Raw genomic sequence first — 57,671 nt, forward strand, 5'->3', positions numbered from 1 at the left:
CGCTGCATGGCGGCCGGCCTGGTCAAGGGTGAAGGCTTCGCCGTCGACGCCAGCATCATCAAGGCGGATGCCAGCCGGCAACGTGGGGTGGCGGGCGATGAGGTCGACTGGCGCGATCCGGCGCTCAGCACCCGCGCCGTGCGCGAGTACCTCGAAGCCCTCGATGAGGAAGCGCTGGCCGAAGCCCTGCCCAAGAAGATTTCGCTCACCGATCCGCAGGCACGGTGGACCGCCGCGCCAGGTGGCCCGGCCTTCTTTGCCTACGCTACCAACTACTTGATCGACACCGAGCACGGCGTGATCCTGGATGTGGAAGCCACCCCGGCGCATCGGACTGCCGAGGTCGAGTCGACCAAAACGATGGTGGAGCGCGTCGAAGCGCAGTTCGACCTCACGCCAGAACGCCTCATCGGCGATACCGCCTATGGCACAGCTCCAATGCTGGCCTGGATGGTCGAGGAGAAGGACATCGAGCCGCATGTGCCGGTGTGGGACAAGACCGAGCGCAAGGACGACAGCCTCTCCAGTAACGACTTCCACTGGAATCAGGAGGCCAACGAATACCGCTGCCCAGCCGGCAAACCGCTACGCAGTGAATGGCGCGCCTTCACCCAACCAAGATCGCGGGTGACCAAGGCCAACACCATCATCTACCGCTCCAGCCAAGCCGACTGCGCCACCTGCCCACTGAAAGCGAAGTGCTGTCCCAAAACGCCGAACCGCAAGATCGTCCGTAGCATCCATGAAGCCGCCCGCGACGTGGCGCGGTGCATCGCGAAGACGCCGGAGTACCTCCGCTCTCGCTGTGAACGCAAGAAGGATGCAGTACGTCACCGCCTGGGGCGCACTGATCGAGCAGGCCGAGCTCCGGCAGGGCGACTTCGTACTGGTCACCGCCGCGTCGAGTAGTGTAGGTCTGGCCGCTTTCCAGATGGCACGCATGGTCGGCGCCACAGCTATCGCGATTACCCGCACCCGGGCCAAGCAGCAGGCACTTCTGGACGCCGGCGCCGCTCACGTGATCGTCAGTGATGAGGAGGATATCGTCGAGCGTGTCATGGCGCTGACTGGCGGGCAAGGCGCCCGCGTGGTGTTCGACCCTGTAGGTGGACCGTCCTTTGAACCCCTCACGCAAAGTATGGCCCGTGGTGGCATCCTGCTGGAATACGGGGCGCTGAGCCCGGAGCCGACGCCGTTCCCGCTGTTCACCGTACTGGGCAAGAGCCTGACACTTAAAGGCTACCTGTACTCGGAAATCGTCTCCGACCCGGCCGCCCTGTCGCGGGCCAAGACGTTCATCCTGCAGGGGCTGGAGTCGGGAGCGCTGCGCCCGATCATTGCCAGGACCTTCGTCCTGGACGACATCCAGGAGGCGCACCGCTTCCTCGAAGCCAACCAGCAGATCGGCAAGGTCGTGGTCAGCGTCTGATCGGTACAGGAATCAGGCTGGCTGGTTTGTATTCTTCCGGCCAGTTCTTGCGCAGAGCCGAATGTCCACTTTCGGCTGTGGATTCAATCGATGGATACCGCCCCCTCCACATCTTGTTGTGTGCTTGCCACGATCTAGACTACCTACCGTCCTGCAGCGAGGAATGTTGAGCGTGAGCTTCGGCCAGATGCTCACGGCAGTTCGCAGGTTCGTCTCCCGAGCGCGACTCACACGCGATGATGTCGACGATGCCTCACTCGCTGAAACTGCTGTCCGCTGGCGTCCTGGGCTTGGCCATCAGTGCGCCGCTGCGTCCAATCAGGAGAAACCAGATGGTTTCAATGCAAAGGACGTTCGCCGTATCGGCGCTGGCTGCCGCGATGGCGTTCGTGTCTGTTGCCCATGCAGCAGACCAGGCTCCGGCCTCACCGCTGATCAATCAGATCAACAACGGCAACTGGCTAGACCCGAAAGAAGCCGAGAGCCTGCGCGATGAGCTGTACTACCAGCGTGCCATCCATGCCTATATGACCATGCTGCCGGCGCTGAACGTCATCGGCATGCGCGACGGATCGGAGAGGGAGTTCAGCGCCGGCTACAACGTCCTGCCGATCTGGAAACAGCGCATGGATTCGCGAACCATGGTGCCCTCGCCGGACGCCGACGTGATCTACGCCATGAGCTACCTGGACCTGAAGAAAACCGGCCCGTTAGTGGTGAAGGCGCCGCCGAACGTGATCGGCATGTTCACCGACTTCTTCCAGCGCACCATCACCGACGTTGGCGCCATCGGGCCCGACCGCGCGCGGGGCGGGCTCTACCTGTTGTTGCCGCCGGACTACAACGGCCCCGTACCCGCCAGCTACTTTGCGTTCAAGTCGCCTACCTACAACGTGTTCCTGTTCTTCCGCACGATCATGGCCAAGGGCGGAGGCAAGCCAGACCCGGCGCCAGCGGTGAAGGCGGCGGAAAGCACGCGCGTGTACCCGCTGTGGGCGACCGAGAAGGACGCCAAACCGATGGAATTCCCTGACGCCAGCGGCAAGCCGCTGAACATGATGTACCCAACGGACAACGAGTACTGGACGAAGCTGAAGATGTTCGTCGACTACGAGCCCGTGGAGGCAATCGATCCGGAGCTGCGCGGCGTGCTGGCGTCCATCGGCATCATCAAGGGGCAACCGTTCCAGCCCACCGACCGGCAGCAGGAACTGCTGAAAAAGGCCGTGGAAACGGCGCCGAAGATGATTCTGGCAAATCGCCAGCTGGGTCGAGAGGACGGCCGCCATCTCTACTACCCGGATCGCCAGTACGAGAACGCCTGGGCCGGCGGCACGGCCGAATGGATGCAGGACAGCTACCTGGACGTGAACCAGCGCGCCAACTTCTTCCAGTTCGCCTACTCATCTGCGCCGGCCATGGTGATGCACACCACCGGAGCGGGATCGAAGTATCCCTTCACCGCACGTGACGCCGACGGCAAATTCCTCGAGGGCAGCCACACCTACAAGCTGCGCTTGCCACCGAACGCTCCAGCCGCATTGTTCTGGGCGGTAAGCGCCTACAACATCACCGATGGCACCATGCCGGAAACCAAGCAGCTGTTGCCCTCCACCAACGGCTACTACGACATTCCCAAGCAGCCGGACGGCTCCATCGAGATCTGGTTCGGCCCGGACAAGCCCACGGATGTGGCTGACGCCGCCTTCATTCAGACCATTCCGGGTCGAAACTTCCTGGTCGCCTTGCGCCTGTATGGCGCGGAAGATGCTTTCTACGATCAGACCTGGAAACCGGATGATGTCGTCAAGGTGAAGTGACATAGGCAATGCGCTGGCGGAACGAGGAGGCCACCCGCGCTAATTTCCGCCCCACGGAGGGCGGCCCTTCGTGCCATCCGCCCTTGGCACCGGGAGACGCGCCCGTGGGGTGGGCTTCAGCCCTCCATCGGAGATCAGCGTGGGCTAAAGCGGATCGCCGCCCCGCCCACCCTGCAACGCTGCGTAACCGTTGGGCATTGGGCTGACTGCCATGGCCACGCGACCGGGACGGCGCGATCCGCCCACCTGCAGCGGAAGCTGCCATGACCAACGACCATCCTGCGAACTAGAATTTCAGTAAGGCCCCGCGGAGAAGGGTCCCTGGCCGTCGTAGCACCTTCCCCATCCGCGATGACTCGCGAAGCTTCGGCGGCCTCCTTTTGGATGAAAGGACGCATTCATCATTCCTTCACGACCGCTTCAGACTGGATGGCGATGTACTTCAGTGCCAGTCAGCAGACGGTGGATTGCCCTCTCCCGCACGGGAGAAGGCAAGTGCCAACCTTATATGTTATGGATTTCCCGATCCTTGGTTTCCGGCAGGAAGAAGGTGCCAAGAATGGCCGTCATCACGGCGATGACGATGGGGTACCACAGCCCGTAGTAGATATCCCCCGTGGCCGCCACCATGGCGAACGCCACCGTGGGCAGGAAGCCGCCGAACCAGCCATTGCCGATGTGGTAAGGGAGCGACATCGAGGTGTAGCGGATGTGCGTCGGAAAGAGCTCCACCAGCCAGGCGGCGATCGGGCCGTAGACCATGGTCACGTAGATCACCAGGATGGTCAGGAGCAACAGCACCATCGGGTAGTTGGTCTTGGACGGGTCGGCCTTCGCGGGGTAACCGGCGTCCTTGAGGGCGGCACCGAGGGTGGCGGTGAAGGCCTCGTTCTGGGCCTTGAAGTCGGCGGCCGGCATGCCGGTGCCCTCGAAGCTCTGGAACACCTGGTCGCCGACCACTCGAACACGGTGCCCAGGGACGAAGCGAAGATGACCTTGCGCTCCTCCCTGGTTATCCCGCGGTTGGGCGCGCTGCCCGTGGATGTTTCGTCGATTGCCGCCATGAGTCTTCTCCGTCTTGTTGTAGGCCGGAGTACCCCACTACCGTTGCCGCACCCAGGCCCTGGGGCTGATGTCATCGGATTGCGGATTGCGGATTGCGCGAAGCATGGAAACAAGCTGGCCTCGCATCGCTGCAAGGTCCCTGTGAAGAATAATCACCATCCCGCGGATATCCACTCGCCACACCACTCAGACCCAGGACGACGCGATTGGAGCGGCTTTTCGGACGTGCGGAATGTCATGCGAAGCGTGTCGCTTACGGGCGGCCACCGTCTGAACTTCAGCTTGAATAAGGCGTGGGCCAATTCAGCCACCGGTACTGTCGATTTCATGCCACCTCGTTCGACGATGTGAATGGGGCGCAGATCGTGCCCGCCAGCATCGAGCAGAGGCGTCGCCCCGCTACCCTGAGGGTCTCATGGCACATTTCACTCGAATCATGAACAAGCGCGTCGTCGCACTACTTCTGCCGTTGGCCACAGCGGCTTTGCTCCTCACATCGGGCATCGTCCTGCAAACGGCAGCACAAACCTCTGAGGAACCAGACATGAATCGGAACGACCAAGCTGCCCGGACTGGCTACGCCCCCGTCAACGGCCTGCGCCTCTATTTCGAGATTCACGGCGTCGCCAACCCCACACAACCGCCGCTCGTACTGCTGCATGGCGGCGGCGATACCATCCAGACGTCGTTCGGCCAGATCTTGCCGGTGCTGGCGGATGGGCGCCAGGTCATCGCCTTCGAGCAGCAGGGCTATGGACACACGGCGGATATCGCCGACCGGCCGTTCAGCTTCGAGCAGTCCGCGGACGACACGGCGGCGCTGCTGGAGTATCTGCACATCGAGAAAGCGGATCTCTTCGGGTTCAGCAACGGCGGCACCATCGCATTGCAGGTGGCTATCCGGCATCCGAATGTCGTACGCAAGCTGGTGCTGGCGTCGGCCCTCGTCAACCGCGCTGGCGCTTATCCATGGCTCTGGGACGCGATGGACAACGCCAAACTGGAGAACATGCCACAGGAACTGCAGCAGGCGTATCTCAAGGTCGCGCCCCAGCCCAAGAACCTGCGGATGATGCATGACAAGGCGGCCCGGCGCGTGCGCGACTTCAAGGACATCCCGGCCGATGCGATCAAAAGCATCACCGCGCCGACCCTCGTGGTAGTCGGCGATGCCGACGTCATCCGCCCCGAACATGCGGTAGAGATGTTTCGGCTCCTTCCGCACGCACAGCTCGCCGTGCTCCCCGGCACCGATCACATGCAGGTAACGGCGCGCACCGGTTGGCTGGCGCCGATGATCGGCGGATTTCTCGATGCGCCGGCGGCGAAGTGACAGCCTGACCATTCGCGACCGCAAGTGCGCCGGCGCCAGCTGGTAGGGTGCGCCGCGCACCAGCGGTTGAGCGTCGCGTGCGACGGCCGATCCCGCGATCCTTACGACGAGCCAGGTGCCGGGGTGATGTATCGAGGCCCCGATCAGAGCCTGGAGTCTTTTCGGGTGGCGCCCTTCCCTCCCTGCTCCCGCCACCCGGCCAACATCCGCTGGGCGTTTTCCTCGCAACCCATGCCTTCGGGTTTACCTTCGATACCGCCGATGATTTCCAGCAGACGCGCGCGACTCTGTGCCAAGCGCTGCTGCATGGCGTCGATCTCGGTGACCTTGCGCTGGAGGCTTTCCAGCAGCAGATCGTGGTTGTCGGTACGCCGGGCCGGATCGGGCATGAGGTTGCGCATCTCCTCCAGGCTGAACCCGGCCTGTTGGCCACAGGCGATGATCTCCAGGGCGTGCAGCGTCTGCTCGGGATAGTCGCGATAGCCATTGCCCAGGCGCTGGGCGCTGATCAGGCCGCTGGCTTCGTAGAAGCGGATGCGCGAGGCGGTCAGGCCGCTGCGCCGGGCAAGTTCGCCGATCTTCATTTAATTGGGGCTCCCCTATTGACCTTGAAGCTGACTTTAACCTTAGGCTTTGTCGCGACACAGCCCCGCCGTCGCCCGGTCAGCCACAAACCGACGCACGGCACCCAGCCTCCGGAGAGCCTCATGTCGCCCTTCCAACCCCTGCAATTGCCCAATGGCGCCGTCATTCCCAACCGCATCGCCAAGGCGGCGATGGAAGAGAACCTCGCCAATCAAGACCAGACCCCATCGGACCAACTGCTGCGCCTCTACCGGGCCTGGGCCGAAGGTGGCTCCGGGCTGCTGCTGACCGGCAACGTGATGGTGGATGCCCGCGCCATGACCGGCCCCGGCGGCGTCGTGCTGGAGGAAGGACAGCGGCTTGAGCGCTTCCGCGAGTGGGCGCGCATCGGCCGGGCGCAGGGGGCGCAGTTCTGGATGCAGATCAACCACCCCGGCCGGCAGATGCAGGCCAACCTCGGCCAGTCCACCGTGGCCCCTTCCGCCATTGCGCTGGACATGGGCGGGCTGTCGAAGATGTTCCCGGTACCCAAGGCGCTGGACGAGGCGGAGATCGCCGCCCTGATCCAACGCTTCGCCCGCACCGCGGCGCTGGCCGAACAGGCCGGCTTCAGCGGGGTGCAGGTGCATGCCGCCCACGGCTACCTGCTGAGCCAGTTCCTCTCGCCCCTGAGCAACCGCCGCGAGGACCGTTGGGGTGGCTCCCTGGAGAACCGCGCGCGCCTGCTGCTGGAAGTGGTGAAGGCGGTGCGCGCCCAGGTGTCGCCAGGCCTCTGCGTGGCGGTGAAGCTGAACTCGGCGGACTTTCAGCGCGGCGGGTTCGAGCCGAGCGACGCGCGCCAGGTCGTGCTCTGGCTCAGCGAACTTTCGGTGGACCTGGTGGAGCTTTCCGGCGGCAGCTACGAGGCGCCCGCCATGCAGGGCGATGCCCGTGATGGCCGCACCCTGGCCCGCGAGGCCTACTTCCTCGAGTTCGCCCGGGAGATCGCCGCCATCGCGCCCATGCCTGTGATGGTCACCGGCGGCATCCGCCGTCTGCCGGTGGTGGAACAGGTGCTAGCCAGCGGCGTGGCCATGGCCGGCATCGCCACTGCCCTGGCGGTCGACCCGACGCTGCCGGGCCTCTGGCAAGCGGGCCAGGCCCACGCCAGCGCCGAGCTGCCGCCGATCCGCTGGAAGCGCAAGGCCCTGGCCGCGCTGGCCTACATGTCCCTGGTGAAGTTCCAGATGCTCCGCCTGGCACACGGCAACCAGCCCGACCCGAATGCCTCGCCACTGCGGGCACTGCTGCAGGAGCAATGGAAGACCCTGCACCGCGCGCGGCAGTACCGGCGGTTGATGAGCAGCCGGGCGGGCTGATGCGACGCTGCTCGGGAATTGGTCAAGCCTGTCGTGTAGGGGCGAATTCATTCGCCAAGGGCAACGCAGTTGCCCCACGGGAATTCGCAGGGCAGACCTGCGGCCTGCTTGGCGATTGAAATCGCCCCTCCAGTTGCGCGGTTATTTTCGCCCGGCCAGCCTGAGCACCCGCGCGATATCGCGGGCGCGCTCACGCAGCAGGGTCGGCGCCTGGCGGCAGGCCTGGTCCAGCGTCATGGGGCCGGAGGCCAGAGAGAAAGCGGCCTCTATGCCCTGCTCGTAGATGTCCGCATAACCCTCGCCGAGGGTGCCGGCCAGGACGATCACCGGCACCTGTTGCTGCCGGGCGATGCGGGCGACACCCAGGGGCGTCTTGCCGCGCAGGGTCTGGGCATCGAAGCGCCCTTCCCCGGTGATCACCAGGTCCGCACCCTGCGTATGGCGCGCGAGCCCGGTCAGCTCCGCCACCATTTCGATACCGGGGCGGAAGCCGGCCTTGAGGAAGGCCCGCGCCGCGAAGCCGATGCCACCCGCCGCGCCACTGCCGGGGAAGTCTCGGTGGTCTTCGCCCAGCAAGGCCTGGCACAGGTTGGCGAAATGGCCGAGGGCCGCGTCCAGCAGCAGCACCTGTTCTTCGCTGGCGCCCTTCTGCCGGCCGAAGGTATTGGACGCCCCATGGGGCCCGCAGAGCGGGTTGTCGACGTCGGCGGCGAGCTCGAATTGCACATCCGCCAGACGCGGGTCCAGGCCGTCGATATCGATCCGTGCCAGGCCGGCCAGCGGCAGGCCGCCGGGTGGCAGCTCCGCACCGGCCGCATCGAGGAAGCGTGCACCGAGAGCCTTCAGCATGCCGGCGCCGCCATCGTTGGTCGCACTGCCACCGACGGTGAGTATGACTTTACGCACGCCAAGCTCCAGTGCCTCTCGGATCAGCTCGCCCGTGCCCTGGGTGGAGCTGACGCAGGCATCGCGGCGATCCAGGGCGACCAGTTGCAGGCCACTGGCTTCGGCCATTTCAATGATCGCCGTGCGGGATTCCGGCAGCCAGCCCCAGCGTGCTTCCACGGGCTCGCCCATCGGCCCGCTGACCCGGCTGCTGCGACGCTCGCCGGCCAGCGCCGCGAGGATGGCATCGACCGTACCTTCTCCACCATCGGCCATCGGGCACTTGACCAGCTCGGCTTCGGGAAACACTTCTTGCAGGCCCAGTTCGATGGCGCGGGCCACTTCGGCAGCGCTCAGGCTGTCCTTGAACGAATCGGGGGCTATGACGATTTTCATGGATCACTCCAACTCCGGCGAGGCTCCATGCTGTCATGCCACCCAGCGCGTCGCCTTGTTCAAATGAACAAGGCGCCATCGCAGGCACTGTGCAACCTGACAAAGCTCAGAAGTCGGCATCGACGGCCAGCAGCTGCACGCCGAGATAGAGCTCCACGAGGTCGTTCAGCCGGGTCACGTCCTTGCCGCTCAGCTCGGCGATCCGCTCCATGCGGTAACGCAGGCTGTTGCGGTGGATGCCCAGGGCGTCGGCGCAGGCCTGGGGCTGGCCGTCATGCTCGCACCAGCTGCGCAGCGTGCGCATCAGCTGGCCGTTGCTGTCGCGGGACTGGATCTCCAGGAGCGGCGCCAGGAGTTCGCCGATCGCATCTTCCTCGCGGTGGGTCCAGAGCAAGGTATGCAGGCGGCAGCGGGCCAAGGAAAGGTGCTGGCGGTCCGGCTTCACCGCTTGCCCGTAGGCCAGCAACTCGGCGACCCGGTGGCAGCCCCGGCGCAAGCCGTGGACATCGTCGGCGGGCACCCCCGAGGCGATACGCGCCACCTTCCAGCCATGGTTCTTCAGCCGTTCGATGAGGCGCAGCGGGTCGATACCCGGGTTCGACGGGCAGCACCAGAGCACGGTGTGGGACGACGGCATGATGCACCAGCTGTCCGCATAGCGCGCACCCAGCCACTCGGCCAGGGTCGCCGCGGAGGGGCCTTCGCCTATGTCGATCAGGTAGGGCGTGCGTCCCAGATTGGGCTTCAGGCCCAGCTGCTGGGCTTCGTCGATCAGCCGCTGGGAGCCGCCGGTCTCCCCGAGCAACACCGCCAGCAGGTCGTCGCTGCGTTGCTTGCGCCACTGCCGCTCGGCCTGCATGTGGCTCTGGTCCACCAGCATCTCGGCGGTCATTCGCACAAGTTCGGCGTAGGTACGCAGGGTCTGGGGCTCGCCCGAGATGCCGAGCACGCCGATCAGTTCGTCGTCGTGCATCAGCGGCAGATTGATGCCCGGCAGCACCCCCTTGAGGTTGCGCGCGGCCTGCTCGTCGATCTCGACGATGCGCCGGTTGGCCAGCACCAGTTGGGCGCCTTCGTGGCGGGTGTTGATGCGATTCTTCTCGCCGCTGCCGAGGATCAGCCCCTGGCTGTCCATGACGTTCACGTTGTACGGCAGGATCGCCATCGTGCGGTCGACGATGTCCTGGGCGAGCTGGTGGGTGAGTTCGAACATGCGGGCGGATCCAGGTGACGGACTTGTTCAAACATACAACAAGTCTTCCGGAGCGTTGTCATTCCGCCCAAATGATCCACCATGCCTGCGCCATAGACTCCCTGGGGACCCACCACCCCGACCGCCAACAGGAAGTCGTCATGCGCAAACGCCGAACCAAGATCGTCGCCACCATTGGCCCCGCCAGCAGCAGCCCGGAAGTGATAGAGCGGATGATCCTCGCCGGGATGGATGTCGCCCGGCTCAACTTCTCCCACGGCTCGCCGGAAGAGCACATCACCCGTGCGCAGCTGATTCGCGAGACCGCCGCCCGCCATGGCCGCCATGTCGCCCTGCTGGGCGATCTGCAGGGGCCGAAGATCCGCATTGCCAAATTCAGCGGCAAACGCATCCAGCTGACCGTGGGCGACCGCTTCAGCCTGTCGGTCAGCCACCCGCTGGCGGAAGGCAACCAGGAGGTGGTGGGCATCGACTACCCCGAACTGGTAGGCGACTGCCAGGTGGGCGACGAGCTGCTGCTGGACGATGGCCGCGTGGTAATGCTGGTGGAGGCGAAATCCGCCGACGCCCTGCATTGCCGCGTGCTGGTGGGCGGGCCGCTGTCCGACCACAAGGGCATCAACCGCCGCGGCGGCGGCCTGACCGCTCCCGCGCTGACCGACAAGGACAAAGCCGACATCCGCCTCGCCGCCGCCATGGGCCTCGACTACCTGGCGGTATCCTTCCCCCGCGACGCCGCCGACATGGAGTACGCCCGGAGGCTACGCGACGAGGCCGGCAGCGACGCCTGGCTGATCGCCAAGATCGAGCGTGCCGAAGCCGTGGCCTGCGACGAAACCCTGGATCGGCTGATCGAGGCCTGCGATGGCGTGATGGTCGCCCGTGGCGACCTTGGCGTGGAGATCGGCGACGCCGAGCTGGTGGGCATCCAGAAGAAGATCATTCTTCACGCGCGCCAGCACGACAAGGCGGTGATAGTCGCCACCCAGATGATGGAATCCATGATCGGCAGCCCCATGCCGACCCGCGCGGAGGTGTCGGATGTCGCCAACGCGGTGCTGGACTGCGCCGATGCCGTGATGCTCTCGGCCGAAAGCGCGGCCGGCAGCTACCCGGTGGAGGCCGTCGAGGCCATGGCGCGCATCTGCGTCGGTGCCGAGAAACACCCCATCAGCGAAAAGTCCGGCCACCGCCTGGGCAACCGCTTCGTTCGCTGCGACGAGAGCATCGCCTTGGCAGCCATGTACGCCGCCAACCACTTCCAGGATGTGAAAGCCATCATCGCCCTCACTGAAAGTGGCTACACGCCGCTGGTGATGTCACGCATCCGCTCCGCCGTGCCCATCTTCGCCCTCTCGCCCCACGCTTCCACCCAGGCCCGCACCTGCCTCCTGCGCGGGGTGTATCCGGTGCCCTTCGACCCGTCCGCCCACGCGCCCAATGGAGTCAGCCGCGCCGCCGTGGAAGCCCTGGTGGAGCGCGGCCTGCTCGGCGCCGGCGACTGGCTGGTGCTGACCAAGGGCGACAGCTACAGCGCTTCCGGCGGCACCAATGGCATGAAGCTGCTGCAGGTCGGCCAACCCATCCTCTGAATCCGGAGCCCAGCGATGCACCCGCACGACGAGCACGAAACCCTACCCCACACGGCGTGGCCCCGGGACTTCGACGTCCGCGCCAGTCGCGCCGAGCAGCAGGAGCTGCTCGCCCCTCCCCCCAATCACCAACAAACAGAACAAGGTGAAGCGCCATGACCCGGACCGCAGCGATCCAGCAGGTTACCGCCCGCGAAATCCTCGACTCCCGTGGCAACCCCACGGTCGAAGCCGTGGTCAGGCTCGAGGACGGCAGCCGGGGCACCGCCAGCGTGCCGTCCGGAGCCTCCACCGGCTCGCGGGAAGCCCTCGAATTCCGTGATGACGGGCCGCGCTACGGGGGCAAGGGCGTGCTGCAGGCGGTGGCCAACGTCAACGGCGAGATCGGCCGACGCCTGCTCCGCATCGAGGAAGCGCTCGGCGCCGCTGCCCGCTATGACGCAAGCGGCCTGCACAAGGCCATCTGACCATCCGTCCCGGCGCGCTGTACGGCGCCGGGGCTTTTTTGTGCAAAAGCACAGTTTTCGCCGGGTAAAGGCGTGCAAATACCCGATGACCACGCCGACTCGCTTCAACCAAGCTGTCGCCCCAGCGAACCCCCATAAGAACAACAAGTCCTGAGGAACCGATCGACATGAATCCCTCGACCCACGAAGCCGGTGCACTGGACGGCAACAGCGTCTACCGCCGCATCACCCTGCATCTGATCCCCTTCATCTTCATCTGCTACCTGTTCAACTACCTGGACCGCGTCAACGTCGGCTTCGCCAAGCTGCAGATGCTCGACGCGCTGAAATTCAGCGAGACCGTCTACGGCCTCGGCGCCGGCATCTTCTTCATCGGCTATGTACTCTGCGGCCTGCCCAGCAACCTGGCGCTGAGCCGCTTCGGCCCACGGCGCTGGATCGGCGTGATGATGATCGCCTGGGGCACCCTCTCCACTTGCCTGCTGTTCGTCACCACCCCGACCCAGTTCTATGCGCTGCGCCTGCTCACCGGCGCCGCCGAGGCCGGCTTCTTCCCCGGCATCGTGCTCTACCTTTCGCAGTGGTATCCGAGTCATCGCCGTGGCCGGATCATGGCGCTGTTCATGTCCGCCATTCCCGTCTCCGGCCTGCTGGGCGGCCCCTTCTCCGGCTGGATCCTCAACCATTTCGCAGTCGGCCAGGGTGGCCTCGCCGCCTGGCAGTGGATGTTCCTGATCCAGGGGCTGCCGACTGTGGTGCTTGGCCTTCTGGCCTTCATGCTGCTGTGCGACAAGGTCGGCGATGCCCGCTGGCTGTCGCCTCGGGAGCGCCAGCTGGTCGCGTCGGACATTGCCGCCGATGAGCGCGCCCGGCCGCAAGTAGAGAAAACCTCCATCGGCGCCATTCTCACCATGCCCTTCATCTGGGTGCTGGGGTTCATCTACTTCTGCATCCAGGCCGGGGTCTACGCCATCAACTTCTGGCTGCCCTCGATCATCAAGGGGCTAGGCTTCAGCGACGCCCTGGTGATCGGCTGGATCAGCGCCATCCCCTACTTGCTGGCGGGTGTGTTCATGGTGCTGGTCGGCCGCTCGGCGGACCTGCACAACGAACGGCGCTGGCACCTGGTGGTGCCGATGCTGATGGGCGCCGGCGGGCTGATCATCGCCGCCAACTTCGCCGGCACCCCGGCCATCGCCATTCTCGGCCTGACCATCGCCACCATGGGCGCCCTCACCGGCCTGCCAATGTTCTGGCCGCTGCCCACCGCCTTCCTCAGCGCCAGCGTGGCGGCCGGAGGCCTGGCCCTGATCAACTCGATTGGCCAGATGGCCGGTTTTCTCAGCCCCTACATCGTCGGCTGGATCAAGGACCAGACCGGTTCCACCGATGTCGCGCTCTACTCCCTCGCCGGCCTGACCGTGGTCGGCGCCATCGTGGCCCTGCGCGTCAGCCGCAACACCGCGACCGAGGCCGCAGAGGCCGCCTGAGTCGAAGCCGCGGCGGAGAACCTGTTCCCGGGTTCTCCGCCTTTCCTTCCTGGGCTTCAGGTGACGCCTCCATACACAGACGTTCGTCAGCCTGTGGACTGAGCCCACGGGATCACTGCACTGGCGCTTTTCCAGAGCTTGCAGCTTGCGTCAGGGGGCTACACTCAAAGTCGCCCTGCAACCGGGAGCGCCCTGCTACGCCAGTCGGGCGCTTCTCCCATGCCGCCCGATGTCCTCCGCGGCGTCCATCCCTAGGGAGGCACACTCATGAAGATCGTAGTCATTGGGGGAACCGGCCTGGTCGGAACCCAGCTCTGCGCGAACCTGCGCCAACAGGGACATGATGTCCTCGCGGCCTCGCCGAAATCGGGAGTCAACGCTGTCACCGGTGAAGGCCTGCAGAAGGCGCTTGAAGGTGCCGATGTCGTCGTCGACGTCGCGAACTCACCGTCGTTCGAGGATGCTGCCGTGCTGGACTTCTTCGAGAAATCCGGACGTAACCTCTCCGCTGCGGAAAAGGCCGCCGGGATCAGGCATCACGTTGCCCTCTCCGTCGTAGGCACTGAGCGGATGCTGGAAAGTGGCTACTTCCGGGCCAAGATGGCCCAGGAGAAGCTGATCAAGGAGTCGGGAGTTCCCTATTCCATCCTGCGGGCCACGCAGTTCTTCGAGTTCATCGGCGCCATCGCCCACTCCGGAACCCAGGGCGATACCGTTCGCCTGCCCGCGGCCTCACTGCAGCCGATCGCCTCGGCCGACGTCGCGGCGGCACTGGCGAAAATCGCCGAGCAACCACCCAGCAACCAGACGGTAGAGGTGGCTGGACCTGACCGGCAGCCGATCGCCTCGTTCGTCAGAGCCTACCTTCAGCACAACGGCGACCCGCGGGCGGTGATTTCGGACGCCCAGGCCACTTACTTTGGCGCACCGATCGACGATCGGTCGCTGACCCCCGGCGCCAATCCGCTCATCGGAACCAACCACTACGAGACCTGGCTCAAGAACTCCGCCCCTCCGCGCTGACGGGCAGACCGATGAAGTGTCCCCGCCGACAGGTGGTGACCGCGATTTGCGGATCGCCGCCTGCCAGCCCTCGACATCCCATTCGACGCAATCAGACGTATCCCAGGAACTCCAGATGAGGAGAGCCTCATGCAAATCCATCATCTCTTCGCCCTGCTTTCCCTGTTGTGCGCCGGGGTCGCCATGGCCCAGGACAAGCCTGCCACCCCGCCGCCCCCGGTCGTCGAGACCGTGATGGTCAAACCGCTTCCCGAGTACCCCGGCAAGGAAGTGCTGATGATCACGGTGGAGTATCCGCCCGGTGGCGCCGATCCGGTTCATCGTCATGACGCGCATGGTTTCATCTACGTACTCGAGGGCTCCGTCGTCATGGGCGTGGCCGGCGGCAAGGAGGTCACGCTGATGCCCGGAGAGAGCTTCCATGAAGGTCCGGAAGACGTGCACACCGTTGGGCGCAACGCCAGCAAGGAGAAGCCCGCCAAGTTCCTGGTGTTCCTACTGAAGGATGTGAAAAAGCCCCCGCTGATTCCGGTGAATTGACTGGAGCCACCGGGCCAGGAGGATGGTGGTCCAGGTCGAAGGCAGACGGTCCCGAACCTCTGCTTTCGGCTGCGGACTCAGCCGCTCGACCAGGAAAGACATGCTTTGCGGGGGAGTAGAAGACTCGCGCTCCGGGAAAGGAGACGAATCACGGACCTGGCCTGGCTAGACCACAGGCAAGCGATTCAGAACGAGTGGCTGAGCATCAAGCCACCGCCAGAGTCGGGGCTGGCATCGGAAAATCCTTTGAGGGCATACAGCTGGACCCTCCAGGACGGGCTGAGCCTTTGTGTCAGGAACAGGGTGAATTCCTGGATCTCATCGCCATCGGAGGTCACTTTCTGTCGCCAGTCATAGGCTGCGCCCGCGGAGGTTCCGGGCGCTAGCCCAGTCACGAAGCCGAGCGAAGCAAAAATCGGATCGTGGAGGTTGGTTTCCGAGGGATCGCCGAACTTCTTCCAGCCCAAAGTGGCGAAGCCGCTGACGGCACCGAAGGCCTGCGTGACGTCGAACTGGGCGGAGAAGTCAGTCTTGCCGGTTCCGAGGCAGTTGTCTTCATCGGCCGTCGGTAGCTTGACCTTGCCGATCAGCTCCAGGATCAGCCCATCACCTCGACTGCCGTCCAACAGCGCGTAGTTCGCGCTCGCTACTGTGTCCCCCAGGCCCTTTTCAACGCTGCCGCAATCCCCTGGCAATGGTTCACCATCCGGCCCCACCGAGGGGTTGGTGATGCGCAGGTACGGGATGGTCAACTTGTAGATCATGAGGCCGGTTTCGTACTTGGCGACCACCGGGACATACCAGGTCTCGCTGGTCGTCGGTGTCCCATATCTTCCCCGTGAGTAATCAAGCCCTGAAGAAACCGTGAGCGCATCGGCAAGGGTCGGCAAGGCCAGGGACGCCAGAAGGCCCGGCATGATCAGGCGAGCAGCTCTCATGTTTACCTCGTTGCAATCCGGACATCGAAGTTCACACCACGATCAAAGCCTTGGCCCTGGCGGAAACTACAGGGAGCCCGGTTACCCGGTTCACGTCAGGACGCTGACCCTGCTTAGCTTAGCCGGCCAACTGCTGCCCGCTTGGGCATATGCCCGCCTGCAACAGCGCTGGATCACGCCTCTAGTGCTGCCCGGACCGATCCACCTTATCGACCCGCTCCACCCGTTCAACATGGTCTGGTCGCTCAACCTGCTCTGGTCGTTCGACGCGTTCAGGCTTGTCCACCCTCTCGACACGCTCGACGCGTTCAACCCGCTCCGGTTTATCGATAGGGTCCGGCCGTTCGATTCGCTCGATTCTCTCGATCCGCTCGACCCGCACACCGTTCTCGAAAATTTCGATCCGCTCCCGGGTTTCCAGGCGGTCACCGGAATCGCGTATTTCTATCCGCTCACGACGTTCCAGTTCACCGGTAGGGGATTCCACTCTGCGCTCGATTCGCTCCCGGGTCTCGCCATCGTCGCTCCGTTCGATTCTCTCCCGCGTCTCGCCATCGCTGCTGCGCTCGCGGGTCTCAGACTCGATGCCATCCCGACCGGAACCGCTATTCTCGTGTTCCTCGGTATCTTCCGTAGACGAGCCCTGGTGGCCGGAACCCTCGCGGATGGAGGCCGCGGGCTGCTCCCGGGAGAATTCGATGCGCACGGCCCGGATTTCACGCCCCTTCTCAAACACGCCGGACACCCGGATGCGCTTGTCGACTGCAAGATCGGCAATCTGCCCGTCGAGATAGGACGTATCGCTGTCCACATGGGCCGTGAATCCGCCGAACTCGATGCGATTGCCCTTCTGTCCGCGCACCAGGCCTTCCACCAGCGCGTTACGCACCCGTCCGGCGAAGGGAATGCCAGGATCGCTCCGCGTCTGGACGACGTTCAGTTGCCTGCCATTCCAGGTGCCGCGCACCAGGACCTCGCCGCTAGGCGCCAACGGCTTGCTGAGGGCCAGACCTTGCAGGTTACCGGGTCGCTCGATCGCACCAATGGCGCTGACCTGAGCCAGCTTCGGTGCCCGCTCGATCCGGCTGGCGACCACTTCGCCCAGGGCATTGCGCAATCCACTGACCCGTACCGGCTCACCGATGCGCAGACCTTCCGCCACACGGGCCCGTGCGGCAACGCGAACGGGCTGTCCCATCACTCGCATCGGAGCAGCGCCCGTTGCCACATCGGTGATCGGACCTTCATAGGCATGGAGGATCGCGATGCTCCGCGCCTCGAGGCCGCGTGGCGATTTTCTCGCTTCTACCGCCACGACTTGGCCAATGGCCAATTGGTTGCTGCTGGCGGGTACGCCGTTCTCAGTCAGCGAAGCCTTGTCATCGAAGTGCACTTCCACGCCGTTCACGCAGATGGAGCCGAACCCGGTAATGGTTCCCACAATGCCCGTACCACCGATTCCACCTTCATCGGCAGGTGCACCGGTACCGCCCATTCCACCGTTGTTGGCTGGTGCGCCGGTGCCACCTATGCCGCCGTTATCGGCTGGTGCGCCCGTACCGCCGATACCGCCAGTCGCAACGGCGCCCGTTCCTCCCATGCCGCCCGGCTCAAGGCAAACCGGTGCGGCGCTCAGCGTGGGAGAAGCCAGCAGCAACGGGCCGCAAAGGAAAGCGAAGGCACACAACAAGCGCGTGGCAGTGCTCATGACGAACTGGCCGTTGTCGAGTCGTCGGGTACTTCTGGCGGATTGGATTCAGTGTAGAAATAAAGGCCGATGGTGATGCGCTGCCTGGCATCGGGAGGCGGAATGTCTCGTTCCTCCAACTCGGCTGCCAACTGGTTGAAGCCGATCAGCACCTGCATGCCGTCTACCTTGACGGCTTCGCGCAATTGGTCGACAGCGGCGGCCGACAAGCTGTCGTAGTGGACACTGCGTTCGAAGAAAGGCGTCCCGTCTTCGGTCAGGTTGTGCACCGCGGCGCAGGCATGGTCGTGAAGGTTGTGCCGGAAATAGGCTGCCTTCTCGTCAAACCCCCGTTGCGGAATGAACGCCATCGTCTCCAGGTGGATCTGGTCCTGATCGTCCGTTCGCACAATGCCCAGACGCAGCCACTCGTCCAGCACGACGCGGGCACGGATATCCTTGCTGACCTGGGCCACCAGCCCATCGAACGAGCACTCGCCACCAACGCTGGCCAGGCGAGCCAGGGGCAGCGGCCGGCCGGGCTCCGCGCAGAACGGCGAGTTGTTCAGCCAGACACTGACCAGGTGCGCCCCAAACGAAATATCCTCGGGCAGGACGGCCGCCCGCCCCGCCGCCATGGCCCGCAAGCGTCTGACGTCCTTGCGGTGCACCCCCGTCAGCAGGCTGATCCTGCTGTCGGTCGGCGGCTTGTCGTCGAGGCGAAACTCGCGCTCGGCGACATCAACGAATACCTCCTTGAGCAGATCGGCAAAGCTGGAATAGGTGACCCCCTTCTTGAGCATCAGCCTCACCAATGGGCGCATGACGTGTTTCAGCGCCGGTAATAGAGACGGAGGCAAAGTGGGTAATTGCATTCAAGGCATTCCTCAAGAACAGTACCGAGCGGGAAAGCTCTCTATTTGCAGCATGAAAAGGCAACTGCGGTTGCCGCACTATCCTTGCAGGCCAGTCAGAATCTATGCGTGGGAATTTTTCCCACAATTTGAGGCTAGTTCTGCCAGCCCGAGTGTCAACGACCGAATATCAGACTCGTGGCAGATGTGGGCGACTTGAAACACAGGCCCCGGCGAAGACGCCGTGGAAGTCGCGCCACCACCGACCGATCGCACCTGCCATTGCAGTGCGCAGAGCCGCGTTCGCCGTACTCGGCTTCCCATTCCCGGTGCCGCCGGAGAATCGCATTACCCCGAGGCTGCCCGGACAGGGAGGAAACCTTCCGTGACGAAGAAACCCGGCACGAGGGGCTTCTAATGGTTCCATCGGCACTTGATGAGACGTAAGGATCAAGTGACGGGAACCTCCACCAGAAACTCCCCCGCAAGACAAATCCGCTCAGGGGTAGGCTTCGGGAGCCTGATGCTCTCTCTCGCAAGGCCATTGGCTTCCAGTTCAGCGGCAGCTCGTTCGAACAGTTCATCCAGCAGGAGCATTGCTGCGTCTTTTGCTCCTATGCTTCGGTCCCGTGCCCACCTCGCCAGGGACAGGCCAAGCCCCCCACTCGGTCCAAAGAATAGGACGGGACCTCGAATTCCTCGGGTGTTCATGCTGGTGGAAACCGCCTATCGACATCCTGTCGAAGGGGCCTGCTGTATCCGTTTCTTTTTTTGACAGTAAGAATCATTGGCAAATAATATCGTGCCTATTACTGAACCTGGCCGACGTGGGACATGGCGCTGCATCGGCACACCGTCTTCGACTGCGATTTGTACGCCTCCGCATACGGCTCAGTGGACCTCATTCCCCCAGGAGCGCAGCGCCAACTCCAGGTTCGAACCGAAACAGGGCCGATGCGTGCCTTTCGGGTCGATTCAGTACCCGGCGGCTGGCAGGCAACCGGCCAACTCCACTGTCCTTTGACGAAGACTCGCTCGCCGTGGACGTTCTCCCGCTTATCTACAGCCACCTGACCGATTTGGTGATCGATCCGGTCACCAGGCAGTTCTCAGGCATTTTCGATCTGAACGGTCGCCTTGGCGTGCTGTTTCTCTTCGTCTCCTACACAGTCGCTTACTGCTTGTTTCGATTCAGGAAACATCGTGGCCTGACCGACGCACTTTCGTTCTGGCAGTTCATCGGCGGCAACCGGGTCAATTTCCATCGCTCGGCGTTGCTGGACTACCGGTACTACTTCGTGCGGGCCATCCTGAAAATCACCCTGGTTCTGCCCATCGTCGGCCTGGTCGATCCTTTCATCCTGCGTTCCGGGGATTACATCGCCTTTTTCACCAACCTGTGGGGCGCGCGCCCGCAACCAGGTGAGAACCTCTCACTCTCGCTGGTCTACGGGCTGGGGGTGTTTCTGGTGAAAGACTTCGTGCATTACTGGGCTCATCGAGCCTTTCATTCCCGATGGCTATGGGCGTTTCACAAAGTCCATCATTCCGCGCCTGTCCTGGTGCCGGCGACGGCGAGCCGGGTTCACTTCGTGGAAAAGATCGTCGAGAAACTGACCACCGCCGTTTGCCTCGGCTTCTACGCAGGTGTCTTCTGGTATGCCTGTGGTGGGGAAATCAGCCGCTATACCCTGTTCGGCGTGACCTATCTGGTGTTCATCTTCAATGGATTGGCGGCAAACCTGCGTCACAGCCATGTATGGCTTTCGTTCGGTCCTGTAATCGAGCATGTGCTGAACAGCCCGGCCCAGCACCAGATTCACCACAGTGACGCGCCCCGGCACTTCAACAAGAACTTCGGTACCAACCTGTCACTCTGGGACTGGATGTTCGGTACGCTCTATGTCACCACCGCGAAGCCCGAGAGCATTCGATTCGGTACCCGAGAACGAGATCACGACCGGTACCTGACGATCTACAGCCTGATCGTCACCCCCTTTGTTGATACGGCCCGCAAGATCATCCTGGCGAAACGTCCGCAGCCGGTTCCACCCGAAGCATCCAAAACGCCCTATTCATAGTCGGCGACGTTGGTCCACGGCTTGCCGGCACTGCACGATGCGCAACATATCCAGCCTCTCCCGGATGTCATGGCGCGATCACGATATTGAGAGGCCGAAGGAAAAATTCCACGCACGGGCCAGGGCGCGCTGATTCTCAGTCTGGAGCAGGCACGGAGCGGTGATGGAACGCCAGGTCAAGCGGGTGAAAGCCCCAAACCCGGACCTCCATTTCCGTGCACAGACGAGGTACGTGGGCCGTGCGACAGGATTAGCAAAGGGAGCCGCAGGCCCCGCGACTCTTCAGGGCTTGCGACTCCTAGCTGATCCGCCCCTCAAGCTCCCGGGACGTCTTCTACTGAAATGCCTGCGCGTTCATCGCCGAACTCGCTGGCCTAGTTCTGCACCTCGACCACGTCGACATCCGGTGCATCGGGCGCGTCAGGGGCGTCAGGGGCGTCAGGGGCGTCCTCGGCAGCTTCTCGGGCTGCATCCTCGGCGTCTTCAGCAGCTTCCCTGGCTGCATCTGCAGCATCTTCAGCAGCCTCTCTGGCTGCATCTGCGGCATCATCGTCAGCATCCTTGGCAGCGTCCCGGGCTGCATCTGCCTCATCTTTGGCAGCGTCCCTGGCCGCATCTGCCTCAGCTCTGGCAGCATCCCTGGCTGCATCCGCCTCGGCTTTGGCAGCATCCCTGGCGGCATCCGCCGCTGCCCTGGCAGCATCTCTGGCTGCATCCGCGCCCTCTACGCCAGCCGCCTTGGCAGCGTCCCTGGCTGCATCAGCTTCAGCCCGGGCAGCGTCCCTGGCTGCATCCGCAGCGTCCCTGGCAGCATCTCTGGCTGCATCCGCGTCAGCTTTGGCAGCGTCTCTGGCCGCATCTGCGGCATCGTTGTCGGCGTCGTTGTCATGGGCATCGCCTGGGCCTCTGTTCCCAGCCATACCATCATGGTCGGCGTCGCCGCGTCCCGGGCCTCCATGACCGTCACCGTCATGACCGTCACCGTCATGGCCCGCTTCACCATGACCGCCGCCATGACCATCACCATCACCTCCATGCCCATCTCCCCCATGGCCGCCACCGTGACCGCCACCGCCGTCACCACCGTGACCGCCACCGCCGTCACCACCGTGGCCGCCTCCGCCATCACCGCCGTGACCACCGCCACCGCCGTTGCCACCACCGTGGCCGCCACCGTGACCACCGCCTCCCCCTCCGCTACCGCCGCCACCGTGGCCGCCTCCGCCACCACCACCGTCACCGCCATCTTTGGCATACACGCTGGAGAAACTACTGACGTAATCGGGCACCAGAACAGTCGATGCAGACAGGACTCCGCCAATGGCCAGAGCCAACAAACATTTCTTGAGCAGCATGATGCACCTCCGCTTGGAGTTGCGTAGTCATCTCCGTATCGAACGAAATGACCAGTGAGTTCCCAGCCGCCCACTGGAGCGGCCAGCCAACCGGCGCGGCCATATATCTGCAGCATCAATGAGCAACTGCGGTTTCCGCACGATCCCTCTGGGCCAGTTAGCGTATTTACGTGGGAAATTTTCCCACACAATTAAGGCTAGTACTGTCAGCCCAAGTGTCAACGACCGAACATCAGGACTTGCCATGGATGCGGGCTATTCGAACTCCCAGCCGCGCGCACGGCCTCCCTCCCTACCTGCCGTTTACGTCGCTCTATCCAAGCCACTTGAGTCGTACCAGGCAGGGCCGGTTACTCATGACCATGCCCTAAGGACGTGGCTTCCCACGTTCAATTGAACGGTGCGAGCGAGGCGCTTCAGACCTTGAAATGGTTACGCTTGCGGAACTGCCCAGGGGCCATATCGAACATCGCTCGGAAGCAACGCTGGAAATGCGGAAGGGTGACGAACCCACTCGCTACGGCGATCTCGATCAATGACTTGTTGGTCTGCTGCAACAGTTGGCGGGCACGAGTGAGCCGCAATTCGAGGTAGTAGCGCGGAGGCGTTGCATTCACATGACGTCGGAAGAGGCGTTCCAGGTGTCGCCTGGAGATGCCGACATATCGCGCGATCTCTTCGATCTCGATGGGATCTTCAATGTTGCTGTGCATCAGCTCCAAAGCGAGCTTGAGGGTCTGCGGCAAGGTGGGATCGAAATCGATCGAGACGACGGATACGTCGACAACGTCGCGCATCTTGTCGCAGCTGAGAACCTCCTCCACCGCACTCACCAGCTCCTGGCCGGCACTGTGGCGCACCACTTCCAGCATCATGCCCAAGGAGCTGTTTGCACCCGCGCAGCTGATTCGCTTGCGGTCGAGCACCTGGGAATGACTTGTCACCCTGACCTTGGGAAAGAGTTCCGCCATCATCGCCCGACCATCTGGATGAAAGGCGCAGTCATGACCATCCAGCAATCCGGCCTCGGCAAGAAAATAGGCGCCATTCCAGAGTCCCCCTAGCACTGCCCCAGCCGCATCGGCTGATCGCAGCTTCGCCCGCAACAGGGCCTCACCTTCGAGGTGAACGCGGAAACCGCCACAGACAACGATAATGTCCTGGCGCTTCTCTTCCAGCTCGGCCAGGGTGCAGTCCGTGGAAATGGAAATTCCCAGGTCACTCTCGACCAGGTTGCTGTCCTCTCCCACCACTTGAACTTCGAACACCGGTGAAGAGCTCATGAGGTTGGCCGTGACCAGGGCATCCACCGCCCCGGTGAAGGCCATCATCGAGAAATGTTCGCGGAGGATGAAGGACACACGTCGAACCGGGTTCGTCAGACCTGCGCGGCGGGCCTTGTCCAGATGCGCCAGGTTCTTGCTCTTCAACACGCTCTCGAAGGACGCTCTCATGTCTCGACTCACGGGCACTCAGGGTACGAATCGACAATCCCCTTGCTGATACTCAGATGTCGGTCCGTACGCCGGTACCAGCGCAAGCAGCTTCTCACAGTTGGGACTTCCGGACAGTGCCGCAATCGCCGCTTCCATTTCCCGAAGCGACGTCGCGCCCGCGGCCGGTCAGAAGATGCCGGCGCGGATTTTGGTCAACGCAGGCCCAAGGCAGCCCTGAACAGGCAGCCTCCTCCGCAATGCCGGCAATGCGGAGGAGGCTCGGCAAGCAGTCTGGAGATTCGGAAAGAATCGCCCGAAGCAACGCAGACTCAGAACGGTAACGGCAGCTTGGCAGTCCGACCGCCGTCGACGACGATCACCTGGCCGGTGATGAAGGCCGCAGCCTCACTCGCCAGAAAGACGACGACGTTGCCAATGTCCTGCGGCTCACCGGTACGCCCGACGGGATGCAGCTTGAGCAGGCCGGCGCGGGCCTGCACAGGATCGGGCTGAGCGTCGATATAGGCGTGGCTCAGGTCCGAGTTGATCCACCCCGGGGCGATGGCATTACAGCGGATGCCGTCGCGCCCCAGATCGACGGCCAACGCACGGGTGAAACCGTGGACGCCGGCCTTGGAGCCGCAGTAGGCGGTATGCCAGGGGTTGGCGCCTATGCCTTCGATCGAGCCGATGTTGACGATACTGCCGCCACGCTCGCGCAACTGCGGCAGCAGGGCCTTGGCCAGATAGACCGGGGCGCGCAGGTTGACGGCCATCATCCGGTCCCAGTCGTCCTCGCTCATCTCTTCGAGCGAGCGTTCGAACATGAAGCCGGCGTTGTTGACCAGTAGATCGGCTCCGCCGAAGCGCTCCTCGACTGCCCGTGCGATGGCATAGGGCGCATCGCGCTCGGCCAGATCGGCCTCAACCCAGGCCACCTGCGGGTTGGCATCCAGGCTTTCATCCAGTGCCTGGCGCTGCGCGACCAGCACCCGCGCGCCGGCTTCCAGGAGTTTTTCGGTGATTCCGCGACCGATTCCACGCCCGCCGCCGGTAACGACGGCCACCTTGTTGTTCAGCATCATCTGCGTTCCTCAGCCTGAAACCGGTTTGGCGCCGGTGACTTCCACCGTCTCGCCGGCAATGTAGCGGGCCTGGTCGGAAGCCAGGAAGGCGATCACATCGGCGATGTCCTCCGGCTCGGCGATGCGTCCCAGCGGCACGGTCTTGTTCAGCTCCTCGATCGCCTTGTCGGGATCCAGCCCGCGGCGCTCGAAGCCGCTGCGAATCATCGGCGTGTTGATTTCGTGCGGGCAGACGGCATTGACGCGGATTCCCAACGGCGCGCAATCGCGGCCCAGGTTCTTGGACAGCGCCGCCACTGCTCCCTTGCTGGTGCAATAGGCGACATGGCCAGGTCCCGGATAGGTACCCCAGACCGAGGACGTGTTGACGATGGCACCGCCGCCACGCTGTTTCATGTGGGGGATGGCGGCGCGGCAGAGGAAGAACACCGCGTTCAGGTTGACGTCCATCGCCGTAAACCACATCTCGTCAGTGGTTTCCTCGATGGTGCCTCGTGGAATGATGCCGGCGTTGTTGAGCAGGATGTCGACGCCGCCGAAGCGTTCGACTGTCCGGGCAATGACCGCTTCACAATATTCCTTCTCCCGCAGATTGCCTGCCAGGCAATCTGCCTCGGCGCCCAGCTCGCGGGCGTGGTCGACCATCGCCTGACAGCCGTCGGCATTGATGTCCGAGATCATCAGGCGTGCACCTTCGGCGGCAAACAGCCGGACCAGGGCCTGACCGACGCCACCGGCGCCTCCGGTAATCACGACAACCTTGTTTTCGAACCGCATGGTTTGCTTCCTCGGGGTGGGTGATCCGAGGTCGATGATCGACGGGCCAAAAACCGCTGACAAACGAGTTTTGCGCGGTCTTCGCTTAGCTTTTGGTTAAGTGGGCTGCAGACCTCTGGCGCACAATTCGTCGGTAAACCGACCGGAGCCTGTCATTCCCGATTGAGCTTTGGTTAACTGTTCGCAGTGTCCGACTCAGCACCTTTGCCCAATGAGCAACCTCAGACAGCTACTCCCTCCATTGAACGCGCTGCGTACCTTCGAAGCGGCGGCCCGCCATGGCAGTTTCAAGATGGCGGCGGAGGAACTCTGCGTGACCCAGGCGGCGATCAGTCGCCAGATCCAGACGCTTGAAGACTTCTATGGCCTGAAGTTGTTCCTGCGCGGCAATCGCAAGGTCCAACTCACCAGCGACGGGCATGCGTTGTACCTGGCGGCCTCCTCCGCCCTGCAGCACATAGCCACCGCGTCCCGCGAATTGCTGCGACGCAATAGCCTGGATTACCTGGCCCTGATCACCACGACCGCCTTCGCCCAGCTATGGCTGATGCCGAGGCTGAAGCAACTGCGAGCCCAGCATCCCGAACTCCAGTTGCACCTGATCAGCTCGGAGGCGAATCCGGACTATCACGAGCGCTTCAGTGCCGCAGTGACCCTGGGGCTCGAGGAGCATCCGCACTATCTGGCCGAGTACCTCTTCTCCGAAGAGATATTTCCGGTCTGCACACCCGGTTTTCTCGAACAGCACCCCCAGATCAGGACCCTGGAAGGACTGATGAGCGTCACGCTGCTGAACCTCAGTGCCAGCCACTGGAAAGCCAGGCTCTGGGCACCTGTCGATTGGTCGTTCTGGCTGAAACAGTTCGGGTTCGATGCCGCCATGTGCAAGGAAACAATGGATTTCAGCCATTTTTCGATGCTGCTGGATGCGGTCCAGGAAGACGTGGGCGTCGGTCTGGCCTGGCGCCACCTGGTGCAGCCACAACTGGACGCGGGCAAGCTGGTAAGGCCGACCGGCGAGACCTTTCTTGCCGACGATCGCAAGCACTATTTCGTCTGCCGCCGCGATCTGGCCGGGTCGAGGGAAATGCAGATGCTCCGCGATTGGCTGGTGGAGCAGACGCAGGCGTTGAGAGAGCGGCCGCAGCCTCACCGTTTGTAGGATCGAGGGGGACGCCGAGTTCACCCGTGCGCGATTGCGCACCATCCCAGGGATTGGTACTCATCCGACCCGAAACTGAGACCGAGCACGAAATTGACCGGGAGCTACATCGAATTTCTCGCGAAAGCAGCGACTGAAATGCGGAAGAGTCGCAAATCCGCTCGCCACAGAAATTTCGGTCAAGGACTTGTTGGTGTGCTGCAAGAGTTGACGCGCGTGCGTGAGCCGCAGCTCCATGTAGTAGCGCGGCGGTGTCGCCTTGACGTATCGCCGGAACAACCGTTCCAGGTGTCGTCTGGAAATACGCGCATATCGTGCGATCTCAACTATCTCTATCGGATCCTCGATATTGGTGTGCATCAGCTCCAAAGCGAGTTTGAGGGTTCGCGGCAAGGTGGGATCGAAGTCGATCGACACGACTGAAACATCGACGGTTTCCCGCATCTTGTCGCACCCCAGGACCTCCTCCACCGCATCCAGCAGTTCCTGGCCAGCGCTGTGTCCCACCACTTCCAACATCATGCCCAGCGAGCTGTTCGCGCCGGCGCAACTCATTCGCTTGCGGTCCAGCACGTGGGAATGACTGGTCACGCTCACCTTGGGAAAGAGCTCGGACATCATCGCCCGGCCGTCCGGGTGAAAAGCACACTCATGGCCATCCAGCAGACCGGCCTCAGCCAGGAAGTAAGCACCATTCCAGAGACCGCCAAGCACGGCACCCGCCGCGTCGGCGTGACGCAGCTTCGTCCTCAGCTGCGGCTCGCCCTGGAGACGAACACGGAACCCGCCACATACGACAACTATGTCCTGGTGCTTCTCGTCCAGTTCGGCCAGCGTGCAATCGGTCGAGATGGCAATTCCCAGGTCGCTTGTGACCAGACTGCCTTCGCCGCCGACGACCAGAACCTCGAACACCGGTGTCGAACTCATGAGGTTGGCCGTCACCAGGGCATCCACCGCACCGGTGAAGGCCATCATCGAGAAATGTTCACGCAGGATGAAGGCTACACGCCGTACGGGCGTCGTCAGTCCTGCACGGCTGGCCCTGTCCAGATGGGCCAGATTCTTGCACTTCAATACACTCTCGAATGACGTTCTCATCTCTCGACTCACAGCTGTTCAGGAATCACATCGAAGCCACCCCACTCCTGGTCGCGGCCCATCCCCCGGCTTGAAGTGCCGGACAGCCCCCATCGGGCAAAGGCGCCCTCTGCATGCGGGCCGATCAACAGCCCGCAATCAGTCATCAAGCCGCACCTGCTTGCCCGAACAACAAGGCAAACAGCTTCTCGCAGCTGGGACTCCCCGGTAATCCCGCAATCGCCTGTTCGATTTCGCGCCGCTGCATTTCACCCAGGCTGATTCCGGCCAGCAAGTTGAACTTGGCCAGGAATTCCGCGCGGGCCATGGCCGTCTCGGGGTCGCCCTTGGCGGGGGTGATCGGACTCGTAATCACCTGGCCGTCCTTGAGCGCGACGGAGACTCTCGACAGGATTTCGTTGGGGAAGCGCGCGGAGAGCTCATCACTCTCGACGATTTCAATACGCTGACTCACTGCGAGGATGTCGGGGGCATGGATCGCCTTCCCCGTCACCTCCAGCGGACCGACTTGACCACGCACCACCAGCGCCGCAAGCGGGAAGGCCAGCGCGTATTGGGCCTCGTCGGCATTGGCCGGCGTATGCCCCTGCAGGCGCATGGATTCATGGAAAGTCTGCACCTGGATCTGCTCGATGTTCTCGCCACGGATCTGCGGGTACTCGACCATCAGGGCGGACATGGCCGTCAGCGCCGGCTGGGCCCAGCGACAGACAGGCCAGGGCTTGAAGTATTGCGCGTCGATCTCCCAGCGCTCGCCGAGATCGCGCCAGTGGGCGGCCACCCTCTCGTCTTCCACCGTCTCAGCCGGCGCCCCGGTGACACCGGCCTCGGCCAGCAACAGGGCATTGAGCCCGGCGTAGGCCCCTGCGCCATGGGCATCACGCAGCATCGAGGGATGATCGACAAGCCGCATCATCGGACAGCGCGGGCCAAAGTACTCCGCGATGCCCAGGGCATGACGGAACCGCTGCTCGTCCAGCGCCAGCAGTCGTGCCCCGCCACACACCACGCCGACGCCCGAGAAAGCCCCGGAGGCATGGTAGTCGGGCGCGGTTGCCATCAGCGCGGCGCCAGCCCGCAGCGCCGTCTCGTAGCCGATGCAGAGGGCGCTGAGCAGTTCCTCGCCGCTGATGGTCCTGCCCTGTTCGCGGCAAGCATCGACCAGCGCCAGCAACGCGGGCACTACAGTCGCTCCAGCGTGTCCCTTGGAGGTGAAATGCCCTTCATGGGCATCCAGGCTGTCAACGCTGAAGCCCCCCGCCCAAGCCGCCCCCAGGGGGTGCACCGGGCGGCCATCGAACAGCAGGCGGCTGGCCAGTTTTCCAGCCGGGTAATGGCTCAGCGCGTAATGCTTGAGTGCCTGGCTGGTGGTGTTGTCGCGCGCACCGGCCGCCACGCCCAGGATATCCAGCAAACAGGTCTGCAACAGCTCGCGGGTATGGGACGGTGCGTCGCGGAAACGGAAATCGCGGACGAACGAATAGAGCGACATGTGGACACTCCACAGACGAGGTCGGGTAGGAGGAATGAAGGTGCCCGCAATACGGGCACCCGAGACGTTTACTGCTGGGTCTGGCTGACCTGGTTCGCGGCAGCGGCTCGCGATGCCTGCAGCCAGGCGTCGAACTGCTGGCGATGCGCGGCGACCCACTCCTTGGCATGACGCTGGATGTCGGCAGACTTCTTCTCGCCCTGCTGCATCTTCAGGTTCTGTGCACTCTCGTCGTCAGTGCTGATCTGCACCAACGAGAGGAACTTCACAGCCGCCGGGTTCTCCTCGGCGAAGTCCTTATTCAGCACGGCCACCACCTTGTCCACGGCAAACCCGAGATTCTTGCCCTTGTACATGGTGTCCACGTCGTTGTTGCCGTCCGGCAGGTCGGTCTTCGGCACTTCCAGCCAGACCACGTCCGTGTTCTCGACCAGCACGCTGGCGATCCACTGCGGCACCCAAGTGAAGTACAGGATCGGCTTGCCTTCCTTGTAGCGGGTGATGGTGTCGGCCATCAGGGCGAAGTACGAGCCCTGGTTGACGTGCACGCTCTTGTCCAGGTCATACGCCTTCATGTGGTGGGAGATGACCAACTCGCAACCCCAGCCCGGGTTGCAGCCCGTCAGATCGGCCTTGCCGTCGCCGTCGGTGTCGAACAGCTTGGCGACCTCCGGTTTTTTCAGGTCGGTGATGTACTTGATGTTGTATTGGTCCGCGGTTTTCTTGTCGATCAGGTAGCCCTGGCTGACACCCGGCAGGATGTTGCCGGTCTTGACCATCACCTCGTCACCGCCGGCTTGCTGGTAGAACTTGTCGTGCAGCTTTTCCCACAGGTGCACGGTGAAATCGGCATCGCCATTGGCAAGGGCCACCATCATCACGCCGTACTCGGTTTCCTCCGGCTCCTGGACGTCGTAGCCCAGTTCGCGCAGGCCTTCCATTGCCACCTCGCCGCGGAAGCGCTCTTCGGCGATGGAGGGGAAGATCGGCGTGACCTCGACGCCGTCGCCGGGCTTGTCGGCCGAAGCGCTGGCACTCAGGGCGGCGACCGTCAGGGACAGCGCGGTGGCGCATTGCAGGAGGCTGCGGGAGAACTTGGAAAGATGCATTGTCTCGTACCTTTATTGTGGCTTCTTGTCGGGTTCGGCAGATCGAATCAGTCGGCTCAGGCGGTCTTGCGCCGCCCGGAGGCTTGCCCGGCACCGCACAGACGCAGCAGCGCGCCAACGGGGCCGGTGTGGTACCAATGCAGGCTCGGGTCGGCGCTGGTGCGCGCCCCCATGGCCTGGGTAAGGCGGTCGAGGAAGATGGCCAGCAACACCAGCCCTACCCCGCCGACGGTGGCCAGTCCCATGTCCAGGCGACCGATGCCGCGCAGGACCATCTGCCCAAGGCCGCCAACCGAGATCATCGAGGCGATTACCACCATCGACAGTGACAGCATCAGGGTCTGGTTCATGCCGGCCATGATGGTCGAGGTGGCCAGCGGCAATTGCACACGGGTCAGCATCTGCCGTGAGGTGCAGCCAAAGGCGCGGGCGGCCTCGATCTTGTCTTCGGGCACTTGGCGGATGCCCAGGTTGGTCAGGCGCACCAGCGGTGGCAAGGCGAACACGATGGTCACCAGCACGCCTGGCACGTTGCCGATGCCGAATAGCATCACCACGGGCACCAGGTAGACGAATGCCGGCAGGGTCTGCATGGCGTCGAGCACCGGCCGCACCAATCGCTCCAGGTGGTCGCTGCGGGCGCAGAGAATACCCAGCGGAATGCCGATCACGGCGCAGAAGAACACCGAGGTCAGCACCAGCGCCAGGGTGGTCATGGACTCCGACCATACGCCGATCAGGCCGAGCAGAGTCAGGGTGACGAAGCAAAGCAGTGCCATGCGCTTGCCGGCCAGCTGCCAGCCAAGCAAGGAGGACAGGATGATGCCGATGGTCGGCGGAATGCTCTGCAGGACGTATTCGAACCCGTTGAGCACCTGGTCGATGGGCCAGCGGATGGCACGGAACACATCGCGGAAATTGTGCACCAGGTAATTGAGGGTGGTTTCCACCCAGTCACCCAGCGGGATGATGGCGCTCTGGAAAGGATCGAGAAGACTGAACTCTGACATGCTGGCTACCTATTCTCCGAAGTTGCGGCTGTTGCGTGATCGATGACGCTCAGTGGCGGCTCAGGGTTTGCAACAGCAGATTCTTGGAAATGGTGCCCTTCAGAGCACCGCTGTGATCCAGGACGGGCACGGGATACGGTAGTGCCGCGACGATACCCAGCACGTCATGCAGGGGCGTGTCGGTGTAGACGGGATTCTTCTCGTGCAGGCTGAACTGCGCCTCCGGCTGCCCGGCCGCCACGCTGCCGGATTCGTCCGCGCCCACTACGGCCAGCAGTTGGTCGCTCTCGTCGATCAGGTAGCCGTAGGGTATCCCGGCCTGGAATTGCGGGGCCTTGCCGTTCACCCGGCAGACCATCGCCGGGTCGAGCTGCGCCACATCGCCGGCCTTGAGTACCCGGGAGCTGTCGAAGCCCTTGAAGAAGGTCTCGACATATTCGTTGGCGGGCTTGTTCAGCAGCTCCTGTGGCGTGCCGATCTGCACCACCCGGCCGCCTTCCATGATCGCGATGCGATGACCGATGCGGATCGCCTCCTCGATGTCGTGGGAGATGAAGATGATGGTGCGCTGCTGCTCGGCCTGCAGGCGTATCAGCTCGCCCTGCATCTCGCTGCGGATCAGCGGGTCGAGGGCGGAGAAGGCTTCGTCCATGAGGAGGATGGTGGGGTCGTTGGCAAGCGCCCGGGCCAGGCCGACACGCTGCTGCATCCCGCCAGACAACTGGTGCGGGTAGCTGTGCTCATGCCCGGCCAAGCCCACCTGACGCAGGGCCTCGCTGGCGCGGGCATGGCGCTCGCCCTCGCCCACGCCGGAGATTTCCAGGCCGAAGGCGGTATTTTCCAGGACGCTCATGTGGGGCATCAGCGCGAAGGACTGGAACACCATACCCATGTCCTTGCGGCGGACGTCGAGCAGTTCCTTGTCGGACAGGCCGGTGATCTCGCGCCCGTTCAGGTGGATGCTGCCGGATGTGGGCTCGATCAGGCGATTGAACAGCCGCACCATGGTCGACTTGCCCGACCCCGACAGCCCCATGATCACGAAGATTTCTCCGCGTTTGACCGAAAAGCTGGCGTCGAACACACCGACGACATGACCGGTCTTGCGGAAGATTTCGTTCTTGTCGGCGCCCTTGCGCAACATCTCCATGGCAACTTCCGGATGGGGCCCGAAAACCTTGAAGATGTTCTTTACCGAAAGAATCTCATCGGCCTGGCTCATACAACCCTCATTCTTATGCTTATAACCAATAAGTAACTTCGCACTGTCACCCATTCGGGCGTGACAAGAGCGGAGGAAAAATGGCCGGTTAACCGGCGTGCAGAAATTCCTGCTCCATAAATGCGGACATCGATTTGGGATGCCGCGTTGCAACTCCAAATTAGAATTTGCCTATCACAGCGTCCAACGACATTTGTTCGCCCATAACCATAACTTCATGTTATTGATCGCCTGTGGCGCCGCCTTGCAGCGAAGCGCATTCCGGCTCCACAGGCCCCTGACGCGACAGGAAAACCGCCGCGAGCAGCACCATCAGTCCGCCACCCAGCATGGCGAATGTGATTTGCTCGCCCATGAGCAATACCGCGATGGTCACGGCCACCACCGGCTCCACGGTCGACAGGGTCGCGGCCACCGACGGACCTATGCGCGGAGAGCCCGCAAGGAATGCCACCACCGGTACCAGGGTGGCGAACAGTGCCAGCCCCAGGGTCGCCCCCCACGCGAAGGGGGTCGAAGGCAAGGAAGCGCCTTGCAGGAGGGCTGCCACGGCGAAGGTCAGTGCGCACCCCACAAGCAGCATGGCGGCCGATGCCAGGGGATTCTCATGGATGATCCGATGGGTGCCGTAGATGATCGACGCCCCGTAGCACAGCGCGGCGAACAGCGCCCATAGCGCCCCCATCGATGCGCCAGTCAGGCTGAGCCCCGTGGCCATCACTACCCCACCCAAGGCCAATGCCAGGCTGGCCAGCTTGAGGGCGCTGGTCCGCTCCCCCAGGCAGGTTATGGATACCGCCGTGACGAAGGCCGGAAAGCTGTACACCAGGATGATCGCCAGGCTGACCGATGTGGATCGAGCAGCGCTGTAGTACCCCAACGCTGCGAGTCCATAGCCGATTCCGAGCAGCAGGTTCTGTCGCGCCAGGCGGCCCACGGGAAGAGGTATTCCGCGCCAGCGCAGGAACACCAGCAACACGCCAGCGGCAATCGAAAAGCGCGCCAGAAGGAGCCCCACCGGATCGGCGCCGCCAGCGTAGGCATACTGGGCGAACAGAGGCTGCAGGCCGTAACAGAATGCCGCCAGCAGTACGAGAAAGAAGCCCTTGGCATGGCCATTCCGGCGCGTAAGGGTATTCATGAGTTGCATCACCAGGTTGTTGGCCACAGGGCCGTCCAGAATAAAAAAGGCCCCGTTTCACCAAACGGGTGAAACGGGGCCAGGTCGAAGCTGTACGTGGCTCAGTCGGCCAGCCGGCTGGCCATGGTCGCGCAGTACCAATCTACGAACTGGCAGACGCCGTTCTCGGCAATCGACGAGTAGGGCCCTGGTTCATACGCCGGTGAGCTGACGCCCGCCTGAGCCCCCTCGACCAGGCGACGATCCTGGTCGTTGGTGGCAATCCAGACCCGGGTCAGGCGATCGAGGTCGTAGTCGAGGCCTTCCTGCGCATCCTTCCGCACCAGCCACTTGGTCGTCACCAGGGTTTCGTTGGGGCCTTGCGGCAACACACGGAAACTCAGCGCGTGGTCACCGAGGAAATGGTTCCAGGTGGAGGGATAGTTGAAGTACAGCAGCGCGCCGATATTGTCCTCGCCGCTGCGATCGAGGCGCCCGGCCACTGCGGGCTTGCCGTCCATGGTGTAGCTCACGGCGCCAGCGGAAAGCGGGATACGCGTCATGCGGAACTGCCCGCCTTCGTCCATCACCAGGCGGCTGGGCAGGCCGGCTGCTTCACAACGATTCCAGTGCGCCACCAGCTCGGGGTCATCCTCGCCAGCCACACCTGCCACCGAAAGGTTCTCGACGTAGGAATTGAGCAACTCCGGATGGGTGCCGTCGCAGTGGTAGCACTCGCGGTTGTTCTCGAAGACCAGCTTCCAGTTGCCGCGCTCGATCAGGTTGGACTCGAACGCCACCTTGCAATCATCCAGGTTGTGCGGGCTGATGAAGGGGGAAACGGCGTTGCGGAATGGCTGGAAATCCGGCGCCTTGTCGGCCACGCAAACGTAGATGTAGCTGTTCACCACTTCGCAATGCGCCGGCTTGAGGCCATAGTCGGCAACGTTGAAATCCGGCCCCATGTTACCGGCGAACAGCAATTTGCCGTCCAGGTCGAAAACCCATTTGTGGTAGGGGCAAACCAACTTGGCAACTTTGCCGCTGTTCTCGGTGCAGACCTTGGAGCCCCGGTGCCGGCACGCATTGTGGAACGCCCGCACCTGGCCATCGCCGCCACGCACTACCGCAACCGGGTAGTCGCCAATCTGCAGCGTCAGGTACTGGCCGGGCTTCTCCAGCTCGAACGTATGTCCGGCAAAGATCCATTCCTTGTGCCAGATATGTTCAAGATCCTGGCGATACACCTCCACGTCACTGTAAACAGCACGAGGAAGTGCATGACGCTCTTTGCGTTGGCGAATCAGGGCTAAAACTGCAGTGTTCTTATCCATTGTTATAGGCACTCCAGAACAGGCACGGGAAATTGTCGGTGCTTGCTTGAATCGGCGAAAAATGGAGTCATGGACTCATCGGCTCGCGCTTTCCAAGGTCAGGGCTATCTGCATGAGTGCCCTTTCGGATAACCTCAGCGAAGCCTTCCTGCCGCAATTGCAGCAGGTCGCAGTCTAGGGTGCGGTCGCCGGTCGACAGAACCGACTTTTTATTCAGGATTTTGATTACTTGTAGTTATGGTCAAGCACACCGAACCCGATCAGACCCTGATCAAGATGCCGTCCTTACGCGCCGTGAAGTCCTTCGTCGCGGCAGCCAAGTATCAGAACTTCACGCGAGCGGCCGAAGCCTTGTGCGTGACCCAGGCTGCGATCAGTCGGCAGATTCGCGAGCTGGAAATCTATCTGGGCGCCGAACTGTTCAAACGCGAGGGACGCGCCGTGGAACTCACTGCCGCCGGCTCGATTTTCTTCGATGCGGTGCAGTTGTCCTTCGTCAACATTTCCCAGGCCGCTGAGCGCATCCGCAACAAGAGCGCCACCAAACGCGTGCTCACCCTTTGCTGCTCGCCGGCTTTCTCCGCGCACTGGCTCGCCCCTCGGTTGCCAAGCTTTTTTGGCGCGAACCCGGACGTCGACCTCAACCTGATCACCACGCAGAATTTCCTGTCCATGGAACCTGGCGTGCGGCCGGACATCTTCGTCACCAAGATCGCCAAGATCCGCGAGGGATATCGCAGCTACCCCCTGATGCACGATGTGATCTACCCGGTATGCACGCCGAAGTACCTCGAGGAACACCCGGAAATTCGCACGCTGGAGGGCCTGCGCGACACCGTGCTGCTGAACCTCAGCCCCTACGGCCGCTCACAGGTTGCCGAGCATGTCGACTGGAAGGTCTGGCTGGCATTCCACGACATCGATCTCGAGGCACGCACGGCCAACGCCCCGCATTTCTTCAATGCCAACGACTACATCCTGTTGATTCAGATGGTCCTCAATCATCAGGGCGTCGCCTTGGGCTGGAATCATCTGGTAGCCCGTCTGGTCGACCAGGGACTGCTTATCAGGCCCGTCGAACAGGAACTGGTGCTCAAGGACACCCTGCACTACCTGACATTCAACGAAGATAAAGAGGATGACGACGCCTGTTGTCGCCTGCGCGACTGGCTGCTCGCGCAGCTCTGATGACCTGGCGTTATTAATATCCTCCATATTTTGTTGCTTATTTCGCCAACACAATATTGCTAGCATAAAAAGTTAATTTTTAATCCAACCCAAAAGAACCTGCCCTGCGCAGGTTTTTTTATTTCCAATACCCCCATCGGAAAACCATAACCTCTGATCATTGATTGCCGCCCCTAAATGTTGCTTGTTGGCGACTTGATCCTGTCATTAATCTTCATCCCGACATCCCCCCATATAACGGGGCCTGAGAGCCACCATCGAGCGAGCTGATTTCGCGACGCACGGGTCAAGGTGGCACTTGCCAACCAAGTATCAGGTAATAACCGAGCGCTCTTGGTCCAGTGAGACTTCGCCCGCAAGGGATGCTTATCAAGCTGAAATAAAAAAGCCAGGTCTATGAAATGACAAAAATCACGTCTTTACCTGCCGATGACAAGAGCTGTGGTTGGTATCACCTCAGCAAACCTCGGCAACCAAGGCCTAGCCATTACGGCAAAAGCTCGGCTCGCTGGGTTGTAGTAGGTGCTGGTTTCACCGGCCTCGCCGCCGCCCGACAGTTGGCGCTCAACTTTCCCAATGATGAAATAGTTCTTGTCGAAGCGCAGGAAGTTGGGTTCGGTACCTCCGGCCGAAATGCCGGTTTTGCCATTGACCTGCCCCACGATATCGGGGCCGATGACTACATCGGCGATATCGACACCGCGAAGATCAGCCTGAAACTGAATCTCACCGGCCAGTCCTTGCTCAAGGAGCTGGTAGAGCGGCACAACATTGATTGTCAGATGAAAGCCTGCGGCAAGTACCAGGCTGCCATCGAAGATCGTGGCATCGCCGTGCTGGATGCCTACCGGCGTGGTCTGGACAAGCTCGGCCAGGCCTATGAAATGATCGACGCCGACGACCTCCCTGCGCACATCGGCACGCACTTCTACCGCAAGGCCCTGTTCACCCCGGGGACGGTGCTCATCCAGCCCTCTGCGCTGGTCAAGGGCTTGGCCGACAGCCTCCCGGCCAACGTCAGCCTCTACGAAAACACGCCCATCACCGGAGTCGAGTACGGTGAGAAGACCGTCCTCACCCACGCCTACGGCAGCATCACCGCCGACAAGCTCATCCTCACCAACAACGCCTTCGGCATGAGTTTCGGCTTCCTCAAGGGCAGGATGCTCCCCGTCTTCACCTACGCCAGCATCACTCGCCAACTCACTGCGGATGAACAAGCGCGTCTTGGCGGCAAGCCCTTCTGGGGATTGATACCGGCCGATCCATTTGGCACCACGGTACGCCGCACGCCGGACAACCGCCTGCTGATTCGCAACAGTTTCAGCTTCAACCCGGATGGTCGCAGCAACACCAAGTACCTGGATCGCTTCGTGAAGAGGCATCGCACTTCGTTCGAGCGTCGCTTCCCGATGCTGCCCGAAGTCGAGTTCGAATATACCTGGGGCGGCTCATTGGCCTTGTCGAGAAACCACATGGGGCATTTCGGCGAGCTGGCGCCCAATGTCTACGGCGCACTCTGCTGCAACGGGCTTGGTGTAACACGTGGCACGGCCACGGGAAAGCTACTGGCTGATTGGCTGGCAAGCGATCGAAGCGAGTTGATCGATTTCCTGCTACGCACCTCCGGACCCAACAGAAATCCGCCGGAACCTTTCCTTTCTGCAGGGGTGAATCTCAACCTCAAGTGGGGACAGTACCGGGCAGGTAAAGAGAGCTGAGTACGTTTGATTTCATGGCTCAGGGCAAATACCAGGGCCGATCACCAACAGGCCCGCGGACCTGATTGCCTGCAGACAATGATTCAGGCGGTCTCTCGAAACTTTCGAGGCTCGTTCGAGTTCGAGCCTCGCGATGTCATGCAGTCCAGATTCAACCGAAACCCTATAAGCGGGAAATAACAATGACAATTCCTAGATCAGTAGAGGATGTCCCTCTGAACAGCTTCCATAAGCTGTTGACCCTCCGTTCCGGCGGCGGGTCCTTCGTTGATGGCTATGTTCTGAGCATCATTGGCGTTGCCATGTTGCAACTGACCACTGGCCTGAACCTCAGCGATTTCTGGCAAGGCCTTATCGCCGCCTCGGCACTGATCGGCATCTTCTGTGGTGGTTTCCTTGGCGGTTGGCTGACCGACAGACTGGGCCGCAAGAAAGTCTTCTTCGTTGGCCCGACTCTGTTCATCCTCGGATCCCTGGCGCAGTACTGGGTCGAATCGGCCGCGGCGCTGTTCCTGCTGCGCTTCCTGATCGGCATGGCCGTCGGCATCGAGTACCCGGTGGCGACTTCCCTACTGGTGGAGTTCCTGCCGAAGAAGTATCGCGGACCGCGCCTGGCCACCCTGACCATTCTCTGGTTCGCCGGTGCCGCCCTCGCCTACGTTGCCGGCGACTTCATCCTGCGGGTCGGTGGCGACGAAGCCTGGCGCCTCGTCCTGGCCAGCCCCGCCGTGATCGGCGCGATCTTGTTTGCCCTGCGCATGGGCACGCCGGAATCGCCCCGCTGGCTGCTGAGCAAGGGACGCGCAGCGGAGGCTGAAAGCATCATCAAGCAGGTTTACGGGCCTGAGTTCTCGCTGAAGAACCTGCCCGAACAAGCGGAAGTGAAGAAGCTTTCCGTGTGGAATCTCCTGCACTCCGGTTACGGCAAGCGCATGTTGTTCGTCACCGTGTTCTGGACCTGCTCGATCATTCCGGTATTTGCGGTCTACGCCTTCGCACCCAAGGTCCTGCAGGCGCTCAACCTGAAGGGCGACTGGGCCTCATTCGGCTCGGTCGCGATCACCTTCCTCTTCGTCGTGGGCTGCATCATCGCCACTCGACTGATCAACACCGTCGGCCGCCGCAGCATGTTGATCCACAGCTTCCTCTGGTCCGGTCTGGCCCTGCTGGGGCTGAGTGCGTTCCACACCGGCTCGGAAGTTCTGATCCTGTTCCTGTTCGGCACCTATGCCCTGTTCATCGGCGGTGCCCAGGTGCTTCAACTGGTCTACCCCAACGAGTTGTTCCCCACCGAGATTCGCGCGTTTGCAGTCGGCGTGGGCACCTCCTTGTCGCGGGTTGGAGCTGCGGTAGGCACTTACCTCGTGCCCATCTCGCTCGAGACCCTCGGCATCGCCCAGACCATGGTTGCCGCCGCCGTCGTGACCTTCATCGGCCTGCTGGTCGCCTGGGCCCTGGCCCCGGAAACCCGTTCGCTCAACCTGCAACAAGCAGCGTCGCTTGCCTGAAAACTGAACATGCCCAGCCGCTGCACAACGCAGCGGCGCGGTGAATAGACAAGACCCTCACCCAAGGAGAATCCAAGATGAACTTTGACGGTATCTTCACCCCGGCAATCACTCCCCTGACCGCAGAGGGAGCCATCGATAAGTCGGCCTTCGCGCAAGTGCTGGAACACCTGATCGAGTCCAAGGTTCACGGCATCGTCATTGGCGGTTCCACCGGCGAGTACTACGCCCACACCGCCCAGGAGCGCTTCGATCTCGCCGCTCAGGCCAAGGATGTGATCAATGGCCGCCTGCCCCTGGTGGTAGGCACTGGCGCCGTCCGTACCGAGGAGTCGGTCGCCTATGCCGAAGCCGCCAAGGCCATCAAGGCCGATGCGATCCTGGTCGGCTCGCCACCCTACGCCCTGCCGACCCAGAAGGAAATCGCCACCCACGTGCTGGCCGTCGACCGCGCGGCTGGCCTGCCGATCATGCTGTACAACTACCCCGCCCGCATGGGCGTCGGCATGGGCGACGAGTTCTTCGCTGAAGTGGCCGATTGCAAGAACATCGTCGCCATCAAGGAAAGCTCGGGTGATACGGCCCGCCTGCATCGCCTGGCCGTGCAACACCCCCATATCGCCCTGTCCTGCGGCTGGGATGACCTGGCCCTGGAGTTCTTCGCCTGGGGCGCCCGTAGCTGGGTGTGCGCCGGCTCCAACTTCATTCCCCGCGAACACGTGGCCCTGTACGAGGCCTGCGTACTCGAGAAGGACTTCGACAAGGGCCGCCGCATCATGGCCGAGCTGATGCCGCTGATGGACTTCCTCGAAAGCGGCAAATTCGTGCAATCCATCAAGCACGGCTGCGAGCTGAGCGGCCTGCGTGCCGGCGGCGTGCGCGCACCAATGCAACCGCTCGAAAGCGAACAGAAGCAGGCGCTGAAAGACGTCCTCGCCGTGCTCAAGCGCAACATCGCAAAAATCACCGAGGGTTCCAACAATGGCTGAGTTGCTGAGCAAAGCGGAGTACGCGGCGCTTGCCGCCAAAGTGGAATTCCGTACCCAGGCGTTTATCGACGGTGAATTCCGTGATGCGCTGTCGGGCCGTACCTTTGTCACCACCAACCCGGCCACCGGCAAGCTACTGGCCGAGATCGCCGCTTGCGACGTGCAGGATGTCAATGTGGCCGTGGCCGCCGCCAAGCAGGCTTTCGACGACGGCCGCTGGTCGAAGCTGCAGCCCGGCGAGCGCAAGCACATCCTGCTTAGGTTCGCCCAGCTGCTGGAAGACAACGCCCATGAACTGGCGGTGCTCGAATCGCTGGACAGCGGCAAGCCGGTCAGCGAGTGCCAGAACGTCGACGTGCCGGAAACCATCCACACCATCCGCTGGCACGCCGAGCTGATCGACAAGATCTACGACAACACCGCCCCGACCGGCAACGCGGCCGTGACCATGGTGGTGCGCGAAGCTATTGGCGTGGTCGGCCTGGTGCTGCCGTGGAACTTCCCGCTGCTGATGCTGGCCTGGAAGATAGCCCCTTCGCTGGCAGCCGGTTGCTCGATCGTGGTCAAGCCGGCCAAGGAAACCACCCTGAGCGCCCTGCGCGTGGTGGAGCTAGCCTATGAGGCGGGCATTCCTGCGGGTGTGTTCAACCTCATCCCGGGAGGTGGGCGTGAAGTGGGCGAGGCCATCGGCCGCCACATGGACATCCCCATGGTCAGCTTCACCGGCTCGACCGACACCGGCCGCCTGTTCCTGAAGTACGCCGCCGAGTCCAACCTCAAGCGCATCGTGCTGGAACTGGGTGGCAAGAACCCGGCGGTGGTCATGAACGACTGCGAGGACCTGGACGAAGTCGCCCAGTTCGTCACCGCCGGTGCATTCTGGAACATGGGCGAGAACTGCTCGGCATCCTCGCGTCTGATCGTCCATAAGGACGTCAAGGACGAGTTGCTGTCGCTGATCGCCAAACACCTCAAGGACTGGAAACTGGGGGACCCGCTAGACCCGGACAACCGTCTGGGCGCAATGGTCAGCAAGTCGCACTTCGAGAAGGTCCGCTCCTACCTGGAATACGCCGCCGAGCAGAAGCTCAATGTGGTGCAGGGTGGCGAAACTGAGTCGGGCGTGTTCGTGCAGCCGACCATCGTCGACGGCGTGGCCCGCGACAACCGCCTGTTCGTCGAGGAGATCTTTGGCCCGGTGCTGAGCGTCACCAGCTTCGCGACCATCGATGAGGCGATCGAGCTGGCCAACGACACCGTCTACGGCCTGGCCGCGTCGGCCTACACCGGCAGCCTGCGCAATGCCCTGCGCCTGTCGCGGGAGATCCGCGCGGGCGTGGTGACAGTCAACTGCTTCGGCGAAGGCGATGCCTCGACGCCGTTCGGTGGCTACAAGGAGTCTGGCTTCGGTGGGCGTGACAAGTCGATCTGGGCACATGACCAGTACACCGAGCTGAAGACCATCTGGATCAACGCGTCTGCATAACTGATGCGTTGATTGACCCGATTCGCCACCGCCGTCTGTGCGGTGGTCGAGTCGGAGATTTTTTTGCTTTACCCGCCCTCAAGCAGCCAGTAGCTCATGGAAGAGCGCCACCAATGCTGCCGCACCAGGCATCCGCCAAGTCCGGATGTCATCCCATATCCCCATTCGTCATCGAAACCAGTGCGCACGGCCACAGGGGAGTGTGTCGGCCACGCTTTTTCGTAAAGACCAACTGCCCATGCTTTCTGTAGACGTAACTCAGGTTGCTCCTTCGAGCACCCATCGTGCTTCCTTGACCGTTGCCCACATTGCAGCGGTTCTCTTCGGCTTGACCGGTATTTTTGGTGCGTTGATCAACGCCGATGCAACGGTCATCACCTATGGTCGCGCTGCCTTTGCGGTTCTTGCACTGCTTGTCTTCGCACACGTACAGCGACGCCCCCTGTTTCGCGGTCTGAGCTGGCGGAAACTGGCGATACTGTTCCTGTCCGGGGCAATGCTCACGGCCCACTGGGTCACCTTCTTCATCGCCATCAAGGTTGGTGGAGTCGCGATGGCGACGCTGGGCTTCGCCAGTTTCCCCGCTTTCATCGCCCTGCTGGATCTGCTGGTTTTCCGTGAGCGAATCGGAGCACGTGAGGCGGTCCTCCTGGCGCTGGTCAGCACCGGACTGGTGCTTGTTGCACCTTCGTTCGACCTGGGAGACCAAGGCACCATCGGCCTGCTCTGGGGCCTGGCTTCCGGCCTGTCCTTCGCCATGCTGGCGATGACCAACCGCCGCGCCACGCGGGGGATGGACGCCATGCAGGTTGCTTTCTGGCAGAACGTCACCGTCGCATTGCTGATCTCACCGTTTTCCCTGGAAGGCTTCGTAAACGACGGCTTGGCGACGGCCGATTGGATCCACCTCGGCCTCCTGGGCGTGTTCTGCACAGGTCTGTCGCAGTACTTGTTCGTGAAGAGCCTGGACGGACTCGATGCACGCAGCGCTGGAATGATCATCGCACTGGAACCGGTGTATGCCATTGCCTGTGCCTGGTGGCTTTTCGGGGAGCGGCCCTCGCTGCTGATGGTTGCCGGAGCGGCCTTGATCATCGTGGCCACGGTTCTGTCGGCGCGGAGCAAGTCTTCCGAGCCCTCCCCTTCCACCTGACGGTCTGTACACAGCATGCCGCGAGCACACAAGTCGATGTCGCTTTTCCTCAACGCGGTGGCGAGTAGGGCCAACCGACCTCCAATCGACGTGGACTATGTTGGCGTCGCGTGATGCCTGCCAGGACTGAGTTCCATTGCCGGTTTACCGATGCGCCGATTGGCGAAACGGAAAGTAGCCCGGAATACCGGCTCCAGGTCGTCCAGCGACCCGATGGCAGCTTCGCGCCTCCATAACAAGTCCAAGAGAAGAGATCAGAATGACCATCACCAGAGCGGAAAGCGCAAGCAGCGAGCTGGCGCAAGGCTTCAAGCCTCGGCATATAACCATGCTCTCGATCGCCGGCATCATTGGCGCAGGATTGTTCGTCGGCTCCGGACATGCCATCGCATCAGCCGGCCCTGCAGCCATTGTGGCGTATGCATTGGCCGGGACCCTCGTGGTACTGGTGATGCGCATGTTGGGGGAAATGGCGGTGGCGAGCCCCGACACCGGTTCCTTCTCCACCTATGCGGATCGGGCCATCGGCCGCTGGGCGGGCTTCACCATTGGCTGGCTGTACTGGTGGTTCTGGGTACTGGTCATTCCCATCGAAGCGATAGCCGCAGGCGTTGTGCTGAACAACTGGTTCCCGCAGGTCGAGACCTGGTTCTTTGCACTGACGGTGACCGTGCTACTGACGGCCACGAACCTCTTCAGCGTGGCGAAATACGGCGAGTTCGAGTTCTGGTTCGCGATGCTCAAGATCATCGCGATCGTGGCATTCATCGCGCTCGGCACTTCTGCCCTTCTCGGAGCCCTGCCGGATCGTGAGGTAAGCGGCCTGCAGCGCCTGATAGTGGAACACGGCGGGTTCATGCCCAATGGCTGGACGGCGATCATCGGTGCCCTGCTGACGACAATGTTCAGCTACATGGGTACAGAGGCGGTAACCATTGCTGCGTCCGAGTCGAGCAACCCTGCCAAGAACATCGCCAAGGCCACCCGTTCCGTGATCTGGCGGATCAGTGTTTTCTATCTGCTGTCGATCTTCGTGATCATTTCCGTCGTGCCCTGGAATGACCCCCTGCTTCCGATCCAGGGCTCCTATCAGCGTGCACTGGAAATCATGAACATCCCTTATGCGAAGTTCCTGGTCGACATGGTGGTGCTGGTGGCGGTTGCCAGCTGCCTGAACTCCTCGATCTACATTTCCTCGCGCATGATCTACTCGCTGAGCAAGCGTTCCGATGCGCCGGCCTTCATCCAGCGGACGTCTGCAGCGGGCGTGCCCCGGGCTGCCGTTATCGCCAGCACCCTCATCGGCATGCTGACGACCGCCTTGAACTTCTTCGCGCCTTCCCAGGTGTTCGCATTCCTGCTGGCCAGCTCCGGGTCGATCGCCCTGCTGGTCTACCTGGTCATCGCCTTCTCCCAGCTGCGCATGCGCTCGATGCTGCAAAAACAGAACGCCGAAATCGCCTTCAAGATGTGGCTGTTCCCCTGGCTGACCTGGGCCGTGATCGCATTCATCGTCTTTGCCTTGGGAGTGATGTTCGTCATGCCTCAACACCGGCTTGAAGTGACCTCAACCCTGGGGCTGGCCGTGGTGATCCTGATTATCGGTCTCACGACCAAACGACAGCATCTTCAACCTGAGCGTGTCGGCGCCGTAGGGAAAACAGCTTGATCTGAACGACCGGGAAGTCCCTAGGGCTTCCCCCCTGATCGGACACGAAGCGCCTGGGCGATTACGCTCCGGCGCTTCCTGATTCCACGAAGATGTCTGGCCTGATGACCCCGGTCGGCCCAGACACTGAGTTTTTTGAACCCGTTGAAATTGAAAGAGAAAGAGATTGAGAGAGCGGAGGTTATTCAGCGACGGCTTGCAGGGACGGAACCTCCGGTTTGTTGGTGAACACAAGGATGAGCGATTACCTCAGGCTCGAGTGGGCTTCGTCCTGCTCGAGCATTTTTCTCTTCCAGCCTTCACACAAGCACTCGACACCCTGGTTACCGCGAACCTGATTCGAGCGGAAGCTTTTGCAACCAGGACCCTCACCCTGGATGGTACCTCGGTAGCCAGCGACCTCGGTCTGGTCATTTCCCCGAGCTCGGCACTTCACGGCGAGCTCTTGCACGAGCTTGATCTTCTTGTGGTGTGTAGTGGTCTTCGAACGACGTTGCGTTCTGCACCCGAGCTGACGCACTTGCTGCAAGTTGCGGGTGAAAAGGGCGTCGCCCTGGCCGGGCTTTGGAATGGCGCATGGTTCTTGGGGCAAGCGGGGTTGCTTGATGGCTACAAGTGCGCTGTGCATCCAGAGAATCGGGCCGCTCTCGCTGAAATTGCCAAGAACAGCCAGGTGACATGCGAGAGCTATGTGGTCGATCGCAATCGGCTGACCTCCGCGAGTCCTACGGGTGCCTTCAACATGGTTCTGGCCTGGATCGAGACGATCCACGGTCGCGGGTTGGTCGATGCCATAGTCGATATCCTCGCCTTTGAGGAGTCTCGCTATCGAAGAGTGCATCCATCGCTGCACGAGAAAATGAGCGAGCCTGTCCGGGATGCCATCACGCTGATGGGCGCGAACATCGAAGAGCCGCTGACCCAAGACCAGCTTTCCCGCTATGTCGGTCGCTCCAAGCGGCAAATGGAGAGGCTCTTCCAGCAGCAACTCGGAACTACTCCGGTTCGCTTCTACCTGGAACTGCGCATTACCGAGAGCCGCCGTTTGCTCCAATACTCGGACCTTCCTATTTCCGAGGTCAGCGTTGCCTGTGGCTTTGCCTCCGCCAGCCACTTCAGCAAATGCTACGCCGCCTTCTATGGGTACTCCCCATCCAAGGAGGTGCGATACGGCTGTGTGAAATCCACGAAGTAGCCGCCACTGCCGATCTCCATGTCGGGCATCACCTCTCCCCGGCGGTTGATACAGGCCGCCAGGAGCGCCGGGGCGATGCGCAGCGCCTCCTTTATGGTTTCAGCCCATAGCACGCATCGCCCGCCGAACCATCATTTCGCCCAAGACCAACTATCAATCGAATCGAGTAGTGGAGTTCCGGGACGGAACTGAAGATCTGCTCGTGAGCCGCCAAGGCCACCCCGCATCACCCAGAACAGTACGGGACGGATCCAATGAAAATCTCGACCCCCGCATCAAGCGCCTGTCGCAGTGCCAACGACCGAACCCTCCCTTCACTCGCAAGCGCCGTAGCCTCCCGGGGCTCCCTCGCGTTACCCGCAACCACCTGACCTGAAGATCCGGGGAGTGCCCAGGTGCGCCCCGAAACTCGCAGTTCTCTCGAACTTGCTGTCGTGGACATCACCCAACCTCGTTTCCGGAGCAGACCATGAAAAATATTCTGATTGTCGGTGCAGGATTCGCAGGGGTCTGGAGCGCCTTGAGCGCCGCTCGCCTGCTGGACAAGTACGATTGTGAAGACGTGGAGATCACCCTGCTGGCGCCCCAGGCGGAGCTGAGGATACGCCCGCGCTTCTACGAGCCGGACGTTCACCGGATGTACGCACCGCTGAACGAGTTGTTCGACTCGGTGGGCGTCCGCTTCGTCCAGGGCACGGCCAGCCACATCGATGAGCAGGCGCAGACCGTCGGCTACACCGACGAGGCGGGCCGGCAAGGGGAACTGGGTTACGACCGACTGGTACTGGCGAGCGGGAGTCAGCTCGTCCGCCCGACTGTGCCTGGCATGGACGCCTACGCCTTCGATGTCGACCAGATCGAAGCCGCCGTGCGCCTGGAGAACCACCTCACGTCCCTCAAGGACCGCCCCTACAGCCGCACCCGCAATACCGTGGTGGTTGCCGGCGGTGGATTCACCGGCATCGAGACCGCAACCGAGATGCCGGCGCGCTTGAGAGCCGTGCTCGGTGATGACGAGGAGATCCGCGTGATAGTGGTTGACCGCGGTCCGCAGATCGCCGCAGCCATGGGCGACGGGATTCGTCCCTCGATCACCGAAGCCTCGGACCACCTGGGCATTGAATGGGTGCTCGATGCCACCGTGGCGGCGGTGGACGCCAACGGTGTAACCCTGGCCGATGGGCGACGCATCGAGGCGGGGACGGTGATCTGGACGGTCGGTTTCCGCGCCAGCCCGCTGACCGCGCAACTGACCGGCGAGCGCGACGCCCAGGGCAGGCTGCACGTCGATCAGCACCTCAAGGTGCTCGGCCAGGACCGGGTATTCGCCGCCGGAGACGTCGCCTATGCCGCCACCGACGAGCTCGGGAACTTCGCGGTGATGTCCTGCCAGCACGCGATCTCACTCGGCCGGCATGCGGGGAACAACGCCGCGGCAGCACTGCTGGGCGTTCCGCCAATGCCCTACCGCCAACCCAAGTACGTGACCTGCCTGGACCTGGGCGCCTGGGGCGCGGTGTTCACCGAGGGCTGGGACCGCCAGCTCAAACTGGTCAAGCAGGAAGCCAAGGCGCTCAAGACACAGATCAACACCCTGTGGATCTATCCCCCGGCGGCCGATCGAGCCACCGCCCTGGCCGCTGCCGACCCGCGGATCCCGGTGGCCTGAGGCTGCGGACGCGGACTGCCCGAATGGCCCGCCGATTCTTTCGGCGGGCCATTCCGGCTTATGGGCCGACAGGCTTTTCGTCGACGGAATCGAAGAGGAATACGGTCTTGCCGACCTTGCGCGGATCGAGTCCGTAGCCCGGATGAAATCCGGGAATGGCCTTGCCGCGGTCGCTGCACTAAGCTGCCGCCTTCTTCCGAAGCATCGATCGAGGCACGCCATGACCCAGACACCGAACAACCCGCTGCATGGCGTCACCCTGGAAAAGCTGCTCAACGAACTGGTAGCCCACTACGGCTGGGACGGACTGGCCCAGCGCATCGATATCCGCTGTTTCAAGAGCGACCCCAGCATCAAGTCCAGCCTGACCTTCCTGCGCAAGACGCCCTGGGCACGAGAGAAGGTCGAGGCCTTGTTCATCCAGTTGCGCCAGCGCCAGGGCTGAACCCTACGGTGCTCGATGCGCCGAACGCAGGCAAGGTGAACCGCTCCTGGCTGGATGGAAACTTCCAGGGCGCATTGCTGCCGCGCCTCTCCACGTAGGGTCCCGTCGCCACTCACAAGGGAGCGGGGTCTACCTACACACCTGGGGCGAAACTCCTGCACTTGCCCCACCGTAGGGTGCGCCCTGCGCACCGATCGCGGGCTCAGCCCCTGCGCCCCGCTCAATCCTTGGTGCGCACGGCGCACCCTACCTCTCAGCGCCTAGACACATTGCGGCGGAGCGGGTGACTCATGACCACGTCCTGAGGACCTGGTTTCCCAAGTTCTAATGAAAGTCCGATCGTGCCGGGCAGGTGGCGAACCCTTTCAGTGGCGCCCTGTCCAACGCCGGCTCACTCCTCTCACCTGCAAGGGACCTCTGCTTTCCATGTCGCCGTTTCGCTCGCGCCTGTGCTCTTTCACCTTGAAGTTGGCTGCCCTCCCCCTGCTATCCATCCTGGCACTCCCCGCTACCACCATGGCCGACGAGGCCAACCGGCTGGTCCGCGCCATCAACGACTACCGCAGCCAGCCGGCGCGCTGCGAGGGGCGCACGGTGCGGGCGCGGCCGCCTCTAAAGGCCGAGCGCCGCCTGGCGTTGCCGACGAGCGCTGGCCGTGACTGGCGGTCGGCGCTCAAGCGCTCCGGCTACCGCGCTACCAACGTGCAGGCCATCCGCCTGACCGGGCCGCGAGAGGCGCGGGCGGCGCTGGCGCAATTGACGGACCGCTACTGCCGCTCGCTGCTGGAGGAAGAGTTCGTCGATATCGGCGTGAGCCAATCAGGGCGCGACTGGCTCGTCGTGCTGGCGCGACCGCAACCGCAAGGCGGAGCCGGGACTGGCCGTAGCAACGTGCGCGAGGTACTGGCACAGGTGAACGCGGCACGGGCGCGGCCAAGGCGCTGCGGTGCCCGGTCCTTCGCCGCAGCGGCGCCGTTGCGCTGGAATGGCGACCTCGGCGAGGCGGCCGAAGGGCACAGCCGGGCGATGGCCAGGGACAATTTCTTCGCCCACCGCGACAGCGACGGGCGCAGCCTTAAGGATCGCGCGCGGGCCGCCGGCTACAGCGGCCGAAAACTGGGCGAGAACATCGCCGCCGGGCACGGCTCGCCGGACAGCGCGGTGCGAGGCTGGCTGGCCAGCCCCGGACACTGCGCCAACCTGATGAACCCGATGTTCACGGAGATGGGCGCCGCCTACGCGACCAATCCGCGCAGCGATGCCGGCATCTACTGGACGCTGCTGCTGGGCGGCCGATAAGGCGAAACAGAGACTCGAAGCCGACTCGGCAATGAGCTGAACAACAGAACCTAAAGCCCCATCGCACCGGTTTGCCAATCCGGTGCGACCCTCCCCCGCCATTCGTGAAGAACCGAAATTCATCCAGTCGAATTCAGTCCAGTTCGCTAAGGATTTTATGGGCCAGCCGAACCCTGTCCTCGTTCGGATAGTTCTTGTTGGCCAGCACCACGATGCCGAGCTTCTTCGCCGGCACGAAGGCCAGGTAGGCACCGAAGCCGTTGGTCGAGCCGGTCTTGTTCACCCAGGCGGCATCCTGGGCCGGTGTCGGTGGCGTCAGCGCCGTGACGGCATGGCTCTCGTAGGCCATCTTGCTGCCATTGCCTTCCAGCAGCGCCTCCAATTCCACCGGGTAGCCGTACTGTTCCCAGATCAGGTCCTGCGTCATCGGGCCCAGCTTGAAGTACCCCGTCCGGGTGGCGGCGATGGCGCGTTTCAGTGTGGCGTCGGTATCGACGAGGCCCAGGTTGGCCTCGATGAAGCGAAGCAGGTCCTTGCTGCTGGTCCTGACCCCGTAGGCTTCAGCGGCGAGGATGCCGGGATTCAGCCTGACCGGAGCATCTTCCTTGTTGTAGCCCTGGGCGTAGCGCGGCATTGCGCTGGCCGGCACCTCGATATAGCTGCTGCGCATGCCGAGCTTCGGGAAAAGCTCGGCTTCCATCGCCGTTACAAACGGCATGTCCAGGCTCTTCGCCGCGACCACCCCGAGTAATCCGATGCTGGGGTTGGCATAGGTCCTGTGGGTGCCCGGGGCGAATTGCGGCTGCCAGGACCTGAAGTAATCCATCAGCTGCTGGTCGTTGCGGATGTCTTCCGGAACCTGCAGGGGAAAGCCCCCGGCGGTATGGGTCGCCAGGTTGATCAGCGTCACCTGGTCGAGCTTGCTCCCCTGGAGCTGTGGCAGGTACTTGCCGGGGCTGTCGGTGAGGGACAACCGCCCACTGGCCTCGGCATAGGTGGCCAGGGTGGCGGTCAGCGTCTTGCTGACCGAGCCGACTTCGAAAAGCGTATCGGCCGTGACGGCTTGCCGGGTTTCCCTGGACGCAACGCCAAAATTGTAGAAGCGCGGCTCGCCATTGGCGGTCACCGCAATGGCCAGGCCTGGAATGCCGTACTGCTGCATGACTGCTTGGGCGGCCTGCTGCACGGTGGCGTCGATATCATGCGGTTTGGCACTCGCCGTTGCGAAGCTGCCGAGCGCAGAAGCACAGGCAAGCAGGAGCAGCCGTGCGCAGAATGTTCCTATCGGGCGCATCGAGGTCGTCCTTTACTGGTGAATGGGGTGGAAGAACCTAGCATCTCGGGCAAAGGGTTCCAAAGCCTTCCTCACCAGGATGAAGCGCGGCACCCGGCGCGCCGCGCGTCCATCCGCAGACGATCAACGGTTGCCGCCACCCTCCCCGGCCTCCCGCAGCAGTTGCTGGATGATGGCCTCCTGCTCGTCGTAATCGCCCTCGCCTATGTGCAGATGGCGGACTCGTCCCTTGGCATCGATGAAGTAATGCGCCGGCCAGTACTGGTTGGTGAAGGCATTCCAGATGCGGTACTGGTTATCGATGGCCACCGGGTGCTTGACGCCCAGGCGAACGGTCGCCTCGCGAACGTTGTCGATGATCCGCTCGAAGGGGTATTCGGGCGTGTGCACGCCGATCACCACCAGGCCCTGGTCGGCGTAGCGCTCGGCCCACTGGTTCACGTACGGCAGGCTGTTGCGGCAGTTGATGCAGTCGTAGGTCCAGAAGTCCACCAGCACCACCTTGCCGCGCAGGTCTTCGTTGCTGAGCGACGGGCCGTTGAGCCACTGGGTGGCCCCCTCCAGCGACGGCATCGCGCCCAGGTCCGGCAGCTCCATGCTGTCGGCGCGGGCACTGCCCACCAACTGTTCCAGCAAGGCCGGCACACCCTCGACCACGTGGCGCTCCAACCCGGTGACCAGCCGCGAGGAGCCGAGGCCGGCCAGTTGGGCGCTGGTCCCGCTGGCAATACCGACGACCGCCAGCAACGCCAGGGCGCCGGCGCCGCGCCGCAGCCATTCCACCGCACGCAGCGACAACTTGGCCCTTTGGAACACACCACGGCCCAGGAAGACCAGGGCCCCTAGCGCCACGGCACTGCCGAGGCCGTAGCTGAGCAGCAAGAGACTGGTGGAGGCGCTCGGCCCGTTGAGCATGGCGCCGGAGAGGATCAGCCCGAGGATGGGACCGGCACAGGGCGCCCACAGCAGACCTGCGGCGAACCCCATCAACCAGGCCGACAGTGCCGGGGACAGCCGGCGGGCATCACCCTGCAGCCGGTCGCCCAGCCACAGCCAGGGCCGCGATACCCAGGTACCGAAACGAGCGGAGAGCAAGGCCAGCGCAGATACGGCCAGCAGACCCAGGGCCAGGAAGCGGCCCCATTGGCTGGCCTCGATCACCCACGCACTGGAAACCACCGCCAAGCTTGCCAGCACGGCAAAGCCCGAGGCCAGGCCGGCCAGAGTCATGAGTGGCGACCAGGCCGGACCACCGGCACGCGATAGCAACAGCGGCAGTACGGGAAGGATGCAGGGGCTGAGCAGGGTCAGCACCCCGCCGAGAAAGGCGACGAGCAGCATGAGGCACCTCGTATGGGCAAATTACTATGGGCGTCCCGGCTGTCGCCGGGCGACGGACTGGCCACGCGGTTCAGGGCTGCGCAGTCTCAATTGCTGTCACGGCAGGTGGCGGAGTGCTTCAGGTAAGCCAGGCTGCGAAGCTTTCCCTGGGAGTCCAGGTAATCCATGCGCGCTTCGACCAGCTGGCACAGCTGCGCTGGCGCTTCGTGCAGCGCCACTAGCTTCTGCACGTCCAGGTGCATGCCGTAGTGGTAGCGTTCGACTCTGGTGGCGTCCGCGGCCTGTGCGGGAATGCTGCCGAGGCTGATGGCCGCCAGGACACAGGCGGCACCAAGCATTGCGTATTTCATGTGGCTCTCCTGATCGATGAGTAAGCGAACGGATGCGCCATGGCATCCGCAGGCTGCCCATTTCAGTGGCAGGAGGTATCGCCGATATGTCCGGCGTCAGCGGCCATTGCCGCGCAAAGTGTCGGCGGCTGTCCCGGATACAGGCTGATACGCGCGCCGGCCGTGCAAGCGCAGGTATCAGGCCGACGCTGGATACACTGCAATACAAAGGGCAGCGGGCAAGCGTGGGCGGGCCCGATACACTAGCCTCGGATACCTGAGCGAGGACCTCCCATGGAACATATCGATCACATCCTGATCGTCGACGACGACCGGGAAATCCGCGAGCTGGTCGGTAATTACCTGAAGAAGAACGGCCTGCGCGTCAGCTTGGCCGCGGACGGCCGGCAGATGCGTGCCTTTCTCGAAGCCAACGTGGTCGACCTGATCGTCCTCGACATCATGATGCCCGGCGACGATGGCCTGCGCCTGTGCCGCGAGTTGCGCGTGGGCAAGCACAAGGCCACGCCAGTGCTGATGCTCACCGCCCGAAACGAGGAGACCGACCGCATCATCGGCCTGGAAATGGGCGCCGACGACTATCTGACCAAACCCTTCTCGGCCCGCGAGCTACTGGCGCGGATCAACGCCGTGCTGCGGCGCACGCGCATGCTGCCGCCGAACCTGCAGATCAGCGACAGCAGCCGGCTGATCGGCTTCGGCAAGTGGCGCCTGGACACCACCGCGCGGCACTTGCTGGACACCGACGACACCCTGGTCGCCCTGAGCGGCGCCGAATACCGCCTGTTGCGGGTGTTCCTCGACCATCCGCAACGGGTGCTCAGCCGCGAGCAGTTGCTGAACCTGACCCAGGGTCGCGAAGCGGACGTCTTCGACCGCTCCATCGACCTGCTGGTGAGCCGGCTGCGCCAGCGCCTGCAGGACGACGCCCGCGAGCCGGCCTGCATCAAGACCGTGCGCAACGAGGGCTACGTCTTCGCCCTACCCGTGCAACTGCTCGAGCCGAGGACGTGATGCCCCTGTCCCTCTGGCCGCGCACACTGGCCGCCCGCCTGGCGCTGATCTTCCTCACCGGCCTGATACTGGCCTACGGGCTGTCCTTCGCTTCGCAGTTCTACGAGCGTTACCAGACCGGGCGCAATGTCATGCTCGGCAACCTGGAGCACGACGTGAGCACCGCCGTGGCGCTGATCGATCGCCTGCCGGCAGAGGAACGTGCCACCTGGCTTTCACTCCTGGAGCGGCGCAACTACCGCTACCGTCTTGATGGGGGCCTGCCCGGCGAGTCGATGGACATGGCCCAACCACACATGGCCGCGACCTCCATCCAACGGGCCATCGGCCAGCGCTACGCCCTGCGCTTCGAGACCATTCCTGGACCGCACCCGCACTTCCAGGCGCACCTGGTTCTGAGCGACGGCCGCCCGCTGACAGTGGACGTCACCCCCGGGCCCATCCCGGTGGCTCAGTGGCTGCCGGTAGTCCTGATCCTGCAATTGGCGCTGCTGCTGGCCTGCACCTGGCTGGCAGTGCGACTGGCAGTCCGTCCGCTGACCCGCCTGGCCCAGGCCGTCGACCATCTCGACCCAGATGCCCCCGGCCCGGACCTGGACGAGAGCGGACCACGCGAAGTGGCCTACGCCGCCCGCGCCTTCAATGCCCTGCAGGGCCGCATCGCCGACTACCTGAAGGAGCGCATGCAACTGCTGGCGGCGATATCCCACGACCTGCAGACGCCCATCACCCGCATGAAGCTGCGCGTCGAGCAGATGGACGCCTCGCCGGAACGGGAACGCCTGTGGAGCGACCTGAACGAAATGCAGCACCTGGTGCGCGAAGGCGTGGCCTACGCGCGCAGCATGGACAGCAGCAGCGAGGCCCCCTGCCGGGTGGATCTTGACGCCTTCCTCGACAGTCTGGTCTGCGACTACCAGGACAGTGGCCAGGCGGTGAGCCTTGACGGCACCAGCAGCGCATTGCTGGAAACCCGCCCCCACGCCCTGCGCCGGGTATTGAGCAACCTGATCGACAACGCCCTGAAGTTCGGCGGCAGCGCTCAGCTGGCGGTGCAACGCAATGTGCAAGGCAATGTACAGGTGCAGGTGCTGGACAACGGGCCGGGCATCGCTGAAGAAGAACTGGCCGAGGTGTTCAAGCCTTTCTACCGAGTGGAGAGCTCGCGCAACCGCAGCACCGGCGGAACCGGTCTGGGGCTGGCCATCGCCCAGCAGCTGAGCCAGGCCCTTGGCGCTCGCCTGACTCTTCGCAATCGTGAAAGCGGTGGCCTGTGCGCGCAACTTGAATTCGGCACCACGGCCTGATGCGCCGTACACAGGAATACACGACGGGTTGCGGCGGACACATCCAGGACAAGGCCCCCTGCCAGCATGGGCACAAGAGCAACGGCATCCCGCCGATGCGCCCCAGTCGAAGGAGCCCGCCCATGACCACGCTCGCCTTATCCCCGTTCAAGTACGCCCACCACCAACTCGACCGCCTGGGCGCCTGGAGCGCCGACCTGCCGCTGCGCCTGTTCCTCGCCTGGGAATTCTTCGAATCCGGCCTGGAGAAATGGAACGGCCAGAACTGGTTCGTTGATATCCAGTCCGCCTTCCCATTCCCGTTCAACCTGCTCCCGGCCGAGCTGAGCTGGCAGTTGTCGATGTGGGCCGAGTTGATCGCGCCCCTGCTCTTGCTGCTCGGCCTCGGTACCCGCTTCGCCAGCCTGGTGCTGATGGTGCTGACCCTGGTGGCCATCGCCGCCGTGCACTGGCCGGCGCACTGGTCGAGCCTGTCGGAGCTCGCCCTGGGCTACTCCATCAGCGACAAGGGCTACGGCAATTACAAGCTGCCGCTGATCTACCTGGTGGCGCTGCTGCCCCTGCTGCTCAAGGGCGCCGGACGCTTCAGCCTGGATGCCCTGCTGCGCCGCAAGGCCTGATCCCGGCAAGCAGGAAACGCCCGCGCCTCCCAACGGAGGCGCGGGCTTTTTCATTGGTCCCAAAAAGTTGGCCTTCGTTCTGCGCTCTTCCATCCACCAAGCCCCGTGCCCGATGACTCCAGGCGATCATTGTGGAAGCGATTTAAATCGCGAAAGCGGACCGCAGGTTCGCCCTTCGGCCGCTCAGGGGGCAGCTGCGCCGCCCTTGGCGAATGAATTCGCCCCCACGAAGAGCAAAAAGCGCGGGGTCGAGCCGTCTTCCATGGGGTGGCACCGACCATTGTGGGGGCGATTTCAATTGCGAAAGCGGACCGCAGGTTCGCCCATCGGACTCTCAGGGGGCAGCTGCGCTGCCCTTCGCGAATGAATTCGCACGAGAACCAAAAAGCCCGCGCGCCTGGAAGGGCGCGCGGGCTTTGGCCTCTGTGCAAGCCAATCAGGGAATATCGAACGTCACCTCGATATTGCCGCGCGTGGACTTGGAGTACGGGCAGAGCTGGTGCGCCGCCTCCACCAGCCGCGCCTTGTCCTCGGTCGCCAGCCCGGGGAGCTCCACGGTCAGCTTGGCCGCGAGGGCAAAACCGCCGCCGACGGCGGTGCCCAGTGACACCTCGGCGGCCACCGCCACATCTTCCGGCAGGCGGATCTCCAAGCTCTGCCCGGCGCGATGCAGGGCACCGATGAAGCAGGCCGACCAGCCAACGCCCAACAACTGCTCGGGATTGCTGCCCGGATGCCCCGAGCCGGGCTTGCTCAGGCGTACATCCAACTCGCCGTCCGAGGATGCGCCGCGTCCATCGCGGCCACCGGTGGTGCGGGTCTTGCCGGTGTAAATGATGTTTTCCAGGGTATCTGTCACGCTGAGTCTCCTTGGGGAGTACGGGATAGTGCCGGCGGGAACCGGCGTCAGGTTGCGCGTTGGACGCGGGTGCCGAGCACCACGCCCTGAGCGCGCAGGTTTTCCAGCAAAGCCAGGCCCTGCGGCAGGATGCTGGCGCTGTCGACGCCGAGGGCTTCGGCCAGTGCCTGCAGGTGCTGGCGACCGGTCCAGCACTGTGTCTGCAGCGAGTCGAGCAGCGCATGGGCCAGCGGCGCCAGGCGCGAGAAATGCACTTTCATGTCCGCGCCACGCCGGGCCAGCAGCAGGGTCGGCTGCTCGGGCGCTTCCTGCGGCAGGTAGTCGGGACCGATTTCGCTCACCGGCCACTGGTAGGCCAGCGGCCAGGCCAGGTTCGACAGCAGCGGAACCCCTTCGAGCAGGTCGGCCTCCGGGTCGTGGGCGGGCTCGCGCCTGTCGCTCAGGAGCAGCGCGGCCTCCACCCACTCATAGTGAGCCAGTTCCACCACCCAGGGCGGCAGGTCCAGGGCATCCCCTCCACCCTCCGCCAGATAGTCGACGAACTCCCCGGAGATCTCGGTGAACAAGGGCGTCTGGCAGCGATAGTCGGCGTAGAAGGACTCGATCAACGCCTGCCATCTCTTCGCCCCGAGGCTGGCGCGCATGACCGGGAAGCCACCTGCCAGCAGGGACTCCACATTGCCGAAGAACAACTGTCGGTACACCGCCAGGCGCCGCGCCTCGATACCGGGCGGCGGCGCGTTGTGCTGCGGGTCACGCACGTAGCGCGCCATGCTCATCAGCTGGTCATGCAGTACCTCATGCATGACGCACCTCCAGCCAGGCAATGGCAGCTTGCTGCCGCACGCGGATCTGCTCGACCTCACCCAGCAGTTCCGCCAGCGGCGGGAAGTTGAAGTCGCGCTCCAGCAGGGTGGGCAGCGCACCGAAGCGCTGGTAGGCCTGTTCCAGCAAGGCCCAAACGTCACCCTTCACCCGGGCGCCATGGGTATCAATCTTCAGGTCCGGCGCTTCGTCGTAATGGCCGGCCACATGCATGTACACGACCCGCTCCACCGGCAGCGCAGCCAGGTACTCGGCGGCGTCGTAACCGTGGTTGATCGAGTTGACGAAGAGGTTGTTGACGTCCAGCAGCAGGTCGCAGTCGGCCTCCTCCAGTACCGCGCGGAGAAAGTCGATCTCTCTCAGTGCCTGGTAGGGAGCCGCGTAGTAGGAAATGTTCTCCACCGCGATGCGCCGCTCCAGGGCGTCCTGTGCCTGGCGGATGCGCGCGGCGACATGAAGCACCGCCTCTTCGGTGAAGGGCAGCGGCAGCAGGTCGTAGAGCTGTCCGTCGTCCGAGCAGTAGCTCAGGTGCTCGCTGAAGAACGCCACCTTGTGCTGGTCGAGGAATTCACGGGTGCGCCGCAGTAGCTCGCGGTCCAGCGGTGCCGGACCGCCAAGGGACAGCGACAGGCCGTGGCAGGCCAGCGGAAAGCGCTCGGCGATACTGGCCAGACCGTCACCCTGGCGGCCACCGACCTTGATCCAGTTGTCCGGTGTGCATTCCAGGAAATCCACGGCGCCGGCATCCATCGCCAACAGTTCGGGCAGCAATGCGCGGCG

Annotated in this window: 47 protein-coding genes and 4 pseudogenes (1 of these 51 running past the window's edge); 27 read left to right on the forward strand and 24 right to left on the reverse strand. The window is 63.1% G+C overall.

Annotation, left to right across the window (positions count from 1 at the left end; translation table 11 throughout):
* The 3 genes and pseudogenes from E8F12_RS10430 to E8F12_RS10440 all read left to right on the forward strand — a co-directional run.
* Nucleotides 1-819, forward strand: a pseudogene (locus tag E8F12_RS10430) (transposase); the annotation flags it as partial.
* A 1-nt stretch (nt 820) separates the two neighbouring features.
* Nucleotides 821-1,429, forward strand: a pseudogene (locus E8F12_RS10435) (zinc-dependent alcohol dehydrogenase family protein); the annotation flags it as partial.
* Nucleotides 1,430-1,761: 332 nt separating this feature from the next.
* A complete protein-coding gene (locus tag E8F12_RS10440; protein WP_280325163.1) occupies nt 1,762-3,249 on the forward strand; it encodes a DUF1254 domain-containing protein in 1,488 nt (495 codons plus the stop codon).
* Between the two features lie 504 nt (nt 3,250-3,753).
* Here E8F12_RS10440 and E8F12_RS10445 read toward each other — a convergent pair.
* Nucleotides 3,754-4,218, reverse strand: a pseudogene (locus tag E8F12_RS10445) (MFS transporter); the annotation flags it as partial.
* 640 nt (nt 4,219-4,858) lie between these two features.
* Between E8F12_RS10445 and E8F12_RS10450 the strand changes: the two are divergent.
* Nucleotides 4,859-5,647 (forward strand): alpha/beta hydrolase, encoded by a 789-nt coding sequence (locus E8F12_RS10450; protein ID WP_280325164.1) that lies wholly within the window; start codon nt 4,859-4,861, stop codon nt 5,645-5,647.
* 143 nt (nt 5,648-5,790) lie between these two features.
* On the opposite strand, the gene E8F12_RS10455 is transcribed toward E8F12_RS10450, so the two are convergent.
* Complete coding sequence (locus tag E8F12_RS10455; protein ID WP_280325165.1) at nt 5,791-6,231, reverse strand: MerR family transcriptional regulator; 441 nt, start codon at nt 6,229-6,231, stop codon at nt 5,791-5,793.
* 123 nt (nt 6,232-6,354) lie between these two features.
* On the opposite strand from E8F12_RS10455, the gene E8F12_RS10460 reads away from it, so the two are divergent.
* Nucleotides 6,355-7,590 (forward strand): NADH:flavin oxidoreductase/NADH oxidase family protein, encoded by a 1,236-nt coding sequence (locus E8F12_RS10460; protein WP_280325166.1) that lies wholly within the window; start codon nt 6,355-6,357, stop codon nt 7,588-7,590.
* Between the two features lie 141 nt (nt 7,591-7,731).
* Here E8F12_RS10460 and E8F12_RS10465 read toward each other — a convergent pair whose 3' ends face one another.
* Nucleotides 7,732-8,871, reverse strand: a complete 1,140-nt coding sequence (locus tag E8F12_RS10465) for a glycerate kinase (RefSeq protein WP_280325167.1) — start codon at nt 8,869-8,871, stop codon at nt 7,732-7,734.
* A 106-nt stretch (nt 8,872-8,977) separates the two neighbouring features.
* Nucleotides 8,978-10,084, reverse strand: coding sequence for a sugar diacid recognition domain-containing protein (locus tag E8F12_RS10470; RefSeq protein WP_280325168.1), 1,107 nt, complete (start codon nt 10,082-10,084; stop codon nt 8,978-8,980).
* 140 nt (nt 10,085-10,224) lie between these two features.
* Between E8F12_RS10470 and pyk the strand changes: the two genes are divergently transcribed.
* The 5 genes and pseudogenes from pyk to E8F12_RS10495 all read left to right on the forward strand — a co-directional run bounded on the left by pyk (nt 10,225) and on the right by E8F12_RS10495 (nt 15,196).
* The gene (gene pyk, locus E8F12_RS10475) at nt 10,225-11,676 is read left to right on the forward strand and encodes a pyruvate kinase (RefSeq protein ID WP_280325169.1); all 1,452 of its coding nucleotides are present in this window, start codon (nt 10,225-10,227) and stop codon (nt 11,674-11,676) included.
* 155 nt (nt 11,677-11,831) lie between these two features.
* A pseudogene (gene eno / locus E8F12_RS10480) lies at nt 11,832-12,077 on the forward strand (phosphopyruvate hydratase); the annotation flags it as partial.
* Between the two features lie 233 nt (nt 12,078-12,310).
* Nucleotides 12,311-13,633 (forward strand): MFS transporter, encoded by a 1,323-nt coding sequence (locus E8F12_RS10485; RefSeq protein ID WP_280325170.1) that lies wholly within the window; start codon nt 12,311-12,313, stop codon nt 13,631-13,633.
* A 267-nt stretch (nt 13,634-13,900) separates the two neighbouring features.
* Nucleotides 13,901-14,656: an SDR family oxidoreductase gene (locus E8F12_RS10490; RefSeq protein ID WP_280325171.1), complete on the forward strand. Its 756-nt coding sequence runs from the start codon at nt 13,901-13,903 to the stop codon at nt 14,654-14,656.
* A 129-nt stretch (nt 14,657-14,785) separates the two neighbouring features.
* Entirely contained in the window at nt 14,786-15,196 is a 411-nt protein-coding gene (locus E8F12_RS10495; RefSeq protein ID WP_280325172.1) for a cupin domain-containing protein, read from the forward strand.
* Nucleotides 15,197-15,381: 185 nt separating this feature from the next.
* Here E8F12_RS10495 and E8F12_RS10500 read toward each other — a convergent pair whose 3' ends face one another.
* The 3 genes from E8F12_RS10500 to E8F12_RS10510 form a co-directional block, all read right to left on the reverse strand.
* Nucleotides 15,382-16,134, reverse strand: coding sequence for a hypothetical protein (locus tag E8F12_RS10500; protein WP_280325173.1), 753 nt, complete (start codon nt 16,132-16,134; stop codon nt 15,382-15,384).
* 181 nt (nt 16,135-16,315) lie between these two features.
* Nucleotides 16,316-17,842 carry a DUF5666 domain-containing protein gene (locus E8F12_RS10505; RefSeq protein ID WP_280325174.1) on the reverse strand — a complete coding sequence of 509 codons (1,527 nt, stop codon included), beginning with the start codon at nt 17,840-17,842 and terminating at the stop codon, nt 16,316-16,318.
* The gene (locus tag E8F12_RS10510) at nt 17,839-18,696 is read right to left on the reverse strand and encodes a DUF6502 family protein (protein WP_280325175.1); all 858 of its coding nucleotides are present in this window, start codon (nt 18,694-18,696) and stop codon (nt 17,839-17,841) included. The genes E8F12_RS10505 and E8F12_RS10510 overlap by 4 nt, the downstream gene beginning before the upstream one ends.
* 1,019 nt (nt 18,697-19,715) lie before the next feature.
* Here E8F12_RS10510 and E8F12_RS10515 point away from each other — a divergent pair.
* Complete coding sequence (locus E8F12_RS10515; protein WP_280325176.1) at nt 19,716-20,756, forward strand: sterol desaturase family protein; 1,041 nt, start codon at nt 19,716-19,718, stop codon at nt 20,754-20,756.
* 724 nt (nt 20,757-21,480) lie between these two features.
* On the opposite strand, the gene E8F12_RS10520 is transcribed toward E8F12_RS10515, so the two are convergent.
* A complete protein-coding gene (locus E8F12_RS10520; RefSeq protein WP_280325178.1) occupies nt 21,481-21,792 on the reverse strand; it encodes a hypothetical protein in 312 nt (103 codons plus the stop codon).
* On the opposite strand from E8F12_RS10520, the gene E8F12_RS10525 reads away from it, so the two are divergent.
* Nucleotides 21,770-22,138, forward strand: coding sequence for a hypothetical protein (locus E8F12_RS10525; protein WP_280325179.1), 369 nt, complete (start codon nt 21,770-21,772; stop codon nt 22,136-22,138). The two genes, E8F12_RS10520 and E8F12_RS10525, sit on opposite strands and share 23 nt — an antisense overlap.
* A gap of 389 nt (nt 22,139-22,527) precedes the next feature.
* On the opposite strand, the gene E8F12_RS10530 is transcribed toward E8F12_RS10525, so the two are convergent.
* The 3 genes from E8F12_RS10530 to E8F12_RS10540 form a co-directional block, all read right to left on the reverse strand.
* Nucleotides 22,528-23,565 carry a GlxA family transcriptional regulator gene (locus tag E8F12_RS10530; protein WP_280325180.1) on the reverse strand — a complete coding sequence of 346 codons (1,038 nt, stop codon included), beginning with the start codon at nt 23,563-23,565 and terminating at the stop codon, nt 22,528-22,530.
* Between the two features lie 311 nt (nt 23,566-23,876).
* Nucleotides 23,877-24,632 (reverse strand): SDR family oxidoreductase, encoded by a 756-nt coding sequence (locus tag E8F12_RS10535; RefSeq protein ID WP_280325181.1) that lies wholly within the window; start codon nt 24,630-24,632, stop codon nt 23,877-23,879.
* A gap of 9 nt (nt 24,633-24,641) precedes the next feature.
* Nucleotides 24,642-25,409 carry an SDR family NAD(P)-dependent oxidoreductase gene (locus E8F12_RS10540; protein WP_280325182.1) on the reverse strand — a complete coding sequence of 256 codons (768 nt, stop codon included), beginning with the start codon at nt 25,407-25,409 and terminating at the stop codon, nt 24,642-24,644.
* A gap of 211 nt (nt 25,410-25,620) precedes the next feature.
* Here E8F12_RS10540 and E8F12_RS10545 point away from each other — a divergent pair, with 211 nt between their 5' ends.
* Nucleotides 25,621-26,571, forward strand: a complete 951-nt coding sequence (locus E8F12_RS10545) for a LysR substrate-binding domain-containing protein (RefSeq protein ID WP_280325184.1) — start codon at nt 25,621-25,623, stop codon at nt 26,569-26,571.
* A 60-nt stretch (nt 26,572-26,631) separates the two neighbouring features.
* Here the strand turns inward: E8F12_RS10545 and E8F12_RS10550 are convergent, their stop codons facing one another.
* From E8F12_RS10550 to E8F12_RS10580, 7 genes are all read right to left on the reverse strand, one after another.
* Nucleotides 26,632-27,672, reverse strand: coding sequence for a GlxA family transcriptional regulator (locus tag E8F12_RS10550; RefSeq protein WP_280325185.1), 1,041 nt, complete (start codon nt 27,670-27,672; stop codon nt 26,632-26,634).
* 145 nt (nt 27,673-27,817) lie between these two features.
* Nucleotides 27,818-29,164: an MmgE/PrpD family protein gene (locus E8F12_RS10555; protein ID WP_280325186.1), complete on the reverse strand. Its 1,347-nt coding sequence runs from the start codon at nt 29,162-29,164 to the stop codon at nt 27,818-27,820.
* A gap of 68 nt (nt 29,165-29,232) precedes the next feature.
* Entirely contained in the window at nt 29,233-30,273 is a 1,041-nt protein-coding gene (proX, locus tag E8F12_RS10560) for a glycine betaine/L-proline ABC transporter substrate-binding protein ProX (protein WP_280325188.1), read from the reverse strand.
* 56 nt (nt 30,274-30,329) lie between these two features.
* The gene (gene proW, locus E8F12_RS10565) at nt 30,330-31,283 is read right to left on the reverse strand and encodes a glycine betaine/L-proline ABC transporter permease ProW (protein WP_280325189.1); all 954 of its coding nucleotides are present in this window, start codon (nt 31,281-31,283) and stop codon (nt 30,330-30,332) included.
* Between the two features lie 49 nt (nt 31,284-31,332).
* A complete protein-coding gene (gene proV, locus E8F12_RS10570; protein WP_280325190.1) occupies nt 31,333-32,505 on the reverse strand; it encodes a glycine betaine/L-proline ABC transporter ATP-binding protein ProV in 1,173 nt (390 codons plus the stop codon).
* Nucleotides 32,506-32,725: 220 nt separating this feature from the next.
* On the reverse strand, nt 32,726-33,673 hold the full coding sequence (locus E8F12_RS10575; RefSeq protein WP_280325191.1) for a DMT family transporter: 948 nt from the start codon (nt 33,671-33,673) through the stop codon (nt 32,726-32,728).
* 74 nt (nt 33,674-33,747) lie between these two features.
* Nucleotides 33,748-34,959 (reverse strand): aromatic ring-hydroxylating dioxygenase subunit alpha, encoded by a 1,212-nt coding sequence (locus E8F12_RS10580; RefSeq protein ID WP_280325192.1) that lies wholly within the window; start codon nt 34,957-34,959, stop codon nt 33,748-33,750.
* Nucleotides 34,960-35,196: 237 nt separating this feature from the next.
* Here E8F12_RS10580 and E8F12_RS10585 point away from each other — a divergent pair, with 237 nt between their 5' ends.
* From E8F12_RS10585 to E8F12_RS10635, 11 genes are all read left to right on the forward strand, one after another.
* Complete coding sequence (locus E8F12_RS10585; RefSeq protein ID WP_280325193.1) at nt 35,197-36,147, forward strand: LysR family transcriptional regulator; 951 nt, start codon at nt 35,197-35,199, stop codon at nt 36,145-36,147.
* 401 nt (nt 36,148-36,548) lie between these two features.
* Nucleotides 36,549-37,868: an FAD-binding oxidoreductase gene (locus E8F12_RS10590; RefSeq protein WP_280325194.1), complete on the forward strand. Its 1,320-nt coding sequence runs from the start codon at nt 36,549-36,551 to the stop codon at nt 37,866-37,868.
* A 182-nt stretch (nt 37,869-38,050) separates the two neighbouring features.
* Nucleotides 38,051-39,376, forward strand: a complete 1,326-nt coding sequence (locus tag E8F12_RS10595; protein WP_280325195.1) for an MFS transporter — start codon at nt 38,051-38,053, stop codon at nt 39,374-39,376.
* A gap of 77 nt (nt 39,377-39,453) precedes the next feature.
* Complete coding sequence (locus tag E8F12_RS10600; RefSeq protein ID WP_280325196.1) at nt 39,454-40,365, forward strand: dihydrodipicolinate synthase family protein; 912 nt, start codon at nt 39,454-39,456, stop codon at nt 40,363-40,365.
* On the forward strand, nt 40,358-41,851 hold the full coding sequence (locus E8F12_RS10605) for an aldehyde dehydrogenase (RefSeq protein WP_280325197.1): 1,494 nt from the start codon (nt 40,358-40,360) through the stop codon (nt 41,849-41,851). Before E8F12_RS10600 ends, E8F12_RS10605 begins: the two co-directional genes overlap by 8 nt.
* A gap of 238 nt (nt 41,852-42,089) precedes the next feature.
* Nucleotides 42,090-43,004, forward strand: a complete 915-nt coding sequence (locus E8F12_RS10610) for a DMT family transporter (RefSeq protein ID WP_280325198.1) — start codon at nt 42,090-42,092, stop codon at nt 43,002-43,004.
* A 259-nt stretch (nt 43,005-43,263) separates the two neighbouring features.
* Nucleotides 43,264-44,673, forward strand: coding sequence for a GABA permease (gene gabP / locus E8F12_RS10615; RefSeq protein ID WP_280325199.1), 1,410 nt, complete (start codon nt 43,264-43,266; stop codon nt 44,671-44,673).
* Between the two features lie 166 nt (nt 44,674-44,839).
* A complete protein-coding gene (locus E8F12_RS10620; RefSeq protein WP_280325200.1) occupies nt 44,840-45,868 on the forward strand; it encodes a GlxA family transcriptional regulator in 1,029 nt (342 codons plus the stop codon).
* 469 nt (nt 45,869-46,337) lie between these two features.
* Entirely contained in the window at nt 46,338-47,537 is a 1,200-nt protein-coding gene (locus E8F12_RS10625; protein ID WP_280325201.1) for an NAD(P)/FAD-dependent oxidoreductase, read from the forward strand.
* A 220-nt stretch (nt 47,538-47,757) separates the two neighbouring features.
* Entirely contained in the window at nt 47,758-47,982 is a 225-nt protein-coding gene (locus E8F12_RS10630) for a VF530 family protein (RefSeq protein ID WP_280289932.1), read from the forward strand.
* 426 nt (nt 47,983-48,408) lie between these two features.
* Entirely contained in the window at nt 48,409-49,281 is an 873-nt protein-coding gene (locus tag E8F12_RS10635; RefSeq protein ID WP_280325202.1) for a CAP domain-containing protein, read from the forward strand.
* 133 nt (nt 49,282-49,414) lie between these two features.
* On the opposite strand, the gene ampC is transcribed toward E8F12_RS10635, so the two are convergent.
* The 3 genes from ampC to E8F12_RS10650 form a co-directional block, all read right to left on the reverse strand.
* Nucleotides 49,415-50,575, reverse strand: coding sequence for a class C beta-lactamase (ampC, locus tag E8F12_RS10640; protein WP_280325203.1), 1,161 nt, complete (start codon nt 50,573-50,575; stop codon nt 49,415-49,417).
* A 123-nt stretch (nt 50,576-50,698) separates the two neighbouring features.
* Nucleotides 50,699-51,916 carry a redoxin family protein gene (locus tag E8F12_RS10645; RefSeq protein ID WP_280325204.1) on the reverse strand — a complete coding sequence of 406 codons (1,218 nt, stop codon included), beginning with the start codon at nt 51,914-51,916 and terminating at the stop codon, nt 50,699-50,701.
* An 86-nt stretch (nt 51,917-52,002) separates the two neighbouring features.
* Nucleotides 52,003-52,266: a DUF2790 domain-containing protein gene (locus tag E8F12_RS10650; protein ID WP_280325205.1), complete on the reverse strand. Its 264-nt coding sequence runs from the start codon at nt 52,264-52,266 to the stop codon at nt 52,003-52,005.
* 273 nt (nt 52,267-52,539) lie between these two features.
* Here E8F12_RS10650 and E8F12_RS10655 point away from each other — a divergent pair, with 273 nt between their 5' ends.
* The 3 genes from E8F12_RS10655 (at nt 52,540) to E8F12_RS10665 (ending at nt 55,207) form a co-directional block, all read left to right on the forward strand.
* A complete protein-coding gene (locus E8F12_RS10655) occupies nt 52,540-53,280 on the forward strand; it encodes a response regulator (protein ID WP_280325206.1) in 741 nt (246 codons plus the stop codon).
* Entirely contained in the window at nt 53,280-54,587 is a 1,308-nt protein-coding gene (locus tag E8F12_RS10660; protein WP_280325207.1) for a HAMP domain-containing sensor histidine kinase, read from the forward strand. The genes E8F12_RS10655 and E8F12_RS10660 overlap by 1 nt, the downstream gene beginning before the upstream one ends.
* A gap of 122 nt (nt 54,588-54,709) precedes the next feature.
* Nucleotides 54,710-55,207 carry a DoxX family protein gene (locus E8F12_RS10665; RefSeq protein ID WP_280325208.1) on the forward strand — a complete coding sequence of 166 codons (498 nt, stop codon included), beginning with the start codon at nt 54,710-54,712 and terminating at the stop codon, nt 55,205-55,207.
* Between the two features lie 436 nt (nt 55,208-55,643).
* Here E8F12_RS10665 and E8F12_RS10670 read toward each other — a convergent pair whose 3' ends face one another.
* The 3 genes in view from E8F12_RS10670 to E8F12_RS10680 are tightly spaced (at most 47 nt apart) and all read right to left on the reverse strand, a layout consistent with a single transcriptional unit that may run on beyond the window.
* Nucleotides 55,644-56,066 (reverse strand): Ohr family peroxiredoxin, encoded by a 423-nt coding sequence (locus tag E8F12_RS10670; protein ID WP_280325209.1) that lies wholly within the window; start codon nt 56,064-56,066, stop codon nt 55,644-55,646.
* Nucleotides 56,067-56,113: 47 nt separating this feature from the next.
* Nucleotides 56,114-56,872, reverse strand: a complete 759-nt coding sequence (locus tag E8F12_RS10675; protein WP_280325210.1) for a putative DNA-binding domain-containing protein — start codon at nt 56,870-56,872, stop codon at nt 56,114-56,116.
* Nucleotides 56,865-57,671, reverse strand: the 3' portion of a protein-coding gene (locus tag E8F12_RS10680) for a DUF692 domain-containing protein (RefSeq protein ID WP_280325211.1). 42 nt of this gene lie beyond the right edge of the window; only the last 807 of its 849 coding nucleotides appear in the window; its start codon lies beyond the right edge, outside the window; it ends in the stop codon at nt 56,865-56,867. The genes E8F12_RS10675 and E8F12_RS10680 overlap by 8 nt, the downstream gene beginning before the upstream one ends.

It is taken from the genome of Pseudomonas sp. BN102 (assembly GCF_029871245.1).
Taxonomy (GTDB): domain Bacteria; phylum Pseudomonadota; class Gammaproteobacteria; order Pseudomonadales; family Pseudomonadaceae; genus Metapseudomonas.

Bases quoted from the DNA above. Each gene is read 5' to 3' on its own strand.
- E8F12_RS10440 (WP_280325163.1), top strand. From the start codon at position 1,762: ATGGTTTCAATGCAAAGGACGTTCGCCGTATCGGCGCTGGCTGCCGCG.
- E8F12_RS10450 (WP_280325164.1), top strand. From the start codon at position 4,859: ATGAATCGGAACGACCAAGCTGCCCGGACTGGCTACGCCCCCGTCAAC.
- E8F12_RS10455 (WP_280325165.1), bottom strand. From the start codon at position 6,231: ATGAAGATCGGCGAACTTGCCCGGCGCAGCGGCCTGACCGCCTCGCGC.
- E8F12_RS10460 (WP_280325166.1), top strand. From the start codon at position 6,355: ATGTCGCCCTTCCAACCCCTGCAATTGCCCAATGGCGCCGTCATTCCC.
- E8F12_RS10465 (WP_280325167.1), bottom strand. From the start codon at position 8,871: ATGAAAATCGTCATAGCCCCCGATTCGTTCAAGGACAGCCTGAGCGCT.
- E8F12_RS10470 (WP_280325168.1), bottom strand. From the start codon at position 10,084: ATGTTCGAACTCACCCACCAGCTCGCCCAGGACATCGTCGACCGCACG.
- pyk (WP_280325169.1), top strand. From the start codon at position 10,225: ATGCGCAAACGCCGAACCAAGATCGTCGCCACCATTGGCCCCGCCAGC.
- E8F12_RS10485 (WP_280325170.1), top strand. From the start codon at position 12,311: ATGAATCCCTCGACCCACGAAGCCGGTGCACTGGACGGCAACAGCGTC.
- E8F12_RS10490 (WP_280325171.1), top strand. From the start codon at position 13,901: ATGAAGATCGTAGTCATTGGGGGAACCGGCCTGGTCGGAACCCAGCTC.
- E8F12_RS10495 (WP_280325172.1), top strand. From the start codon at position 14,786: ATGCAAATCCATCATCTCTTCGCCCTGCTTTCCCTGTTGTGCGCCGGG.
- E8F12_RS10500 (WP_280325173.1), bottom strand. From the start codon at position 16,134: ATGAGAGCTGCTCGCCTGATCATGCCGGGCCTTCTGGCGTCCCTGGCC.
- E8F12_RS10505 (WP_280325174.1), bottom strand. From the start codon at position 17,842: ATGAGCACTGCCACGCGCTTGTTGTGTGCCTTCGCTTTCCTTTGCGGC.
- E8F12_RS10510 (WP_280325175.1), bottom strand. From the start codon at position 18,696: ATGCAATTACCCACTTTGCCTCCGTCTCTATTACCGGCGCTGAAACAC.
- E8F12_RS10525 (WP_280325179.1), top strand. From the start codon at position 21,770: ATGACCATCACCATCACCTCCATGCCCATCTCCCCCATGGCCGCCACC.
- E8F12_RS10520 (WP_280325178.1), bottom strand. From the start codon at position 21,792: ATGGAGGTGATGGTGATGGTCATGGCGGCGGTCATGGTGAAGCGGGCC.
- E8F12_RS10530 (WP_280325180.1), bottom strand. From the start codon at position 23,565: ATGAGAGCGTCCTTCGAGAGCGTGTTGAAGAGCAAGAACCTGGCGCAT.
- E8F12_RS10535 (WP_280325181.1), bottom strand. From the start codon at position 24,632: ATGATGCTGAACAACAAGGTGGCCGTCGTTACCGGCGGCGGGCGTGGA.
- E8F12_RS10540 (WP_280325182.1), bottom strand. From the start codon at position 25,409: ATGCGGTTCGAAAACAAGGTTGTCGTGATTACCGGAGGCGCCGGTGGC.
- E8F12_RS10545 (WP_280325184.1), top strand. From the start codon at position 25,621: ATGAGCAACCTCAGACAGCTACTCCCTCCATTGAACGCGCTGCGTACC.
- E8F12_RS10550 (WP_280325185.1), bottom strand. From the start codon at position 27,672: ATGAGAACGTCATTCGAGAGTGTATTGAAGTGCAAGAATCTGGCCCAT.
- E8F12_RS10555 (WP_280325186.1), bottom strand. From the start codon at position 29,164: ATGTCGCTCTATTCGTTCGTCCGCGATTTCCGTTTCCGCGACGCACCG.
- proX (WP_280325188.1), bottom strand. From the start codon at position 30,273: ATGCATCTTTCCAAGTTCTCCCGCAGCCTCCTGCAATGCGCCACCGCG.
- proW (WP_280325189.1), bottom strand. From the start codon at position 31,283: ATGTCAGAGTTCAGTCTTCTCGATCCTTTCCAGAGCGCCATCATCCCG.
- proV (WP_280325190.1), bottom strand. From the start codon at position 32,505: ATGAGCCAGGCCGATGAGATTCTTTCGGTAAAGAACATCTTCAAGGTT.
- E8F12_RS10580 (WP_280325192.1), bottom strand. From the start codon at position 34,959: ATGGATAAGAACACTGCAGTTTTAGCCCTGATTCGCCAACGCAAAGAG.
- E8F12_RS10585 (WP_280325193.1), top strand. From the start codon at position 35,197: ATGGTCAAGCACACCGAACCCGATCAGACCCTGATCAAGATGCCGTCC.
- E8F12_RS10590 (WP_280325194.1), top strand. From the start codon at position 36,549: ATGACAAAAATCACGTCTTTACCTGCCGATGACAAGAGCTGTGGTTGG.
- E8F12_RS10595 (WP_280325195.1), top strand. From the start codon at position 38,051: ATGACAATTCCTAGATCAGTAGAGGATGTCCCTCTGAACAGCTTCCAT.
- E8F12_RS10600 (WP_280325196.1), top strand. From the start codon at position 39,454: ATGAACTTTGACGGTATCTTCACCCCGGCAATCACTCCCCTGACCGCA.
- E8F12_RS10605 (WP_280325197.1), top strand. From the start codon at position 40,358: ATGGCTGAGTTGCTGAGCAAAGCGGAGTACGCGGCGCTTGCCGCCAAA.
- E8F12_RS10610 (WP_280325198.1), top strand. From the start codon at position 42,090: ATGCTTTCTGTAGACGTAACTCAGGTTGCTCCTTCGAGCACCCATCGT.
- gabP (WP_280325199.1), top strand. From the start codon at position 43,264: ATGACCATCACCAGAGCGGAAAGCGCAAGCAGCGAGCTGGCGCAAGGC.
- E8F12_RS10625 (WP_280325201.1), top strand. From the start codon at position 46,338: ATGAAAAATATTCTGATTGTCGGTGCAGGATTCGCAGGGGTCTGGAGC.
- E8F12_RS10630 (WP_280289932.1), top strand. From the start codon at position 47,758: ATGACCCAGACACCGAACAACCCGCTGCATGGCGTCACCCTGGAAAAG.
- E8F12_RS10635 (WP_280325202.1), top strand. From the start codon at position 48,409: ATGTCGCCGTTTCGCTCGCGCCTGTGCTCTTTCACCTTGAAGTTGGCT.
- ampC (WP_280325203.1), bottom strand. From the start codon at position 50,575: ATGCGCCCGATAGGAACATTCTGCGCACGGCTGCTCCTGCTTGCCTGT.
- E8F12_RS10645 (WP_280325204.1), bottom strand. From the start codon at position 51,916: ATGCTGCTCGTCGCCTTTCTCGGCGGGGTGCTGACCCTGCTCAGCCCC.
- E8F12_RS10650 (WP_280325205.1), bottom strand. From the start codon at position 52,266: ATGAAATACGCAATGCTTGGTGCCGCCTGTGTCCTGGCGGCCATCAGC.
- E8F12_RS10655 (WP_280325206.1), top strand. From the start codon at position 52,540: ATGGAACATATCGATCACATCCTGATCGTCGACGACGACCGGGAAATC.
- E8F12_RS10660 (WP_280325207.1), top strand. From the start codon at position 53,280: ATGCCCCTGTCCCTCTGGCCGCGCACACTGGCCGCCCGCCTGGCGCTG.
- E8F12_RS10665 (WP_280325208.1), top strand. From the start codon at position 54,710: ATGACCACGCTCGCCTTATCCCCGTTCAAGTACGCCCACCACCAACTC.
- E8F12_RS10675 (WP_280325210.1), bottom strand. From the start codon at position 56,872: ATGCATGAGGTACTGCATGACCAGCTGATGAGCATGGCGCGCTACGTG.